Here is a 42,767-nt window from a genome sequence, read left to right as displayed (position 1 = left end):
GGCAGATCTTCGTCAAGGGCGAGGTCATCAAGACCGTCCCCGAGTCGAAGATCGTGGAGACCCTCATCGAAGAGGCGATGAAGATCGCCGCACAGATGGAGGACGAGGGCGTCACCTCAGGGGTGCCCGACGTCACCGTGAGCTGAGAAGAACCAGAGAGGGGGCCCGAGCATGACCATTCTGGAAACCATTCGGGGGCCGCGCGATCTGAAGGCGCTGACCGAGGCCGAGCTCGACGAACTGGCCGAGGAGATCAGGGAGTTCCTGGTGCACGCGGTCGCCAGGACCGGAGGTCACCTCGGGCCCAACCTGGGGGTGGTGGAACTCTCCATCGCCCTCCACAGGGTCTTCGAGTCGCCGGTCGACCGCATCGTGTGGGACACCGGCCACCAGAGCTACGTGCACAAACTCCTGACCGGACGGCAGGACTTCTCCAAGCTGCGCGGCAAGGGCGGCCTGTCCGGCTATCCCTCGCGCGCGGAGTCCGAGCACGACATCGTCGAGAACAGCCATGCGTCGACCGCGCTCGGCTGGGCCGATGGCCTGGCCAAGGCGCGGCAGGTCCTGGGGGAGCGGGGCCATGTCGTCGCCGTCATCGGTGACGGCGCGCTCACCGGCGGCATGGCGTGGGAGGCGCTCAACAACATCGCGGCCGCGAAGGACCGGCCGCTGATCATCGTCGTCAACGACAACGAGCGTTCCTACGCCCCCACCATCGGCGGCCTCGCCAACCACCTCGCCACGCTCCGTACGACCGACAGCTACGAACGGGTCCTGGCCTGGGGAAAGGACATACTCCAGCGCACACCCGTCGTCGGACACACCGTGTACGAGTCGCTCCACGGCGCCAAGAAGGGCTTCAAGGACGCCTTCGCGCCGCAGGGCATGTTCGAGGATCTCGGGCTCAAGTACGTCGGGCCGATCGACGGCCACGACACGGGCGCCGTCGAGTCGGCGCTGCGACGTGCGAAACGCTTCCACGGGCCCGTCCTCATCCACTGCCTCACCGAGAAGGGGCGCGGCTACGAGCCCGCGCTCGCGGACGAGGCCGACCGCTTTCATACGGTCGGCGTGATGGACCCGCTGACGTGCGAGCCCCTCGCTCCCTCCAACGGGCCGTCCTGGACCTCGGTGTTCGGCGACGAGATCGTACGCATCGGAGCCGAGCGCGAGGACGTGGTCGCGATCACCGCGGCCATGCTGGGCCCGGTAGGCCTCGGCAAGTTCGCCCAGGCCTACCCCGACCGGGTGTGGGACGTCGGCATCGCGGAGCAGCACGCGGCGGTGTCGGCGGCCGGACTCGCGACCGGGGGCCTGCACCCCGTCGTCGCCGTCTACGCCACCTTCCTCAACCGGGCCTTCGACCAGCTCCTGATGGACGTCGCGCTGCACGAGTGCGGCGTCACCTTCGTCCTGGACCGGGCCGGGGTGACGGGTGTCGACGGCGCCTCGCACAACGGCATGTGGGACATGTCGATCCTCCAGGTCGTGCCGGGCCTGCGGATCGCCGCGCCGCGCGACGCCGACCAGCTCCGCACTCAGCTGCGGGAGGCGGTCGCCGTGGACGACGCGCCGACCATCCTTCGCTTCCCCAAGGAGTCGGTGGGGCCCGCGATTCCCGCGGTCGACCGGATCGGTGGCATGGACGTGTTGAGCCAGGGCCGCCAAGACGCCGACGCGGACGCCCTGTTGGTGGCGGTCGGCGTGATGGCGCCCGTCTGCCTGCGGGCCGCCGAGCTGTTGCGCGAGCGCGGGCTCACCTGCACCGTCGTCGACCCGCGCTGGGTCAAGCCGGTCGACGCCGAGCTTCCGGCACTCGCCGCACGGCACCGTGTCGTGGGGGTCGTCGAGGACAACAGCAGGGCGGCCGGTGTCGGCGCGGCGGTCGCGCTCGCGCTCGGCGAGGCCGAAGTCGACGTACCCGTGCGGCGGTTCGGCATTCCCGAGCAGTTCCTCGCGCACGCCAAGCGGGGCGAGGTGCTCGCGGACCTCGGGCTCACCCCGGTCGAGATCGCGGGGCGGATCAGCGCCACACTGGCAGCCAAGGAGCACGGAGTATGACCAAGGAGTTCGATCTCGGCAGACTCCTCGCCGAGCGGGGCGCCGAGCGCTACGAACTGCACGCGCGGCACCTGAACCACCAACTGCCGCGCATGCTGCACACCATCGGCTTCGACAAGGTCTACGAGCGGGCCGAGGGCGCGTACTTCTGGGACGCGGACGGCGCCGACTACCTCGACATGCTCGCGGGCTTCGGCGTGATGGGCCTCGGCCGCCACCACCCCGTCGTACGCAAGGCGTTGCACGACGTCCTGGACGCCTCGCTCGCCGACCTGACGCGCTTCGACTGCCAGCCTCTGCCCGGTCTGCTCGCCGAGAAGCTGCTCGCCCACAGTCCGCACCTGGACCGGGTGTTCTTCGGCAACAGCGGCACGGAGGCCGTCGAGACCGCGCTGAAGTTCGCCCGGTACGCGACGGGCAGGCCGAGGGTGCTGTACTGCACGCACGCCTTCCACGGCCTGACCGCCGGCTCCCTCTCGGTGAACGGCGAGTCGGGATTCCGGGACGGGTTCGCGCCGCTGCTGCCCGACACGGCCGTTCCGCTCGGCGATCTGGACGCGCTGCGGCGGGAGTTGAAGAAGGGCGACGTGGCCGGGCTCATCATCGAGCCCATCCAGGGCAAGGGAGTGCACGAGACGCCGCCCGGCTATCTGCCGGCCGCCCAGGAGCTGCTGCGCCAGCACAAGGCGCTGTTGATCGCCGACGAGGTGCAGACCGGCCTCGGCAGGACCGGTGACTTCTACGCCTATCAGTACGAGGAAGGCGTCGAGCCGGACCTGGTGTGTGTCGCGAAGGCGCTGTCCGGCGGCTATGTGCCGGTGGGCGCGACGCTCGGCAAGGACTGGATCTTCAAGAAGGTCTACTCGTCCATGGACCGGGTGCTCGTGCACTCGGCGAGCTTCGGGTCCAACGCGCAGGCCATGGCGGCCGGGCTCGCGGTCCTCTCCGTCATGGAGGACGAGGAGATCGTCGCGAACGCGCGCGTGACGGGCGAGCTCCTGAAGTCCCGGCTCGGCGCGCTCGTCGACCGCTACGAGCTCCTGAGCGAGGTCCGCGGCCGTGGCCTGATGGTCGGCATCGAGTTCGGACGCCCCAACTCGCTGAAACTGCGCGGTCGTTGGACGATGCTGCAGGCGGCGCGCAAGGGGCTCTTCGCGCAGATGGTGGTCGTGCCGCTGCTGCAGAAGCACCGCATCCTCACCCAGGTCTCCGGCGACCATCTGGAGGTCATCAAGCTCATCCCGCCGCTGACCATCGGGGAGCGGGAGGTGGACCGCTTCGTGGAGGCCTTCACCGCCGTGATGGACGAGGCGCACAGCGGTGGCGGGCTGATGTGGGACTTCGGCAAGACGCTGGTGAAGCAGGCGGTCGCGAACCGCTGAGCGACGCTCACCAGGGCTTCGGAGGCTCCGGGGCTTTTGCCTCTGAGGCAAGAAAGTTGCCTCGGGGGCAAGAGCCTGGCTCAATCGACGTATGAGCAATGCCGAGCCCGAGCCGGTCGACCCGGAGGCTGCCGAGGTGCTTCCGGCCGTCGCCCCGCAACTGCGTGAGCTGCGGCGCCGTGCCACCCTGACGCTGGAGGCCGCGGCCCGCACCGCCGGGCTCTCGCCCGCCCATCTCTCCCGCCTGGAGACCGGGCAGCGCCAGCCGTCCCTGCCGTTGCTGCTCGCGCTCGCCCGTACCTACGGTACGACGGTCTCGGAGCTCCTCGGCGAGAAGCCCGCCGACCGGGACGCGATCGTCCGCGCCGCGGACATGGAGCCGACCCGGGCGGGCGGCTGGACCTACTGGCAGGCGGGCGCGCAGGCCCGCGGGATGCAGGCGCTGCGGGTGCACGTGCCGCACGGGGCGCAGGGCGATATCGTGCGCGTCCACCCCGGCGAGGAGTGGCTGTACGTCCTCCAGGGGCGCCTTCGGCTGCGGCTCGGCGACACCACGTACACGCTCGAGCCCGGAGACAGCGCGCACTTCGACTCGCTGACCCCGCACCGGATCGCCGCCGCGGACCACCTCGGCACCGACCTTCTCTTCGTCCACACCCTGCTGCAGAGTCCCGCCACCGCGCTGTGCCTCGGCGGAGCCCCGCACAGCCCCACCCTGGGAGACCCGCGATGACGGACCCCGAAGCGCAGCGGCCCGAACAGATGGATCCCGCGCCTGTTCCTGTGCCGACACCCGCGCCCGCGCCTGCGCCCGCCAAGAAGGCGATGTCCATGGAGGAGAAGTTCCCCCGTGGGCTCTGGATCCGGCTGATCGTCTACGTGGCTGTCGGCCACCTCTTCGCGGCCTTCGTCTACCTGCTGTTCTCGCTGGGCGCGCAGAGCCAGTGACTCAGTCCAGGAGGTGCTCGCGGAGCCGCTCGCGGATCTCCGGGGTCACCTTCAGGCCCTGCGCGAGGTAGGTGTCCGTGTCGCCCCAGATCTGCTCGATCGTCTCGAAGGCGGCGGCAAGATACTCGGCGCGGGCCTCGAAGAGCGGGCTGAGCAACTGCATGACCTCGGGGGACATCGCGCCCGGGGCGTTGTCGCCGCGGCGCACTTTGTAGCGGCGGTGGGTGGCGTTCGACTCCAGGTAGTCCGCCTCGATGGCGTCGCGCTCGACGCCGACGGCGAGGAGCGTGACGGCTATGGAAAGGCCCGCGCGGTCCTTGCCGGCGGCGCAGTGCATCAGCGCGGGCAGGCTGTCGGCGGCCATCTCGTGCAGCACGCGGCTGTGCTCGGCGGTGCGGTCCTTGATGATCTCGCGGTACGTGTCGGAGAGGCGCCCCGCGGCCTGCCCGTCGGAGAGGGCGGCGCGCAGCTGGTCCAGGTCGCCGTCGCGGACCATCGTCCAGAACTCGGCGCCGTGCGCGGGGTCGGTCAGCGGCAGGTTCACGTTGCGCACGCCGGGCAGTTCGACGTCCGGGCCTTCGAGCCGCTGGTCGGCCGCGTTGCGGAAGTCGTAGATCGTGTTCAGGCCCAGGGTGTCGAGGAACGCCGCGTCGGCCGCCGTGGCGTGCGCGAGGTGGCCGCTGCGGAAGAGGCGTCCCTGCTTGACCCGGCGGCCGTCGACGGTCGGAAGTCCGCCCACATCACGGAAGTTGCGGACTCCGGCCAGCTCGGGCTCGGTCAGCTTCGTCGGCGGGACTTGCTGCGACACGGGGGCTCCTCCCGTCCGGCCGCCGGCGCGACTCGCCGGTGGGGGTGCGCCTTCGACGATACGACATGGGTTCCTGAGGCAATCACCGCTCCGTATTCCTGGCTTGGCCGAAACTTGACCGGTGGCTTATCTCACCCTCCGTCAACCCCTCCTTACGGTGGCGTAGGTCACTTGACGAGGTGAAAGATAGGACGACGTGAGAGCAGAGTCGACATCCTTCATCCCTGACACATTCACCTCCTACGCAGCGGTCGGCGACAGCTTCACCGAAGGCGTGGGGGACCCCGGACCGGACGGCACGTTCGTCGGCTGGGCCGACCGCCTCGCCGTCCTGCTCGACGACCGGATGCCGGAACACACCTTCCGGTACGCCAACCTCGCCGTGCGCGGCAAACTGCTCGACCAGGTCGTCGCGGACCAGGTGCCCCTGGCCAAGGAGCTCGCTCCCGATCTCCTGACGTTCTGCGCCGGCGGCAACGACATCATCCGTCCCGGCAACGATCCGGACGAGGTCGCCGAGCGGTTCGAGCGGGCCGTCGCCGACCTCACATCGGCGGTCGGCACGGTCATGGTGACCACGGGGTTCGACACCCGCGGGGTGCCGGTCCTCAAGCACCTGCGCGGCAAGATCGCCACGTACAACGGCCATGTCCGCGCGATCGCCGACCGCTACGGCTGCCCGGTCCTCGACCTGTGGTCCCTCAAGACGATCCAGGACCGCCGGGCCTGGGACGGCGACCGGCTGCACCTCTCCGCCGAGGGCCACACCCGCGTGGCGCTGCGCGCGGCCCAGGTCCTCGGCCTTGAAGTCCCCGCCGACCCGGACCAGCCGTGGCCGCCGGAGCCGCCGCGCGGCACGCTGGAGGTGCGGCGCGACGACATCAACTGGGCGCGTGAGTACCTCGTGCCGTGGTTCGGGCGGCGGCTGCGGGGGGAGTCGTCGGGGGACCACGTGGAGGCCAAGGGGAGCGTGGACCCGTACACGGTCAGGATGCACATCGAGTCGGCGTCCTGAGGGAAAACCCGATGCCTGCGCGGGAGTTGATCGCTACGGTGGAGGTGTCCAGGTGCGAAGGCGCGGGTTACTTCCTTTGGTGAGGCGGTCGCGGGTTCGAGTCCCGTCGTCGACTTCGGGTCGGCGTAGCTCAGGGGGTAGAGCACCTTTTTTGTACCTGCACCGACTTCGATCTCTGGACATCTTGCGCGAGCGTCAGCTCCCGCGTCAGGGCCTCGTCCACCCACGCCAGCATGCGGGCGCGTGACAGGGATGTGCCCTCGTACGCCGTCATCTGCACCGCCAGGCCGTCCAGGAGCGCCGTGAGGCGAAGGGCCGTGTCCTCGGGGTCGCAGCAGGTGAACTCGCCCGCTGCGACGCCCTCCTTGATGACCTCTGCGAGGGCCGCCTTCCACTGCTGGTCCAGGTCGCGTGTGACCGTACGCAGAGTGGGTTCGCGCAGTGCGGCGGACCAGCCCTCTATCCAGAGGCGCCAGCCCTTGGCCTGACCGGTGGGGGCGTACCAGCGGACGGCCGCGCGCAGCCGGCGAAGGGCCGTGGTGCGGCGGCTCAGGAGGGTGTGGAGGTGGGCGAGGTCGTCCTCGGCGGCATGCGCGAAGGCGGCTGCCACCAGCTTCTCCTTCGTGGAGAAGTGGTACAGGACCAGCGCGTTGCTCACCCCCAGCGCCGCTGCCACGTCCGCGATGCGCACGGCCGCCACACCGCGCATCTCGATCTGTTCGACGGTGGCGGACAGGAGCTCCGCCCGCCGCTGCGCCACACTCAACCGCACTCTCGCCACGCCGGGCAGCCTATCCACCCTGCGTGCGCCTCTAGGCGTGCGCATACCAGCCGAATCGCTCGCCGATCACCGGCAGCCGGTCGGCCACCAACGCGTGGGCCGCCGCGCGGGGCGTCGTGCCCTCCGCCTCGGCGCGGCGCAGGATCACGTCGACCAGGGCCCGCATCGAGCGGCGCGTGTACGCGAAGGCCTCGTCCGCGTCGGCCCCGATGTCTCCGAAGAGCGTCCACCACCACCAGGCGTTGGTCCCGGAGTTGACGACGACGTCCGGCAGGACGGTGATGCCGCGCTCCGCCAGCAGCCGCTCCGCCTCCGGCAGGACCGGCATGTTGGCCGCTTCCGCCACCCAACGGGCCGTGATCCGCGCCTGGTTGACCTCGTTGATCGTGTACGACACGGCGGCGGGGACCAGGATCTCCGCCTCCGTGGACAGCCAGGCCTCGCCCGGCAGCTCCCGGTCGCCGGGGCGCAGGGCCGAGCGGTCCACCGTGCCGTGTGCGTCGCGGGCGGCCAGCAGCGCCTCCACGTCGAGCCCCGCCGGGTTGGCGATCGTGCCCTTGACGTCGGCGACGGCCACCGTCGTCAGACCCGCGCGGGTGAGGAAACGGGCGGTCGCGCCGCCCATGGTGCCGAGCCCCTGCACGGCCACGCGTGCGCCCGCGTGCGCGTGCCCCGCGCGGTCGAGGGCCGCGAGAATCGCTTCGGCGACTCCGTGGCCGCCGACCAGCTCGTCCAGGCCGCTCCCGTCGACCTCCACGGTGAACGCGTCCGCCAGGCGCTCGCGGGCCGCCGCCTCGTCGTCCAGGAGCGGGTAGACGGCCTGGATGGAAGAGATCAAGCCTGCTTCCGCCGCCGCCCTGTCGACCAGGTCCTGGGTCAGGCCAAGGTCCTCGCCCGTCGTCCAGGAGCTCTCGATGTACGGACGCATCGCCCTCAGGTAGCGCACCAGGACGCCGTACGCCTCCGGGGCGCGCGGATCGCAGTCGATGCCGCCCTTGGCGCCGCCGAGCGGGATGTAGCGGGCGCTGGGGTCGTAGTGCAGGACCTCCTTCATCGTCATCCCGCGGGCCAGTCCCGCGACCTCGTCGAGGCTGCAGCCGGGGCGCATCCGGAGACCACCGCTGCAGACACCTCGTACGAGACGGTCGATGACGAGAAAGCCCTGGTGGCCGGTGATGTGGTCGGTCCAGGTGAGGGAGAGGTGAGGCGGGGGAACGGAGGCGGGCACAGCGCGTATGGGGGGCATGGAGCGTACTCCTACTGAATGGGGGGTCAGTAGGAGTACATCACGCAGCGGGCGGGCGCGTGGCCGGTGCGGGCCCCTCCGGGCGGCCGTTGTCGGTGGCGGTGTCCATAATGGGGATCTGACCAACCCCTTTCCAGGAGGCGCCGTGTCCCGTTCGCTGAGCTCCGGGCTCCGCTCGCTCAGGACCGCCCCCTTCGGTGCGGATCCGGCCGGTGAGCGGCTCGCGAGGATCCGCAGATCGCCGAATTTCGCGGACGGGACCTTCCAGAACCCCGAGGGGGCGCGGACCCGTCCGACCGGTTCGACCCTCGAGTTCGCGAAGATCTACTTCCGCAAGGAGGAGCGGATCCGCCGCGGCCCCGCGGGTACCGTGCCCGTGCATGCCACGACTCTCGCCGACCTCGCCAAGCCCCCGGTCGGCGGAGTGCGGATCACCTGGATGGGGCACTCGAGCGTGCTCGCCGAGATCGACGGGCGGCGGGTGCTCTTCGACCCCGTCTGGGGCGAGCGCTGCTCCCCCTTCTCCTGGGTCGGGCCCAAGCGGCTGCATCCCGTGCCGGTGCCGCTCGCGGCGCTCGGCCCGGTGGACGTGGTGGTGATCTCGCACGATCACTACGACCACCTGGACATGCCCACCATCCAGGCCCTGGCCGGCACGGACACGGTCTTCGCGGTGCCGCTGGGCGTCGGCGCGCACCTGGAGCGCTGGGGCGTCCCGGCCGATCGGCTGCGCGAGCTCGACTGGAACGAGGCCACGAAGGTGGCAGGCCTGACCCTGACGGCGACGCCCGCGCACCACTTCTGCGGCCGCGGCCTGCGCAATTTCCAGCACACGCTCTGGGCGTCCTGGGCCGTCGCCGGACCCGAGCACCGGATCTACCACAGCGGGGACACCGGTTACTTCAGCGGTTTCCGGGACATCGGGGCCGAGCACGGACCGTTCGACGTCACGATGATCCAGATCGGGGCGTACAGCGAGTTCTGGCCCGACATCCACATGACGCCCGAGGAGGGCGTGCGCGCGCACCTGGACCTCCAGGGCGGGCGGCCCGACGGAGTGATGCTGCCGATCCACTGGGGCACGTTCAACCTCGCGCCGCACCCGTGGTCCGCGCCGGGCGAGGGCACGATCACCGCGGCGGGACACGCCGGGGTGAAGGTCGCACTGCCCGTCCCGGGGGAGCCGTTCGAGCCCGCGACGGACTCCGTCCCGCAGGAGCCGTGGTGGCGCGGGGTCGCGATCGAGCCGGAGGGCGGGTGGACCCGTCCGGAGGACATCACCGTGGACATCGAGCGCGCCGGGCCCGCCGACCGCCGTGGGCGCTCAGAGGGCACAGGGGGCGCAGGGGGCACGGAAGGCACCGGAGAGCCGGAGGCGGCGCGGGTCGGCTGACGCGGTGGCGGCTCGGGGCCTCGCGTACTACGGCCTCGCGTACGACGACGGACGCGAGGCCCCGAGCCCTGTCGGCCGGGGTACTGGCCGATCCGCGTCAGCCAGGCGCAGACGGCAGTGAGGCACGCTCGGAACCCCGGTCGGCCGAGGGCGTGAGCAGCGAGGTGAACCACACGGTCTTGCCGCCGGCGGTGGGCCGTGTGCCCCAGGCGTCGGCCAGGGTTCCGACCAGGAGCAGACCGCGCCCGCCCTCGCTACCGCCGACCGCCGAACTCCCAGTCGTGGACCTCGATGTCGGCGTACCGGTCGGGCACCAGGACGGCGCGTGCCGCGGCCGGGTCCGGGGCCAGGACCAGTGCCGCCGTGCCGAGCCAGAGGGTGCCGTCGTCGGACAGGAGCGGTCCGTACGCGATCAGTCCGTCCCGGTCGGGCGGCACGTCGAGGTCGGCGTCCCGGTCCGAGCCGAGGCCGATGACCAGATGCCGGCTGCCGCCGGTGGCACCGCCGGGAAAGTCCCACATGGTGCGCCCCAGCCTGTTGCGCCACCGGCGCAGCAGCACGTCGCGGTACGCGCCCGCCTGGTAGTTGGGCTCGTCGAAGGCGAACGCACGTGCCGCGGCGGGATCCGGCAGGTCGACGATGTGCACGCTCCCGGTGGGCGTCTCGCCGTCGGGGGCGAACGTCGGGCCGCGCGCGATCAACTCCGCCGCGTACCCGTCCATGTAGGACCAGTGATCCTCCAACAGCTCTTCGCGCAGCTTGACGGAATCGGGCCGGTCGCGGTGGTAGCAGAAGAACTCCATGCCGCAGACTCTCGCCCACGCGCGACGGAGACTCAACGGGATTCGGACTACCGTGCGACGTGTCATACCAGAGCGGGACGCTGGGTGCCGGACTTTGTCAACTGCCTCCCGCACATGAAGCGTTGGTGACTACCGTGAGTGTCCGCCGGTCGACGCAGGGATCATGACAGGGATCACCGCCTGTGCCCTCCCGACCGGCACGGCGATGCCGCGAAGCCACGCGTCGCGCGCCCGTCGGAGCCCGCTCCCTGACCGAGGACGCTGATGTCTCACCTTCGTGCACCGGCCACCCGCGCAGACCGCCGTGAGGGCGGCCGGCACGGCAGGCCCGGGAGCCGACCCGCCGCGCCGCTCCCCGAAGCCCGGATACGACCCCAGCTCCTGCGCATCGCCGTACTGCCCGCCGTCGCGGTGGCCCTGTGCGCCGGTGCAGCCGTGCTGTTCATCGTCCGGTCGGCCCCCGGCCCGCCGGAGCCCGCGCTCCTCCTCATCCTCGGCGCCGCCGGAGCCATCAGCCTGGCCAGCGTCGTGATCGCCGGTATCGCCGCCGACCGCACCGCCACCTCCGTACGCGACCGGGTCGGCACCCTGCGCCGCACCACCGCACGCGGACAGGCCGAGCTGCGCGAAGTCGTCGAGAAGCTGCGCCGTGGCGACGGTCCGCCGCCGCGCAGGGCACCGGCCAGATCCGCCCCGGACGCCGACGACTTCGGGCTGCTCGCCGACGAGCTCTCGCGGGCCCAGGACGTCGCCGTCTCCGCCGTCGTACAGGCATCGCAGCTCTCCAGCCACGCGGGCAGCGAACAGAAGGTCGAGGTCTTCGTCAATCTGGCCCGGCGGCTGCAGTCCCTCGTACACCGCGAGATCTCGATCCTCGACGACCTGGAGAACGAGGTGGAGGACCCGGAGCTGCTCAAGGGCCTCTTCCACGTCGACCACCTGGCCACCCGCATCCGCAGGCACGCCGAGAACCTCGCCGTGCTCGGCGGCGCCATGTCGCGCCGCCAGTGGAGCAACCCGGTCTCCATGACGGAGGTGCTCCGCTCGGCCATCGCGGAGGTCGAACAGTACTCCCGGGTCAAACTGGTGCCGCCGATCGCAGGCACCCTGCGCGGGCACGCCGTCGCCGACGTCATCCACCTCCTGGCCGAACTCGTCGAGAACGCCACGGTGTTCTCCGCCCCGCACACCCAAGTCCTGCTCCGCGCCAACCTGGTGACGGCCGGGCTCGCCGTCGAGGTCGAGGACCGCGGGCTGGGCATGCCGCTGACCGAACAGCACAAGATGAACCACCTGCTCGCCGACCCGGACCAGGTCAACGTGGCGAGCCTCCTCCAGGACGGGCGGATCGGCCTCTACGTGGTCTCCGCGCTCGCCCGCAGGCACGGCATCGCGGTCCGCCTCCAGACCAACATCTACGGAGGCGTGCAGGCCGTACTGATCCTGCCGCAGAGCCTGCTCGGCACCGAGCCGCAGAACGAGCCCGTCCCCGCCGGACGCCCGCAGGCCGCCCCGGAATCCGCACCCCCGGGCGCCCCCGGCGGCGTACCGGAAACACCCCGGCCCCCCACGGCGGCCCCCCGCCCGCAGCCGGTGGCCGTGCCCGCGCAGCCGCAGGGGGAAGCGCAGCCGAGCGTGCCGCAGGCTCCGGTGGTCCACGGCACCGGGCCCGCCCCGCTTCCCGTGCGCAGCAGGGAAGGGCGGCCGACCCCCGCCGAAGCCGTGCCGGGGATCAGGCCGGAGGACCGGCAGGCCGCCGCCGAGCACGCCTGGGCGCCGCCGACACCCCTGAACGGCGCCGTACGCGGCCGGGTGGGAAGGCCCCAACTGCCCAAGCGGCGCGCCCAGGAACACATCGCGCCCCAACTGCGGGACGCGCCGTCGCCCCGCCCGGAGAACGAACACCCCGTCGGCCACGACCCGGGCCTGATGGCCGCCTTCCAGCGCGGCATCGGGCTCGCCGCCGCACAGGAGACGCGTGACCCGGCCCTTGAACCCGACCTCGACGTCCCCCGCGACGGGGGCGACCAGGGTGGCTGAACCCCACCACCCCACCAGCGCCACGTCTGCCCCGGCAGACCCTCGTACCTCAAGGAGTCGATCCACCATGGCGAGCGATGCGCCGACCGGGCAGGTATCCGACCTCGACTGGCTGATGAGCGGACTCGTGCAGCGCGTGCCGCACACCCAGAGCGCGGTCCTGCTCTCCTCCGACGGACTCGTGAAGTCGGTCCATGGCCTCGACCCGGACAGCGCCGACCACATGGCGGCCCTCGCCTCCGGGCTCTACTCACTGGGGCGCAGCGCCGGCATCAGGTTCGGCGACGGGGGCGACGTGCGGCAGGTCGTCGTGGAGCTCGACTCCACCCTCCTGTTCGTCTCCACGGCGGGATCCGGCACCTGTCTCGCGGTGCTCGCGGGGCGCGACGCCGACGCGGCGGTCCTCGGCTACGAAATGACGATGCTGGTCAAGAGCGTGCGCCCCTACCTGATGACGGCACCCCGGCAGTCCACCGGCGAACCCGCCCCGATGAGGCATTGAGCGTGGCGGCCCCGCACGACGGGCCATGGCTCGACGCATCCGCCGGACGGCTCGTCCGCCCCTACACGGTCAGCGACGGGCGGACCCGGCCGACCGCCCAACTGGACCTCCTGACCCAGGTGATGGCCACCGGGAGCCCGGTCATCGGCTACCTGGGACCCGAGCACACGGAAGCGCTCGGTCTGTGCGCGGCACCCACGTCGGTCGCGGAGATCGCGGCTCAGCTGAAGCTGCCCGCGGTCGTCACCAAAGTGCTGCTCTCCGACCTCGTCGACTGCGGGGCACTCACCCTGAGAGCCCCGGACTTCTACCACAATCCCACTGACCGGTCCCTGTTGGAGGCAGTGCTCGATGGACTACGACGACAGCTCTGACCCCTTCCCCACCGCGCTGAAGATCCTCGTCGCGGGTGGATTCGGGGTCGGCAAGACGACCTTCACCGGCGCGGTGAGCGAGATCGCGCCGCTGAGCACGGAGGAGCTCCTCACCACGGTCAGCGAGGGCACCGACGACCTGTCGGGCGTCGAGAACAAGACCACGACGACCGTGGCCATGGACTTCGGGCGCATCACCCTCGACCCGGAACACGTGCTCTATCTCTTCGGCACGCCTGGCCAGGAACGCTTCTGGTTCATGTGGGACGAACTCTCCGAGGGCGCGCTCGGCGCGGTGGTCCTCGCCGACACCCGCCGCCTTGAGGACTGCTTCGCAGCGGTGGACTTCTTCGAGCAGCGCGGCATGGGATTCATCGTCGCCATCAACGAATTCGACGGCGCCCACCGCTACGAACCCGAAGAGGTGCGCTCCGCCATCGACCTGGATCCGCAGGTGCCCGTCGTACGGTGCGACGCGCGGATCTCCAGCTCGGGCATCGCGACCCTCCTCACCCTCGTCAAGCACCTCCTCGCCCACGCCCCGGCCGCCCCGAGCTACGGAGCCCACACCTGATGTACGACTCGACCGCGCACCTGCTGCTCACTCCCGTCGACAAGGAGGCGCCGAGCCGGGTGCGGCGGCTGCGCAGGCTCGGTATAGGCCACAGCCCGGACCTCGCCTTCGACGCCTTCGCCGACCGGTTGGCCGAGGTCACGGGCGCGCCGTACTCCATGGTCAACTTCATCGACGAGGAACGGCAGTTCTTCGCGGGCCTGCATACCCCTGATGCCACGGAGCACCGCTACATGGAGCGCGATCACGGGTACTGCCCGCATGTGATCGTGCGGCGCAAGGCCCTCGTCCTCGAGGACGTCCGCGACTTTCCGCGGTTCGCGGGGAACCCAGTGGTCGACGAGATCGGCATCCGCTCCTATCTGGGCGCCCCGCTCATCGACCGCACGGGCATCGCGCTCGGCACGGTCTGCGTGGTGGACGTCGAGCCCCGGCCCTGGGGCAGGGCGGGGCTCGAGACGATCAAGGCGATGGCGGCGGAGCTGATCGAGCAGATCCACCGCCGGGAGGACGGCGGGATCTGACGCTCAGATCTCCCACCGGGTGCCGTCAGGGAAGCGGACGCGGACGCTTCCACCCTCCACCACGCACGTGATGGCCTCCCTCAACACCGCGGGCCGGACGGTGTCCTGGGAGAGCACGACGAGCGTGACGTGGGTACTGGCTCCACCCGGGTGTCCGGCGCACGTCAGATACGGCGTCGCCGAATGCGGCCCATACGCGTTGGCCGCCACCTCGCGGGCGATGCCCGCCCCCTCGTCCCAGCCGTGGAGCGCGACGACGGCGCTGGTGAGCCCCGATTCCGTACGGGTCAGGGACCAGCCGGGCCCCTGCTCGGCGTGCGGCTGCGCCTCGTCGGCGACCGCGTGACCGCCCTCGCGGACCGTCACACCCGCGGGAGCCTCGATCCGGTGGACGCGGATCTCCCACGGGCCGTGCAGCGCGCTGGTCGTCTCGACGGGGAACTCACCCTCCATGCCCGGTAGTTGCGCGTCGTGCCGGGAAGCGGCCACGCGTCCCTCGCAGCGCAACGGGTGGATCCGGCGGCGGCGTGACGGGGTGCCGTCGGGGGCGATGAGCGCGAGGTGGTTGTCCACGGTGCGTTCCCACGCGCTCGGGGCGGTTTCGGGGGCGGTCGCCGTGGAGTAGGCGAACTTGGCGTAGTGCGGGTCGTCGGCCGCGGGGCCTTCCAGGGGGTTGTGGTCGCTGCCGTGGTTGATCAGGCGGACGATGCCGTCGTGCCGCGTGCCGTGCAGGAGCCAGCCGGGCTCGGGGAGCGCGGTGTACTGGTCGGACTCCTCGACGGGGAGCGGGAGTTCGCGCTCCGTCCACACCGGGTGGTCGGCCGGCAGGAGCAGGCCGAGGAAGCCCTTGCTCGCCCAGTACGGGGACGCCGGACCCGAGTAGGCCTGGGTGGACGACAGGAACGTCCCGTACCAGCCGAGCGGGAGCAGTCCGCGCTCGTCGGGGACGCCGCGCTCCACGAAGTGCCGTGCGGTGCCGGATGCGAGGCGGCGGGTGAGACCGGGGTCCAGGGGCGTGCAGTCCGCGAGGGCGCCCATCCAGACGGGGGCGGTCGCCGCGAAGCGGTACGTCAGGGAGCGGCCCTGGTGGACGGGGGCGCCGTCGGCGCCGAAGAAGTGCGGGTACGTGGTGAGGAACTGCGCCAGGCGCTCGCGGTAGACCTTCGCGCGCCCCTCGCCGTCTGGGCCCGCCATGCGGGCCCAGAGCAGCGGGTACAGGTGCATCGCCCAGCCGATGTAGTAGTCGAAGTTGCGTCCGTCGCCGTCGCTGTACCAGCCGTCGCCGCGGTACCAGTCCTCGATGCGGTCCAGGCCGCCGTCGATGTCCGACTGGCTGTACGGGGCGCCGACGGAGGCCAGGAACTGCTCGGACACCACCTGGAAGAGACGCCAGTTGTTGTCCCACGTCCTGCCGCCGACGAAGCCGGAGAACCAGTCGACGACCCGCTCCTGGACCCGGGAGTCGAGTCTGTCCCAGATCCAGGGGCGGGTCTCGTGCAGGCCGATCGCGATCGAAGCGGCCTCCACCATCTGCTGTGAGCAGTCACTGAGTTCGGGCCAGCTCTCGCCGCTCGCGCCGCCGCGGTCCGTGCCCGTCGTCAGACCCTGCGCGTAGCGTTCAAGGAGGTGAGGGTCCACATCGCCGCCCGCTCCCGCGATCCGGAAGGAGGCGAGGAGGAATGACCGTGCGTACCCTTCCAGGCCGTCAGAGACGACCCCCGACCAGCTGCCGCGCCCAGGCAGCCGGTACTGGGCGAAGTGGGGTGTTGCGTACGGGATGAGCGCCTCCAACTGCCGGTCGGCGAGCGCCTCCCAGTGGGCGCGGGTCCAGCCAGTGAGCGGGGAGAGGACCCGGTCGGTGGGCGGCAGGGCCAGGTGCGGTGCGGGCATGGCGGGTCCTCCCGAGAGGTCGGTGGAGCGGCGGGTCACCGCAGGTGCGCGGTGTGCGTATGGCCGCGTGAGCCCGCGACGCGGACGGTGACGACCGGTCGGCGGCCAGGAGTGACGGTGACCGTGTCGTCGGCGCGGACCACCTTCCGTACGGGGAAGGGCAGTTCCACGCTGACGGACGTGCCGGTGCGGCCCGGGTCGGCCACGGCCAGGGATATACCGTCGCCGCCGCGTCGCGCGATCACCGTGCACGGGCCCGACGCGGTGATGCCCGCCGCGCTGCCCGGCTGCCAGAAGTGCGCGGCGACGAGGCCGTGACGGCGGGCCTCGACGGCCTGTGCCGTGGAGTTGTTGGCCACGACGCGGACCGGCCGAGAGTGGGACCAGGCGGCGGTCGCGGTGGCGCTCGCGCCGGGGAGCAGGACATAGGCGTACGAGGACGCGGCGGGGGACGCTCCGTGATCGAGCCACAGGGTCAGATAGCGGCGGGTGACCGGTGTGGTGCTGCCTCCGGTGTCCGCGCCGGTGTTGATGTCCCGCCAGGCACCGGTGCGTTCCTCGCGCAGGGCGTGCAGGGGGGCGGAGTCTTCTGCTCGTCGTCCGGGGTGGTCGGGGAAGACGTAGCCGCCGGTGCCGTCCAAGTGGGCCCAGCGGGCGCCGGGCAAGGGCGCCGACCAGCCCGTGTGCGATGGCTGGCGCCGTCCGTCGACCGTGAGTCGTGGCGCCCCGTCCGCGTACAGATTGCGGTTCTCGATGACGGTCTCGATGGTCCTGCCGTCGCTCGCGGTGATGTCCACGCCCAGGGCGACCACCGCGTTGTCCAGGAAGAACCACGCCTTTCTGGCACGCAGCGTGCTCCCGTCGGCCATGAGCTCCATCGCGGCGGCGCCGAACCGATCGTCGAGCACCGCGCCGCCCGCGACCGCGTTCTTCGGACGGTAGGTTCCCGTGCCGCCGCCCGTGCCGATGTCGGCGCGCTCACGGGTGTCCACGGTGGTGCCCGGCAGGCGGTACGGATCGACTGTCGCCCAGAAGCCGTCCCCGAACTGCCCGAGGTCGTCGCCGTCGTACAGATAGGCCATGCCGTCGCCGGTGTACCAGCCGTGCAGGTTCTCGCCGTTGCCTGCCTCGTACGCGGCGATGCGCTTCGAGGAGAGCGAGAGCGTGAGCGCCCAGCCGGGGCGCCTGTGCACCACGCGGTCCATGTCCGCGAACGCGAAGTGCCCGGTGAGCCGGTCGGTGACCGGCACGGCGGGGTCGTCGAGGACGGCCTTGGCGCGGGCGATCGCGGGGACGCCGACCAGGCTCAGATAGGGATGGGTCTTGTTGCGGCTGATCCACCCCTTGGCCAGGGCGCGCCAGCGCTCGGCGTACGCGGCGGGGGCTCCGTCAGCCAGCTGCAGGATGTTGGTGACGGCGGCCGCGCCGTCCTTGTGGTCGGGCGCCTTCTCGCGGGAGATCGCACGGCCGCGTACCGCGTCCATCATCAGGCCGTCGAAGACCACCGGCGAGAAGGTCCGCTCCACCGCCTCGTACAGCACGGACGTCTTCGGGTCGGTGACGGCCCACTCGGAGTCCGCGAGCAGCGCGATCAGCTGTCCCGCGCCGCCGAGCAGGACACTGCCGTACGTACCCGTGTACGCGACGGAGCCGTGCTGCACGAACGACCCGTCCTCGTAGAACCCGTCGCCCGAAGTGACGTACGTGAACAGGCTGTTCTTGCCCTTGTCCCGGACGTCGGAGAGGCCGTCGCGCGCGAGCGCCAGAGTCGTGGGGTCCTGTGCGAGGAGCCCGCGGAGGGCCACGATGACGGCCTTGTCGGCGCGGTTGGCGCCGGTCTCGGACAGGGTGGGGATGTTGGTGCGGCGGTCCGGGTCCGGGCAGAACTTCGCCACGGTGGAGGTGTACTTCGCCAGGTCGGCCGCCGGGATCTTCTCCCGCAGCAGCACACAGGTGTCCATCAGGGCGCGGGGCGCGCCGATCTCCCAGAACCACCAGTTGCCGGATTCGGGGCGTTCGGTGTTGTAGGCGTCGGCGTGCAGGAAGCGCAGGGCTTCGAGCAGGGTGTCCGCGGCTTCGGCGCTGTCGCTGAGGGAGGTGCCGGGCGTGGCCCAGGCCGTTGCGATGGTGCGCAGTCGGGTGTAGCTCTGGCCGAAGTTGCCGGGGTCCTTGGCGGGGGAGAGGTCGGCCCACAGGGCGCTGCGCCCGTCCGACCGGTCCAAGTCCCGCCACCAGCCGGAGGCCTGGGTGTCCAGGACCTTCAGCGCCGCCGCGAAGTCCGGGTCGGCGGCGTCGAAAGCGCCGCCGGTCAGTTGGGCCGCGGCGCGGGCGAGCAGGGTGTCGTAGGGGTCCGCGTCCGGGGCGCCCCAGGCCGTTCCGCCGCCCGCCGCCAGTGGCACGAGGGCGGACGCGGCACTCGCGGCGAGGATCGTGCGGCGTCGTGGCCCGGTGGGACCGGAGTGGTGCATGCGCATAGGGAACTCCCATGAGGCGTGCGGGCATCGGAGGGCGTGGGGTGGGGTGTGAGGGGGTGTGAGCGATTCCGCGACAGCATGTAAGCGGTTGCTACGCCGCGCAAGAGGGGCGGGAATCTTTCTACGTTCTTTCTGTCCTGACCCGGCCTTCCGCGCGCCCAGGCCCAGGGTTAACCGGTTACACGCCCCGCCGCACCGCCACCGAATCCCGCACCACGATGTGCGTGCCCAGCGTCAGGCCGCTCCCGGCCGGCTGCTGCCACGCGTCGGCCTCCGCCCGCGCGTCCGGGACCGCCAGCCGCACCGCCTGCCGGCCCATCTCCTCCAGCGGTACGTGCACAGTCGTCAGGCGTGGCCGCAGGACCTGGGCCGTGGGCACGTCGTCGTAGCCGACCAGGGAGACGTCGTCGGGGACCCGTAGCCCCGCCTCCTCCAGGGCCTGCAGCGCGCCGACCGCCACCATGTCGTTGGCGGCGAACACCGCACTGAACGCCGGGCCTGACGCGAGGAGTTCGGTCAGTCGGCGGTGCCCGAACGCGGGGCTGAACGCACCGGTGTGCACCAGCTCCTGCGCGTACGGGACGCCGCGCAGCTCCAGGGCTCTGCGGTGTCCGGCGAGGCGGTCGCGGGTGGTGGAGAGGTCGGACGGTCCGCCCAGGTAGAGGATGCGGTCGTGGCCCTGGGTGAGGAGATGGTCGGTGAGCGCGAAGGCGCCCCCCTCGTTGTCGTACTCCACCGAGAGCGTCGGCACGTCGGGGCCCACCGAGGGCCTCCCGCACAGCACCAGGCGCGCCCCGCCCGCGTGCAGATCCCGTGCCCTGCGGGCGACTTCACGGGCGTACGCGCGATCCGAGTGGGCGCCGCCGACCAGGACCACCGCGTCCGCCCGCTGTTCGTGCAGCAGATCGATGAAGGCCAGCTCGCGCCGCGGGTCGCCGTGGGTGCAGCAGACCATGCAGAGCCGCCCGGCGTCCGACGCGGCCCGCTCGACGCCGCGCGCGATGTGGGCGAAGAACGGGTCGACGACGTCTTGCACGATGATGCCGACCGTCCGGCTCGCGGTCCCGGCCAGCGCCCGCGCGTGCGCGTTGACGACGTAGCCGAGCTCCCGGACCGCGTCCTCGACGCGCTCGCGGGTGGCCCGTGCCACCGGGTAATTGCCGTTCAGGACGCGGGAGACGGTGGCCGATGAGACCTCGGCCCGCCGCGCCACATCGATCACCGTCGCCCGTCGCGACACCACTTGGCGCTCCCCTTTCACCGGGTCGAGTTTCACCGGGTCTCCAGTAGTAAGCGTGTACTGGTGAGTGGCTGTGCGCCAGAGCCTCGGCGATGTTTTCGCCAAGGGATCGGCCCGTCAGGGGTATTGACGCTGACAGTAAGCGATTACTACGTTGCGGCCCCATGGCTGAGAACAGGACCCGAACCGTACGTGCTCGCAGTACCCGGACAGTCCGAACTCGCAGTACCCGGACGACCCTCCGCGCCGCGACGGCGACCGCAGCCGCGGCCTCCGCTCTCGCACTCGCCCTTCCCGCCCACGCCGCGCCCTTCGACCCGGCCCCGGGTGCGGACGGCGTCGGCGATCCGCTGTTCCCGACGCTCGGCAACGGCGGCTACGACGTCCGCCACTACGACCTCTCCTTCGACTTCACGCCGGTGACGTACGACTTCACCGGCACCATGAAGATCAAGGCGAGAGCCACCCAGGACCTGTCGTCGTTCAACCTCGACGTCGACTCACTGGCCATCGACAGCATCAAGGTCAATGGAAGGACGGCCTCCTGGGCCATCGGACCCGGTCAGACCGGCCAGGAGCTCACGGTCACGCCCACCGGCGGTCTGCGCGACCACCGTGCCTTCGACGTCGAACTGACCTACCACGGCAACGGCAGGACCAAGCCGATCGGCCAACCCGGCTGGCGGTACATGTCCGACGGCGGCTTCGCCTCCGCCGCCCAGGCCTCCCGCGCGGACACCTTCGCGCCGGTCAACGATCACCCCTCCGACAAGGCCACCTGGTCCTTCCACCTCACCGCCCCCGACGGCTGGACGCCCGCCGCCAACGGCAACCACACCGGCACCCGCAAGGCAGCCGACTCCAAGAAGACCTGGGACTTCTCGCTCAAGTCCCCCATGGCGCCGGAACTGTTGGGCATCTCGGTCAACAAGCAGACGTACGTCTACGGACGCGGCCCGCACGGAGTGAAGCTGCGCCACCTCATCCCCGAGGACCAGCAGGCGAAGTACAGACCCATCGCCGAGGAGACCGGCGGGCAGCTGGCGTGGCTGGAGAAGACCCTCGGTGTGCGCTACCCGTTCGACACCTACGGCGTGCAGATCGTGCGGGACGGCTACAGCGACGCGTTGGAGAATCAGACCCTGTCGCTCTTCGGACCGTCGTGGTTCGACCGGCCCACCTACTCGACCACCATGATCCACGAGCTGACCCACCAGTGGTTCGGCGACTCCGTCACCCCCGCCACCTGGCAGGACGCCTGGCTGAACGAGGGACCCGCCGTGTACTACGCGGCCGTGTGGGCGGACCAGAAGGGCTTCCAGCCCATCGAGGAGAAGATGAAGACCGCGTACGCGAAACTCGACGCGGTCCGCAAGACCGACGGACCGCCGGGAAAGCCCACCGGGCTCGGCGGCTTCAACATCTACGACGGCGCCGCGGTCTCCCTGTACGCGCTCAACCAGCAGATCGGGCAAGAGCAGTTCGAGGCCGTCATGAAGTCGTGGCTGACGCAGCACCGGCACGGCAACGCCTCCACCCAGGACTTCGTCGACAACGCCGTCGAGGTCACCGGTGACGCCTCGGTCGGCACGTTCCTGAACCACTGGCTGTTCGACCTCGACAACCCGCCCATGCCGGGTCACCCGGACTGGGGTGTCGCCAAGTGAGACGCCCACGCATGGCCGCCGCGGCGCTCGCGGTGACGGCCGTCGCCGCCGTCATCGCCCCGCAGTCGGCCCAGGCAGCCCCCGGCCCCAGGGTTCTGCACGCCGCCCCGGACGGCTCGGGCGCGGCATGCACCGCCGCCCGTCCCTGCTCCCCGCAGGCCGTCCGTGACGCCGCGCGGACCGTCGACGGACGTGACGTACGCGTCGAACTCGCCGACGGAACCTACGAGATGAGCGAGCCGCTCGAACTGGGCGCAGCCGACTCCGGGCGCGACGGGCACACCGTCACCTGGACCGCGGCGCGCGGGGCCGAGCCGGTGTTCTCCGGCGGCCGGGCGCTCACCGGGTGGGACAAGGGCGCCGACGGCACCTGGACGGCCGATGTCCCCGAAGGGGTCACCCCGCGCCAGCTGTTCGTGGACGGGGAGCGGGCGGTGCGCGCGCGAGGCGCGGCCTGCGCCGCGAGCACCTGTGACGCGACGAAGACCGGCATGACGGGCGCCACGGCCACCGGTATCGCCCAGTGGCAGCGGCCCACCGGAGCGGAAGCCGTCATCAAGGTCCGCTGGCGCGACTACCACTGCCGGATCACGGGCGTCGAGGGCGACAACCTCACCTTCGCGCAGCCCTGTTGGACCAACTCCGCGAGCGGCACGGACCGTACGGGCCCGGCGTGGGACTCCACCACCGTCGACTCGGCGCGCTACTCCGGAGTCGCCTTCTTCGAGAACGCCCGCGAACTCCTCGACGACCCGGGCGAGTTCGTCTGGGACGCCGATGACCGCACCGTCACCTACCTCCCGCGCAAGGGCGAGGACATGCGCCACGCGCGTGTGCTCACCCCGGTGACCGAGCGGCTCCTGGTCGTCGACGGCGCCCACGACCTGCGCGTGCAGGGCATCGGCTTCGCCCACGCCGCGTACGACCAGCCCTCCACCGACGAGGGGTACGCGGGCACCCAGGCCGGTCTCACCCTCACCGGAGCGACCGGCCCCGTCGACCACGCCGGCCGCCACTACGCCAAGCCGAGCGCGGCGGTCACGGTGCGCGGTGGCCGCCATGTCGCCATCACCGGGGCCGAGTTCACGCACCTGGGCGGCGCGGGGGTCATCCTCGAAGCGGGCACCAAGGACACGTCGGTCACCCGCTCGCGCTTCACGGACCTGTCGTCCGGCGCCGTGTACGTCGGCGACACCGAGCCGAGGCCGGAAGCGGAACTGGCCGGTGAGCGCAACACCGTCGCGTACAACACCATCCGCAGCACGGGCGTCGAGTACACCGACGCGGTGGGCATCTGGGCCGGGTACGAGGCCGGGCTCACCGTCGACCACAACACCCTCGACGACCTGCCCTACTCGGGGATCTCCGTCGGCTGGGGCTGGAACCAGCCCGAAGCCCAGAAGTCCGTCCTGAGGGACAACCGGATCACGGACAACCGGATCACGAACGTGATGCGCGTCGAGCACGCCCAGCACGACGGCGGCGCCATCTACACCCAGGGCGCCCAGCCCGGCACGGTCGTCTCCGGCAACTACATCAACCGCTCCGCCTACGGGAACACCGAGCGCGACGGCAACGGCATCTACCTCGACGAGCAGTCCTCGTACATCCGCGTCGAAGGCAACGTCATCACCCGCGTCGGCTACAAGTGGGTCTCGAACTGGGCCGATTACGGCATCCAGAACCACGCCACCGGCAACTGGACCGACACCGACGCGCCGGCCCTCACGGGCACCGGATCGACGATGGAGGACAACCACACCGGGCTCGACAGGCTGCCCGCGAAGGCGCTCGCCGTGGCGGCCCGCGCGGGCGCGCACGGAGCGCCGGCCGAGCAACTGCGCCCCGACCTCGCCCGCGCGGGCACCGCGTCCCAGTCCTCCACGGACGGCACGGCCCCCGCGGCGTACGCGACCGACGGCAACACCACCACCGACACCCGTACGCTCTCCGAGCCGGGTGCCTGGTGGCAGGTCGACCTCGGCGCCGTGCGGCGCGTGGGACAGGTCGAGGTCTGGAACGGCGCCTCGATGACCACGGCCGACTTCGACGTCCAGCTCGCGAGGACCGCGGACTTCTCCGACGCCACGACCCGGCACGTCACCGGACGAGCGCTTCGGCCCACACTCCTCGACACGGACGCGGAAGCCAGATACATAAGGATCAAGCTCACCGGCACGGGACGTGTGGCGCTCGCCCACGTACTCGTGCACCCTGCACGTACATAGGCAACACCCGCACTCGCACAGGTATTTGTACGGAAAGGCACACCATGACCGACCTCCGTCTCGGCGTCCTCGGCTACGGCTTGCGCGGTTCGCTCGCCCGCACGGCACACCGGCCAGGCGCGGGCTCCCGCGTCACCGCACTCGCCGACCACGACGTCACCGCGCGGACGGAGGCGGCCGTGGCCTTTCCCGGCGCTCTGATATCCACCGACCACCGTAAGGTGATCGAGGACCCGGACATCGACGCCGTCGTGATCCTCACCCCCGACCACACCCACGCCCAGCTCGCCTGCGAGGCGCTGCGCGAGAACAAGCCCGTCTTCGTGGAGAAGCCACTCGAAATCGGCATCGAGGCCTGCGACGAGATCCTGCGGACCGCGTACGAAACGGGAACACGCCTCTACGTAGGCCACAACATGCGCCACATGCCCGTGGTCAGGCTGATGCGCGACATCATCGGGCGGGGCGAGATCGGCGAGGTCAAGACGGTCTGGGTACGCCACTTCGTCGCCTACGGAGGTGACTGGTACTTCAAGGACTGGCACGCCGAACGGCAGCACACCACAAGCCTGTTGCTCCAAAAGGCCGCCCACGACATCGACGTCCTGCACTGGTTGGCCGGCGGCTACACCCGCCAGGTGCAGGCCCTGGGCGACCTCATGGTCTACGGAGACAATCCGCACCGCCGCGCGCCGGGCGAGCCGAAGACGGACGACTGGTACACCAAGGACGGCCACTGGCCCCCGCACACCCAGCGCGACCTCAACCCCGTCATCGACGTGGAGGACGTCTCCCTGGTCAACATGCGCCTCGACAATGGGGTGTTGGCCTCCTACCAACAGTGCCACTTCACGCCCGACTACTGGCGCAACTACACCGTCATCGGGGACGCGGGGCGCCTGGAGAACTTCGGCGACGGTCCCGGGGGCGTGGTGAAGGTCTGGAACGCGCAGCGCTCGACCTACCGCCCCGAGGCCGACGCCGAGTACCCGGTGCCGGACGCCCAGGACGAGGGCGGGCACGGCGGCTCCGACCCGCTGCTCATCGAGGAGTTCGTACGTTTCGTACGCGAGGGAGGGCGCACCGACACGTCACCGGTCGCGGCCCGGATGGCGGTGGCGGCGGGCGTACGTGCCACGCAGTCGCTCCGTGACGGCGGCACGCCGCGGGAGGTGCCGGACCTGGACCCCGAGCTCATCGCCTACTTCGAGCGGGGCCAGACCCGCTGAACGGCGTGGCCTGACCCGGGCCTGAAGGAAAGCTGCGGCGGCGCTTAAGAAATCCTCGATGGACCGGAGCGCCGCCGTAGGGAAGATTCCTGTGTCGTCGGTGGAAGAAGCGACGTACGACAGGAGCCGTTGCGTTGAAGGCGCTGGTCAAGGAGAAGGCGGAGCCAGGGCTCCGGCTGATGGACGTACCGGAGCCGGTCATCGGCCACGGAGACGTCCTGATCAAGGTGCTCCGCACCGGGATCTGCGGCACCGATCTGCACATCCGGGCCTGGGACGGCTGGGCGCAGCAGGCGATCGAGGCACCGCTCGTCGTCGGGCACGAGTTCGTCGGCGAGGTCGTCCGGACCGGGCGTGACGTCGCCGACATCAAGATCGGCGACCGGGTCAGCGGCGAGGGCCACCTGGTCTGCGGCAAGTGCCGCAACTGCCAGGCGGGCCGCCGCCACCTGTGCCGCGCCACGGTGGGTCTCGGCGTCGGCAGGGACGGGGCGTTCGCGGAGTTCGTCGCGCTGCCCGCCGCCAATGTGTGGGTGCACCGCGTCCCCGTGGACCTCGACGTGGCCGCGATCTTCGATCCGTTCGGCAACGCGGTGCACACCGCGCTGTCCTTCCCCCTGGTCGGCGAGGACGTGCTGATCACGGGAGCCGGTCCGATCGGTCTGATGGCCGCGGCCGTGGCCCGGCACGCAGGCGCGCGCAACGTCGTCATCACGGACGTCAGCGAGGAGCGCCTGGAACTCGCCCGCAAGGTCGGCGCGAGCCTGGCCCTGAACGTCGCCGAGACCTCGATCGCCGACGGGCAGCGCGAACTGGGCCTGCGCGAGGGCTTCGACGTCGGCCTGGAGATGTCCGGCAACCCCGTCGCGATGCGCGACATGCTCGCCAACATGACCCACGGCGGCAAGATCGCCATGCTCGGTCTGCCGGCCGAGGACTTCGCCGTCGACTGGTCCCGGATCGTCACCTCCATGATCACGATCAAGGGCATCTACGGCCGCGAGATGTTCGAGACCTGGTACTCGATGTCCGTGCTCCTCGAAGGCGGCCTCGACCTCGCCCCCGTGATCACCGGGCGCTACGGCCACCGTGACTTCGAGGCGGCCTTCGACGACGCGGCGAGCGGCCGCGGCGGCAAGGTCATCCTCGACTGGACCTCCTGACCCTCACGGCTCGACTCCTAAGGATTCACGCATGTTCGACTCCGTACGCGAAGACCTCCAGGCCACCCTCGACGAGATCCGCGCCGCGGGCCTGCACAAGCCCGAGCGCGTCATCGGCACCCCGCAGTCCGCCACGGTGGCCGTCACCGCGGGAGGCCGCCCCGGCGACGTACTGAACTTCTGCGCCAACAACTACCTCGGCCTCGCCGACCACCCCGAGGTGATCGCCGCCGCGCACGAGGCCCTGGACCGCTGGGGCTATGGCATGGCGTCGGTGCGCTTCATCTGCGGTACGCAGGAGGTGCACAAGGAGCTGGAGGGGCGCCTGTCCGGCTTCCTCGGCCAGGAGGACACGATCCTCTACTCGTCCTGCTTCGACGCCAACGGCGGAGTCTTCGAGACGCTGCTCGGCGCCGAGGACGCGGTCATCTCGGACGCCCTCAACCACGCGTCGATCATCGACGGCATCCGGCTGAGCAAGGCCCGCCGCTTCCGTTACGCCAACCGCGACATGGCGGACCTGGAGCAGCAGTTGAAGGAGGCCTCCGAGGGCGGCGCGCGCCGGAAGCTGATCGTCACCGACGGTGTCTTCTCCATGGACGGGTACGTCGCCCCGCTGCGGGAGATCTGTGACCTCGCCGAGCGCTACGACGCGATGGTGATGGTCGACGACTCGCACGCCGTCGGCTTCGTCGGCCCCGGCGGACGCGGCACTCCTGAGCTGCACGGCGTCATGGACCGCGTCGACATCATCACCGGCACCCTCGGCAAGGCCCTCGGCGGCGCCTCCGGCGGCTACGTCGCGGCCCGCGCGGAGATCGTCGCACTGCTCCGCCAGCGCTCGCGCCCGTACCTCTTCTCGAACACGCTCGCCCCGGTGATCGCGGCGGCCTCACTGAAGGTCATCGACCTCCTGGAGTCGGCGGGCGAGCTGCGCGAGCGCCTCGCCGCGAACACGGCGCTCTTCCGCTCGCGGATGACGGAGGAGGGCTTCGACATCCTGCCGGGCGACCACGCGATCGCCCCGGTCATGATCGGCGACGCCTCCGTCGCGGGACGGATGGCCGAGCTGCTCCTGGAGCGCGGCGTGTACGTGATCGGCTTCTCGTACCCGGTGGTGCCGCAGGGCGCGGCCCGTATCCGCGTCCAGCTGTCGGCCGCGCACTCCACCGAGGACGTGAACCGTGCGGTGGACGCGTTTGTCGCTGCGCGGGCGGAGCTGGAGGGGTAGGACCCCACACCAAGTTCCGCCGGGGCTCGGGTGACGTGTGTGACCGCGGGGCTGTGAGGGCTTGGCGCGCGGTTCCCCGCGCCGCTTCAGGGCGCGGGGGCCGCGGGGGCGGGTGAGGCCCCCGGTGGGGGAGAATAGTCCGCATGATCGAGGCGCGGCGGCTGCACATCCTCCGTGCGGTGGCCGACCACCGCACGGTCACCGCCGCTGCCGCCGCGCTCTATCTCACGCCGTCCGCGGTCTCCCAGCAGCTGACCGCCCTGGAGCAGGAGACCGGGCACCGCCTGGTCGAGCGAGGGGCCCGCGGGGTCCGGCTGACCCCGGCGGGCGAGATCCTGCTCTCCCACACGAACGCGGTCCTCGCCCAGCTGGAACGGGCCGAGGCGGAGCTCGCCGCGTACAGCTCGGGTGCGGCGGGGACGGTGACCGTGGCGTCGTTCGCCACCGGGATCGCCCTGGTGGTCGGCCCCGCCCTGGCCCGTCTCTCGTCCAGCGCGCCCGGGATACGGGTGCGGGTCCAGGACGCGGAGGGTGACGCGAGCCTGCCGATGGTCCTCGACCGTCAGGTGGACGTCGCCGTGGCGGTGGAGTACCGAGGCGCGCCGGGCGCGGACGATCCACGCCTTACGCGGGTCCCGCTGTACGCGGAGCCGTTCGACGCGGTGCTCCCCGAGACGCACCGCCTCGCGGCGTCGGAGCGTGTACCGCTCGCGGAGCTCTCCAAGGACGCGTGGATCGGCCCCTTCGTGGGGAACCCCTGCCATGACGTGGTGATACTCGCCTGCGAGGCGGCGGGCTTCCAGCCCCTCCTCGAACACTGGTCGGACGACTTCCGCGCGGTGGTCGCCCTGGCTTCGGCAGGGGCGGGCGTGGCTCTGGTCCCTCGGTCGGCGCTGCGGGGGATGGACGTCTCGGGAGTGGTGATCCGCCCGGTGGAGGGCGCGGCCCCTACGCGCCGGGTGTTCGCGGCGGTGCGGTGCGGGGCGGAGGAGCATCCGCTGATCCGTCCGGTTCTCGACGCGCTGGGAGAAGCGGCGGGGTGACGGGGGAGAGCGGCGGGAGGGTGGTGGGCGTGCGGCGGCCCGGTTCCGTCGACGTGTCGCCGCCGGCGGGACCGGGCCGGGGAGCGCCTGGTATGGGCGGGTCCGATTCTCAACCGTGACGCAGTATCAACTCCCCGACCCGTAACCCCATTTACCGCTGCGCACCAGGCCGCCCGAGACAGGCGCGGCGCGGAGATCGCCGTCCCCGTCCTCGTGGCGCAGGACCCAGTCGTCCAGGTCACGTGCCGCTTCGAGAGGGTTGCCCGCCGTGTACGCCCGCCACCACGCGGTGGCGTCGTGGGGTGCCTGGCCCCTTTCGGGCTGGTCTCCTTCGGGCTGGTCTCTCTCGGGCTGGTCCCTTTCGGGGGAGCGCAGTTCCTCACGGAAGCAGGACTCGGCCGCGGCGAAGCGTGCCCGTGCGGTCCGCGCGTCCACGCCCAGGACGTCGCCGATGAGCTGCCAGCTCGCGCCGCCGAGCCGCTCGGACACGGCGGCGGCCTCGAAGAAGCGGTGCGCGGCCCTGAGCACGTGAACCGCGTCGGCCAGCACGGAACCCGGGGAGCGGGTGGTGCCGTCGGGGCGCAGCTCGTGCTCGCCGATCGGTACGGCACCGCGCGCGAGGTCCGCCAGGTCGCAGGCCTCGTAGGCCATCGCGAGACGTGCCCGCGCCGCGTCCGTGTAAGGCGCCGCGGTGGCAGGGGAATCGTCGTGGGTCATGTCGCTCTTCGCCCTCAGCCGCGTACGAAGTAGAGGACGGTCATCGTCACGGCGGTGGTCAGGATGATGCTCCGCAGCAGCCGGTCGGAGAGGCGGCGTGCGAAGTGGGCGCCGGTGAAGCCGCCCAACAGCGCGCCGACGAACATCGGGGCGAGGACGAGCGGAGCGCTCAGCGCGTCCGACGCGACGAGGAGCAGCGCGGTCGCGCTGAGATTGATGGCCGCGATCTGGGTGACCCGCATCGGATTGCTGACCGCTGTGTCGAGGCCGAGGCCGATGCCCCACAGGGCGAACATCATGATGCCTACGGCACCGCCGAAGTATCCGCCGTACAGGGCGAGGAAGAACTGGCCGATCAGGACGGCCCGCGGGCTGATGCTCATCTCGTGGCCGAGCGCGCCGCTGACGGTACGGGAGAGGCGGCGTCCGAAGGCGAGAACGAGCGTGGCGAAGGCGAGCAGCCATGGCACGGCGGCGTCGAAGGACGCCGCGGGCAGCGTGAGGAGCAGGACGGCGCCCAGCCCGCCCCCGATGACGCTGACCGCTGTCAGCGCGGTCGTCGACGTCCCCCCGACCGGGGTGAGTTCGCGTCGGTAGACCCATCCGCTGGCCACGGCTCCCGGTACGAGCGCGATGGTCGACGACGCGTTCGCCGTCACCGGGGACAGGCCGACCGCGACCAGGGCGGGCAGCGCGACGAACGTGCCGCCGCCGCCGACGGAGTTCAACGCCCCGGCGGCGGTTCCTGCCAGCAGGACGAGCAGAATGTCGGACACCTGCCGAGCATCCCCCCGTGGCCGGTGGGCCCACAATGCGTTATCGGTGTACCCAGCCTAAGGCTGTGCCATAGGCTGATGGGGTGCGCTATGACCTCGACGATCTCCGGCTCTTCCTCGACATCGTCACGGAGGGGTCGATCACGGCAGGTGCCCGCCGGATGCACCTGAGCCTGCCGTCGGCCAGCGCCCGGGTCCGTTCCCTCGAACAACAGGCGGGTGTGTCCCTGCTGATCCGCGGCCGGAGGGGAGTGCGCCCCACTCCGGCCGGGACCACACTCGCCCGGCACGCGCGCGAGGTCCTCGCGCAGACCGTGCGCCTGGAGAGCGCGGTCGCGAGCTATACGAGATCCCCGACCGCGCCCCTGACCCTGCTGGGCGGCGGCTCCGCCGTGCACCGGCTCGTGCCGCGGGCCCTGGTCTCGTTCCTCCGGGCGCACCCGGACATCGACGTCCGGGTGTCCGAGAACCGCACCCCGCAGATCGTGCGGATGCTGGCCGACGGAGAGGCGGACCTCGGGGTCGTCCTCGACGACGAGGCGCGCGACTGCGGTCTGGTCATGGAACCCCTGGGCGACGACTCCCTCGTGGTGGTCGGCCAGGCCGGCGGAATCCTCGCGGGACGTACGTCTGTGACCTACAGTGAGGCCGCCGAGCACCCCTTGGTCGGGCTCGACCCCGACGCGTCGCTGCGCCGCTGGATCGAGAGGCACATCGGCCCGCACGCGCCGGTGGTCCGCCACCGCACCACGGTCGCCAACCTCAACGTCCTGCTGGCGCTGGCCGCGGCGGGCGTCGGTCTGGCGATCGTCCCGCGCCGCGCGATCGACCCGACCCAACCCCTGGACGTATGCGCCCTCCAGGACCCCTGGGCCCAACGCCACCACCTCCTGGCGTGGGGCGCGACACCGGGCCCCGCATCCCCGGCAACGGAAGCACTGGCCGAGCACCTGCGCAGGGCGTCTACTTCCGAGCCCATGGTGCCGGGGGATCGGGTGGTTGGGCGGGAGTGAGGGTTTAGGGGGCTGTCTGCTGCTGCGGTGGTGGTCGCCGCAGCCGCAGCGGTGGGGTGCTGCCTGCGGTGCCGGTGTCCGCAGTGGTAGTCGCCCCGCAGCCAGCCAGCCAGCCAGCCAGCCAGCCAGCCAGCCGCAGCCGCCGTCCCCACGCCGAAAGCCGCAGCCGCAGCCGCCGCCCTCACGTCGAAGGCCGCCCCGTGCTGGCCCGTAGGACCACCTCGCCGTGCACCCGCTCCACCCTTGACCGCGCGCCGCGCTCGCGAAGGGCGAGGGCGAGTACGTCGCGTCCCATCTGCGTCAGCGGCAGCGCCACCGTGGTCAGCGGTGGCGTGAGCTCTCCGACCAGGGGAATGTCGTCGAAGCCCGCGAGCGACACATCCTCCGGCACCCGGAGCCCCCGCTCCCGCAGCGCTCCCAGCGCCCCCACGGCCATCACGTCCGTCACCGCGAAGACGCACGTCGGCCGCTGCCCACGCCGCAGCAGTTCGACCGCGGCCGCATGGCCCCCGTCACGGGTGAAGGCGCCCTCCACGACCCGCTCCGTGGGGAGGGCGATCCCCGCGTCCGACAGCGCGGCGCGGAACCCGGCCAGGCGGTCCGCCACCGTGGTGAGCCGTTCGGGACCGGTGAGTACGGCGAACTCCCGGTGCCCCAGGGTCAGTAGGGCCCGCGCCAGGGCGCCCGCCCCCGCGCGATTCTCGGGCTGCACCGTGTCCACGCGCAGGCTGCGGTGCCTGCTGACCACCGCGACGCGGCCCCCGTCACGTATGTAGGGAGCGAGCTCCGACTCCAACGACCTTTCCCACGCGGGGTCTTGGAAGCCCGAGCCGATGAGCAGGATCGCGCGCGCCCGCTGCGCCCGCAGCATCGAGACGTACGCGATCTCCCGTGCCGGAGCGCGAAAGGTGCTCGCCAGCATGACGAGGAGATCCTGCTCGGCCGCCGCCGCCATCACGCCGCTCGCGATCGCCGCGAAGTAGGGGTCGCCGACGTCGTGGCAGATGACGCCGACGGTGTTGTTCGAGGAGCTGGCGAGCGCCTGCGCATGGGCGTTGGGGATGTAGCCCAACTGGTCCGCCGCTTCGAGCACCCGGCGCCGCAGGTCCTCGCGGACGCGGGTCGTGCCGTTCAGGGCCCGTGACGCGGTGGCCGCGGAGACCCCGGCGGTACGGGCCACCGCGTGCAGGGTGACATGGGGGCCGTGCTCGCGCCCACGCCCGGCCGTCGCTTGCCGCTCGCGGGCCGCCGCCGACGCGGGCTGCTGCCGGCTTCCGGGTTCGGGGAGGTCTCCGGGGAGTTGCTTCCCGGAGGCCTCCCCGGTGACGGGATCCTCCCCCCGGGTCCGCCCCGACGTGCGCCCCGACGCCCGCCCTGTCCCCGGTTCCTGCTCGCGCCCAAGCGCCCGCACCGCGCCCCCTTCGTCTCGCGCCGCGAAACTTCGAGCCGACCTATTGACCCTGCGGTCAGCCAGTCATTAGCGTGGCGAACACCTTACCAGAAAGCGCTTTCTGAAAGCGGTTTCCGCACCTTCCCGCACCACCAACGCTCCGCAACTGACTCCGAAGTTCGCTGAATGCCAGGGGAGTTCACCGTGAGCCAGAGCGCACTGCAGGCAACTCCCGTGAAAACGGCGGGCGTTGCCGATCGCAGCCGCCCGACGCTGCGCCAACGTACCGCCGAGGCGGCCGAGAAGAGCTGGCGTCCGCTCGTCCTGCTGCTCGTCTGCTTCGGGGCCTGGTGGCTGATCGCCGCCACCGAGATGGTCGAGGCGTACCTCGTGCCCTCGCCCGGCGCGACCCTCGACGTCATCCTCGACAAGCCCGACTACCTGTGGCAGCACAGCTGGGTCACCACCTACGAGACCCTGCTCGGCTTCATCATCGCCGTGGCCGTCGGGATCCTCTCCGCGGTCCTCATGGTCTACTCGACGACCGTCGAGAAGACTCTCTACCCGATCCTCCTCTTCGCCCAGGTCGTGCCGAAGATCGCGATCGCCCCGCTGTTCGTCGTCTGGCTCGGCTTCGGCATCGCGCCGAAGATCCTCATCGCTGTTCTGATCGCCTTCTTCCCCGTCGTCATCTCGATGGTGACCGGGTTGAAGGCCGTCGACCCGGAGATGCTCCAACTCTCCGCCACCATGGGCGCGCGGCCCTGGCAGACCTTCCTCAAGATCCGCTTCCCGGCGTCGCTGCCGCACCTCTTCTCCGGCCTCAAGGTGGCCGTGACGCTCGCCGTCACCGGAGCCGTCGTCGGCGAGTTCGTCGGGGCGAACGAAGGTCTGGGCTATGTGATCCTCCAGGCGAACGGAAACCTCGACACCCCGATGCTCTTCGCGGGGCTCCTCGTCATGTCGCTGATCGGCGTCGTCCTCTTCGTACTCGTCGAGATCGCCGAGAAGCTGCTCCTGCCGTGGCACGCAAGCCGCAGGGACGTGGCGGCCACCACGTCGTACTGACCCCTCCGCCCCGCCACGATCCGCCCGCCACGATCCGCCCCGCCCCAGCCATGTCCGTCGTACGCGAGAAGGGCCGTCCCATGCACGCGCGCAGACTGTTCACCGGCCTCGTCCCCATGGCCCTCGTCGCGGTGACCGCGACGGCCTGCGGCGGCGATGACGACAAGACGAGCACCAGTGACTCCGGCAAGAAGCTCGACAAGGTGACGCTGACGCTCAACTGGTACCCGTACGGCGAACACGCGCCGTTCTACTACGGCAAGCAGGAGAAGATCTTCGAGAAGCACGGCATCGACCTGGACATCAGGGCGGGCCAGGGCTCGCAGAAGACCGTGCAGGCCACCGGCGCGGGGCAGACCGACTTCGGCTGGGCGGACACACCGGCCGTGCTCGCCGGCGTCGACCAGGGTGTCAAGGTGAAGAGCCTCGGGGTCTTCCTGCAGACGACGCCCGCCTCCGTGCAGTTCTTCGAGGCCCAGGGCATCAAGTCGCCCGCCGACCTGAAGGGCAAGACGATCGCGGGCACGGCGGGCGACGCGCTCACCAAGACCTTCCCGATCTTCCTGGCGAAGAACGACATGGAGCTCTCGGACGTCAAGGTCCAGAACACCGACCCGGCGGGCAAGATCGCCGCGGTGATCTCCGGAAAGACGGACGCGCTCCTCGGGTACGCGAGCGATCAGGGCCCCACCATGCAGAACAAGGCCAAGAAGGGCGTCTCGTACCTGCGCTTCTCCGAGAACGGCCTCAACTTCTACTCCAACGGCCTCATCGCGGGACCCAAGACCCTTCAGGGCAAGGGCGATCTGGCCAAGCGCATGACCGCCGCCGTCAGCGAATCGTGGGCCGCCGCCGAGAAGAGCCCGGAGCCCGCGGTCGACTCGATGGAGGGCGCGTCCGGGCAACTGCCGCCCAAGGAGGTGCTGTCCGAGCAGTTCAAGACGACGCTGACCCTGCTGCACACCGACGCCACTGAGGGGAAGGCACCGGGCGCCAACACCGAGGCGGACTGGCAGCAGACCATCGACGTCTTCTCGGAGGCGGGCATGGTCAAGGAGGCCAAGCCCGTCGCGGAGTACTGGGACGCGGCCAAGGGGATCAAGGGCTGAGGGGCGGCAGGGGAATGACGAAGGATGCGACTCTCAAGAAAGACGCGACTCCCAAGATGAGCGACGAACCGCGCGCGCCGGCGGGAGAGGCGAGGCCGACCGCGGTACGCCTCGATGACGTCGCCGTCCGCTTCCGTACGAAGAAGAAGGACGTCACCGCGTTGCGGGACGTCTCCCTGAACGTCGGCGCGGGCGAGTTCGTGGCGATCGTGGGGCCTTCGGGCTGTGGTAAGTCCACCCTCCTGAAGCTCGTCGCCGGCCTGCTCGCGCCCTCGTCGGGTGACGTGCTCCTGAGTGGCGAGCGGGTGCGCGGTCCGCGCCGCGACATCGGCTATGTCTTCCAGCGTGCCGCGCTCCTGGACTGGCGGTCGGCACGCCGCAACATCCTGCTCCAGGCGGAGATGCGCGGCATCCCCGGCGCCGAGGCACGCGCGCGTGCCGACGAACTGATCCGCATGACCGGACTCGGCGGCTTCGAGGACGCCTATCCGCACGAGCTGTCCGGCGGCATGCAGCAGCGCGTCGCACTCTGCCGGGCCCTCCTGCACGAGCCGCCGGTGCTGCTCATGGACGAGCCCTTCGGAGCGCTCGACGCCCTCACGCGTGAGCAGATGAACGTCGAGCTGAACCGGATCTGGCGCGAGACCGGAACCACGGTCCTCCTGGTGACCCACTCGATCCCGGAGGCCGTCTATCTCGCGGACCGCGTCGTCGTGATGAGCCCACGCCCCGGCACGGTGGAGGAGATCATCGACGTCGGCCTCCCCGCCGAGCGTTCGTACGCCACGACGCTGGCGACAGCCGAGTTCCGCGACGCCACCGCGCGCATCCGTGAGCTGCTCGGGGCGGTGTCCGCGCACGAGTGAGGGGTGAGCCACAGTAGTCGGCGATTGCCGCGCGTTTCATATTCGGGATACTGTGCCGAATATGGAACACGATGGTGTCGATGACCGCCTCGCCGCCCGCCTCGCCGAGCTGCGCGCGGAACGCGGCTGGTCCCTGGGCGAATTGGCGGACCTCAGCGGCGTGAGCCGCTCCACCCTGTCCCGCGCAGAGCGCGCGGAGATCAGCCCCACCGCGTCGCTCCTGAACCGGCTCTGCGCCGTGTACGGGCGCACCATGTCGCAGCTCCTGAGCGAGGTGGAGGCCGAGCCCGCGCAGCTGGTGCGCGCGGCCGAGCAGAGCGTGTGGACGGACAGCGCGTCCGGCTTCGTGCGGCGCTCGGTCTCGCCCCCGCAGGCCGGGCTGCGCGGCGAACTCGTCGAGGGCTGCCTGGAACCGGGCGCGGACGTCGCGTACGACCGGCCTCCCGTACCCGGCATCGAACAGCACATCTGGGTGCTCGACGGGACGCTGGAGGTGACCGTCCAGGGCGAGCCGCACGCCCTGGACGCCGGGGACTGCCTGCGCTTCCGGCTGTGGGGGACGACGCGGTTCCGGTGCGTGGGGGAGCAGGCCACGCGGTACGCCCTGGTGGTGGTCGCGCGATGACGGCCGAGCAGGTGAGCGGGACGCTGATGCGTCTCACCGCCGATCAACTCGGCGAGGGCGCGGATGACTTGGGCGCTCTTCTCGCCGACGTCGTGGAGGGCGGCTCCTCCCTCGGCTTCCTCGCGCCCCTCGACAGGGCGGCAGCCGCCGCATGGTGGCGGGGCCTCGCCCCGGCGGTGGCGGAAGGACGCCTCGCCGTCTGGGTCGCGCGCGACGCCGAGCGGGTCACCGGCACCGTCAGCGTCGGCTTCGTGGACAAGCCCAACGGCAGGCACCGCGCCGAGATCCTCAAACTGATGGTCCACGGCTCCGCGCGCGGACAGGGCCTCGCCCGCGCCCTCCTGGCCACCGCGGAACAGGCCGCGGCCGACGCGGGCGTGACCCTCCTGGTCCTGGACACCGAGACCGGGAGCGCCGCCGAGTCCCTCTACCGGTCCGGGGGTTGGACGGCCGCCGGGATCATTCCGGACTACGCGGCAGATCCGGCCGGGGCGCTCCAACCGACGACCCTCTTCTTCAAGAAGGTCGCCGGTTCGGGCGCGCCCCAGCCGGACCCGGCACGTCAGTACCGCAGCGCCGCCAGGTAGGCGTAACTGTTGCGTGCCGTGGCGAACGGATCACTGGGGCTGTCGTGCTCCACCAGCCACTGCTTGACGCCGCCCTCGCGCGCCCGGTCGAACATCGCGGCGAAGTCAAGGGTCCCCGAGCCGACGTCGGCGAAGCCGCCGTCCGGAGCCATGTCCTTCACATGGAGCGCGGGGAACCGCCGTCGATGCCGCACGAAGTACGTCGCGGGATCCGCGCCGCCCTTCGCCGCCCAGTAGACGTCCAGTTCGAAGCCGACCAGATGCGGGTCGGTCTCCTTGACGAGGATGTCGTAGAGGCTCGTGCCGTCCACCACCACATGGTCCGATCCGTGGTTGTGGAAGAGCACCGGGCCGAGGCCCGCGTCGCGCGAAGCCCGCCCGATGCGGTTGAACTCCCTTGCCGCTTCCCGGAATCCGTCGGGTGTGTGCAGCGCGCCGGGTAGGCTCGGCACCACAGGCCACTTCGCGCCGAGGGTGTGCAGATCCTCCAACGCCTGGGCCAGGCCAGGGCCCTTGAGCGTGTCGTACGCGACGTGTTCGAGGACCGCCTTCAGATCAACCGCGTCGAGCATCCGCCGGATGTCGGCCGCGCTGTTCCCGTGCCGCCCGCTCACGCCCACGGTCGCGTAGCCGATGTCGGCGAGCTGCTCCAGCGTGCCCGCGAAGTCCTGCGCGAGGGCATTGCGCATCGTGTAGAGGTGCATACCGATGCCGCCGCGCGGGATGCGCCGGCACCGTGACGTGTCACCCGCGCGCGCGGGCAGTGCGGTACCGAGTGCTGCCGCGAGCCCCATCGACGTACCGAGAAAGGCTCGTCTGGTCCCGTTCAGACCGGTTCTCTTCATGGCTGACATGGCTGTCCCCTCACTTCGCCGTGATCCGGACCGCGCCGGTCGTCGTGTCGCCCTTGTCGTCGGTGACGGTCAGATGCGCCGTGTACGTCCCCGCGCGCGCGTACGTGTGCTCGGCGCTGCCGCTCTCCGTGCCGGAGGGCTTGGCGTTGTCGCCGAAGTCCCAGTGGTACGAGGCCGCGGTGCGGCCCTCGGGGAGCTTCACCGTGCTCGTGAGCTTGACGGCGAGGGGCGCCGTGCCGTCGGCAGGTGCCGCCTTGGGCGTCACCTTCGCGCCGGCCTTCTTCTCGACTCCGGGGCCGTTGAAGTGCAGCCAGTCGACCGAGAGGAGATCCTCCTTCTCGGGGGTCCACTCGGGGTTGGTGAAGACGGCGTACAGCTTCGTCGTGCCGTCATGGGCCGCCAGCGCCGTGGTCGGTGAGATGAAATTGCCCCAGCCACCCGTGTTCTTGACGCTCACCTTGCCGAGCAGCTTGCCCGTGGGAGACCCGGCGCGGAACTCGATGTCACCGCCGAGCCCGCCCGAGGACGCGCCCACCGTCACGGATTCGACGCCCTTGAGGTTCACCGGGTCGAAGGAGACCCAGTCGCCGTCCTCGATCTCGATGAGCCGCTTGCCGCCGGAGGCGTCCGCGCGGTCACCGATGGTCGCGCCGTCGTGTGCGCCGCCGGTTGCGGTGCGGTGCTCGCCCTCGCGGTAGGAGGTCCGCAGGGTCAGCGAGGACGAACCCGTCAGGGCCGGCGCCCCGGATGCTCCCTCGTCCTCGTACTGGGCCGTGATCCCGTAGTAGAGATTCTGACCGGCGCCATGGCTGTCGCCCGCGTCCGTCACGATCTCGCCCGCGCAGCCGGTGTAGTTGTCCAGCGGATGCAGATGGGTGTCGTGGCCGAGCTGGGACTGGACGACGACCCGCTTGCAGTCGATCTTCCCGTCCTCCTTGTCCGTCACCTTGATCTTGAACGGGATGGTGTCCCCGAAGCTGAACGTCCCCCCGTGGGGAGGCTGTTGGATCGTCACCACGGGACGGGTGTTCCCGACGGTGATCTCCTGCACGGCCAGACCGCTCAGCTCGTCCGGACCCGTCACCTTCAGACGCGCGCTGAATTGTCCCTTCTTCGTGTAGGTGTGCGTGGGGTTCGCCTCGGTCGAGTCGGTCGTGCCGTTGCCGTCGAAGTCCCACGCGTACGTGACCGGCTTGTCGCCAGGCAGCCCCGAGCCCTCGCTGGAGAACTTCACCTCGAGCGGGGACCCGCCGTTGTCCGGGGTGGCCTTGATGCGGGCGTCCGGCAGCCGGCCGTCCGCCACGTAGTCGATGCGGTAGATGCCCGCGCCTTCGTTGCTGCCGCCTCGGCCCGTGCCGCTGCCAAGACCGAAGTCGATGACGTACATCGCGCCGTCAGGACCGAAGTCGGCGTCGAAGGGCTGGTTCCATTTCATGTCCGGGAAAATGGAGTTGATCGAATTCAGGTCGCCCGCCTTGGCGGGATCGAAGCGCGGATCGGTGAACGTCTGGTCCTTCTCCTGCATCGAGAAGACCTTGAACCACTGCCGCGTCAGCTCGTAGTTGAACCACTTCCCCTCGAAGTACTCGGGGAACTTGGTCTTGTACGCGTTGTCGGCCTTGTAGTCGTAGACGGGGCCGCTCATCGGGCCGCCGCCACCCGTGCCGAGTTCGGGGAACTGCTCGGAAGCGGAGTAGGCGTACCAGACCTTCGCGGGCTGTGCCGGGGGGAGTTCGCGCAGACCCGTGTTGTTCGGCGAATCGTTCACGATCTTCGCGCAGTCGAATTTCGCCGCCGACTTCTTCGTCGCGAAGTCGTAGTCGTTGAACGGGGTGTTGTTGCCGACGCAGTAGGGCCAGCCGTAATTGCCCGCCTTCGTGATGCGGTTGTACTCGACCGTCCCCTCCGGGCCACGATCGGCGACGGCCGCCTTCGCGTCGGGGCCGTAGTCGGCCATGAGCAGCGCACCGCTCAGCGGGTCGGTGGTGATGCGGAAGGGGTTGCGCATGCCCATCGCGTAGATCTCGGAGCGGGTCTTGTCCGTCCCCGGCGCGAAGAGGTTCCCCTCGGGCACGGAATACGTCCCGTCGTCCTTGGGCGTGACACGCAGGACCTTGCCCCGCAGGTCGTTCGTATTGCCGGAGGTTCCCTGCGCGTCCCAGGCGCGGCGGCCTTCGCGCTCGTCGATCGGGCTGAATCCGTCGGAGGCGAAGGGGTCGGTGTTGTCGCCCGTGGCGATGTACAGGTCACCCTTCTTGTCGAAGGCGATCGAGCCCGCCATGTGCGAGTTCGCCCGGCCTTCGCCACGGAATGTGGGAATGGTCAACAGGCGCTTCTCGGACGCCGGATCGACCTTTCCTTCCGCTTCGGTGAAGCGGGAGAGATTGATGCGTTTCTCGGTCTTGTCGGAGTTCAGGAGATAGACCCAGTGGTTGTCCTGGAACTTCGGGTCGAGCGCGAGGCCGAGCAGTCCGTCCGACTGGCTCGTCATCTCGGGGGTGTAGTCGAGGTCGAGCGCCGTGGAGACCTTCAGCGACTCCTGGTCGATGATCTTCAGCTTCCCGGTGCGCTGGATGAAGAACACCCGACGGTCGGGGGCGACGGCGAGCTCGAAGGGGTCGGCCAGGTCGTTCGTGGCGAGCGGCGTGCGCTGGAAGGCGCCGGTCCTGGTGGCGGTGCAGTCGCCGGGCTTGCTGCCCGCGGCCCACTCGATGCCGCCGAGGATGTGCTTGAGGAAGCCTTCTTCCTGGAAGGCCGACTTGTCGTGCCCGCCCGCCGTGTACCAGGAGCGGCCGCCGTCATAGTTCTGGCACCAGGACCACGGCTGGTCGACGCCCTCGTCGAGCCCGGTGACGCCGTCGCGGACCTTGACCTGCGCGAGCGTGTGCACCTTCCCGGTCGGATTGGTGCGCCAGTTGTACCACTCCTCCGTGCGCTCCCAGAGCTCCGGAAGCCCCTTGGTGGAGGGGTGCGCGTGGTCGAGCACCTTGACCCGGCCGGTCTGCACCTCCGGGTGCTTGTCGAAGATCGCGCCGACCAGGCCCTCGTACCAGGTCCAGTCCCGCTCGCTCGCCGATGCCGCGTGCAGTCCGACCCAGCCGCCGCCCCCGCGGACGTACTTCTGGAAGGCCGCGCGCTGCTCGGCGTCGAGCAGGTCGCCCTTCTCCGGCGTCGAGTTGGTGTTGTTGAAGACGATGGCCTGGAAGCGGGCGAGATTGGCGTCGGTGAAGGCGCCGGCGTCGTCCGTGGCCTCCACTTCGAAGCCGTTCTCGGTGCCGAGCTTCTTGATGGCCTCGACGCCCGCGGGGATTGATTCGTGGGGGAAGTTCGTGACCTTGGAGAAGACCAGGACGCGGAAGGGGTCGGCCTTGGCCTCTGCTTGCGCGCGGGGTGTCGCGGTCAGGCCGAGGCCGATGACCAGGGCCAGCAGGGCGATGATCGCGAGCAGCGGACTCGGTGTGGTGCGTCCCGGTCTCGGCTGGACGGGGCCGCGTCTGGGCGCGGTGGAACTCGTGGAACTCATGGCGCTCCCTGGGCTGGGCGGGTGGACGGCTGCCGGTAGCCGGGTGTGCGGTGAGTGCGAGTGGCGCGGTGTGCGGGATGCGGTGTGCGGGTACGCGGGGTGCGTGAGTTAGAAAGCGCTTTCTCCTGCGCGTTGTTCAGCGTAGGTTCCGCTCTGACGGGGGGTCAATGGGTCGGAAGGGCCTGGCGTGAGGAGTGGGTAGGCACAGTCGGCGCGGGGCGCTGGTATGAGGTCGCGTGTGTGGGGGAGGGTTTCAGGACCAGGAGATGAAGCCGTACCGACCTCACATGGAACCGAAGCCGTACCGACGTCGCACATGGAACCGAAGCCGTACACCGTGCACAGGAACCGAATCCGGACCCAGAATCCGTAGACGGTGCACAGGAACCGAATCCGTACAGGGGAGCCTTCCGCAATGTCTGACCACGCCTCGACGCCCGCCCCCGCCGCGTACACCGCCGGTCTCGTGAACGCGGCGGACGGCGTACCCGTCGCCACGTACACCTGGCTGCCCGATGGCGCCCGGCCGCGCGCCTTCGTGCAGATCGCGCACGGCGCGGGCGAACACGGCCTGCGCTACGACCGGTTCGCACGCCACCTGACGGCACACGGCTATGGGGTGCTCGCCTCCGACCACCGGGGCCATGGCGCGACGGCGCAGGCGACCGGTGGGTTCGGGGTGACGGGCACGTCCGCCGACGCACCTTCGGATGCGGAGGCCTCCGACAGCTGGCGCGCCATGGTCGACGACCTCAAGGCGATCGGCGACCAGGTGCGCACCCTGCATCCCGGAACCCCGGTCTTCCTGCTCGGCCACAGCATGGGCTCGCACCTGGCCAGGGACTACGCCCAGGAGTACCCGGACGGCCTCGCGGGCCTGATCCTCTCCGGGACCTTCCGCTCCCTGCCCGGCGTCGGGATCGAGGAGTCGATCATCCGTCTGGAGCGCGAGATCGCCGATGACGGCCGCGAGTCGCTCTCCTCCTACCTCCCCGAACTCTTCGCCGCCTTCAACGACCCGTACCCCCACCGCACCGGCTTCGAGTGGCTTTCCCGCGACGAGGCCGAGGTCGACGTGTACGTGGCGGACGAGCGCTGCGGATTCCCCTTCTCGGCCGGGCTCTGCCTGGACTGGGTGCGGGCCGTGCGCAAGATGAACGACCCGCGGAACCTGGCCCGGGTCCCGGCGGACCTGCCCGTCCACATCGCCGTGGGCACCGAGGACCCCTGCAACCAGGGCATGACGCTGGTCCACGAACTCCTGGAGGACTACCGGTACGTGGGCCTGGACGACCTCACCTGGCGGGGGTATGAGGGGGCACGCCACGAGATCCTCAACGAGACCAACAGGGACGAGGTCCAGGAGGACCTGAGGAACTGGCTGGACAAGCGGGTGCTGTGAAGCGCGCCGAACCGGCCCCGGTCGCCGTGGTGGAAGGCCGGGCGGTCGCCGCGTCGGGGGCCGCCCGGTGGCCGTCCTGAAGGGAGGAGCGGCGCGCATCGGCCGCCGCATCCGGCCATGCACAGGCTCTGATTCGGCCTCAGTTGCCGCTCCTCGCCGATCTGCTCCCCGTCAACACCTCCCACCTCTATGGTGATTGGGACACGTCAGCACAGCGTGCC

The 42,767-nt window shown here is 70.7% G+C and carries 36 protein-coding genes and 1 pseudogene; 25 read left to right on the top strand and 12 right to left on the bottom strand.

Features of this window, described 5'->3' with window-relative positions; all coding sequences use genetic code 11:
• The 5 genes and pseudogenes from AC5P1C_RS32835 to AC5P1C_RS32815 form a co-directional block, all read left to right on the top strand.
• A pseudogene (locus tag AC5P1C_RS32835) lies at positions 1-146 on the top strand (flavodoxin-dependent (E)-4-hydroxy-3-methylbut-2-enyl-diphosphate synthase); the annotation flags it as partial.
• 25 nt (positions 147-171) lie between these two features.
• The gene (gene dxs, locus AC5P1C_RS32830; RefSeq protein WP_493869592.1) at positions 172-2,061 is read left to right on the top strand and encodes a 1-deoxy-D-xylulose-5-phosphate synthase; all 1,890 of its coding nucleotides are present in this window, start codon (positions 172-174) and stop codon (positions 2,059-2,061) included.
• Positions 2,058-3,443, top strand: coding sequence for an aspartate aminotransferase family protein (locus tag AC5P1C_RS32825; RefSeq protein ID WP_493869591.1), 1,386 nt, complete (start codon positions 2,058-2,060; stop codon positions 3,441-3,443). Before dxs ends, AC5P1C_RS32825 begins: the two co-directional genes overlap by 4 nt.
• Positions 3,444-3,534: 91 nt before the next feature.
• Positions 3,535-4,176, top strand: coding sequence for a helix-turn-helix domain-containing protein (locus tag AC5P1C_RS32820; protein WP_493869590.1), 642 nt, complete (start codon positions 3,535-3,537; stop codon positions 4,174-4,176).
• Positions 4,177-4,268: 92 nt separating this feature from the next.
• Positions 4,269-4,391 carry a DUF6126 family protein gene (locus tag AC5P1C_RS32815; protein ID WP_493869602.1) on the top strand — a complete coding sequence of 41 codons (123 nt, stop codon included), beginning with the start codon at positions 4,269-4,271 and terminating at the stop codon, positions 4,389-4,391.
• A 1-nt stretch (position 4,392) separates the two neighbouring features.
• Here AC5P1C_RS32815 and AC5P1C_RS32810 read toward each other — a convergent pair whose 3' ends face one another.
• Positions 4,393-5,199, bottom strand: a complete 807-nt coding sequence (locus AC5P1C_RS32810; RefSeq protein WP_493869589.1) for a tyrosine-protein phosphatase — start codon at positions 5,197-5,199, stop codon at positions 4,393-4,395.
• 196 nt (positions 5,200-5,395) lie between these two features.
• Between AC5P1C_RS32810 and AC5P1C_RS32805 the strand changes: the two genes are divergently transcribed.
• The gene (locus tag AC5P1C_RS32805) at positions 5,396-6,214 is read left to right on the top strand and encodes an SGNH/GDSL hydrolase family protein (RefSeq protein WP_493869588.1); all 819 of its coding nucleotides are present in this window, start codon (positions 5,396-5,398) and stop codon (positions 6,212-6,214) included.
• Positions 6,215-6,344: 130 nt separating this feature from the next.
• On the opposite strand, the gene AC5P1C_RS32800 is transcribed toward AC5P1C_RS32805, so the two are convergent.
• A complete protein-coding gene (locus AC5P1C_RS32800; RefSeq protein ID WP_493869587.1) occupies positions 6,345-6,995 on the bottom strand; it encodes a TetR/AcrR family transcriptional regulator in 651 nt (216 codons plus the stop codon).
• A 31-nt stretch (positions 6,996-7,026) separates the two neighbouring features.
• Entirely contained in the window at positions 7,027-8,241 is a 1,215-nt protein-coding gene (locus AC5P1C_RS32795; protein ID WP_493869586.1) for a glutamate dehydrogenase, read from the bottom strand.
• 145 nt (positions 8,242-8,386) lie between these two features.
• On the opposite strand from AC5P1C_RS32795, the gene AC5P1C_RS32790 reads away from it, so the two are divergent.
• A complete protein-coding gene (locus tag AC5P1C_RS32790; protein WP_493869585.1) occupies positions 8,387-9,634 on the top strand; it encodes an MBL fold metallo-hydrolase in 1,248 nt (415 codons plus the stop codon).
• A gap of 254 nt (positions 9,635-9,888) precedes the next feature.
• Here the strand turns inward: AC5P1C_RS32790 and AC5P1C_RS32785 are convergent, their stop codons facing one another.
• Positions 9,889-10,437, bottom strand: coding sequence for a YciI family protein (locus AC5P1C_RS32785; RefSeq protein ID WP_493869584.1), 549 nt, complete (start codon positions 10,435-10,437; stop codon positions 9,889-9,891).
• Positions 10,438-10,701: 264 nt separating this feature from the next.
• On the opposite strand from AC5P1C_RS32785, the gene AC5P1C_RS32780 reads away from it, so the two are divergent.
• The 5 genes from AC5P1C_RS32780 (at position 10,702) to AC5P1C_RS32760 (ending at position 14,451) form a co-directional block, all read left to right on the top strand.
• Positions 10,702-12,477: a sensor histidine kinase gene (locus tag AC5P1C_RS32780; protein WP_493869583.1), complete on the top strand. Its 1,776-nt coding sequence runs from the start codon at positions 10,702-10,704 to the stop codon at positions 12,475-12,477.
• A 67-nt stretch (positions 12,478-12,544) separates the two neighbouring features.
• Positions 12,545-12,979: a roadblock/LC7 domain-containing protein gene (locus AC5P1C_RS32775; RefSeq protein ID WP_493869582.1), complete on the top strand. Its 435-nt coding sequence runs from the start codon at positions 12,545-12,547 to the stop codon at positions 12,977-12,979.
• Positions 12,980-12,981: 2 nt separating this feature from the next.
• A complete protein-coding gene (locus tag AC5P1C_RS32770) occupies positions 12,982-13,353 on the top strand; it encodes a DUF742 domain-containing protein (RefSeq protein WP_493869581.1) in 372 nt (123 codons plus the stop codon).
• A complete protein-coding gene (locus AC5P1C_RS32765; RefSeq protein ID WP_363207541.1) occupies positions 13,331-13,927 on the top strand; it encodes a GTP-binding protein in 597 nt (198 codons plus the stop codon). The genes AC5P1C_RS32770 and AC5P1C_RS32765 overlap by 23 nt, the downstream gene beginning before the upstream one ends.
• Positions 13,924-14,451, top strand: a complete 528-nt coding sequence (locus AC5P1C_RS32760) for a GAF domain-containing protein (RefSeq protein ID WP_493869601.1) — start codon at positions 13,924-13,926, stop codon at positions 14,449-14,451. The genes AC5P1C_RS32765 and AC5P1C_RS32760 overlap by 4 nt, the downstream gene beginning before the upstream one ends.
• 3 nt (positions 14,452-14,454) lie before the next feature.
• On the opposite strand, the gene AC5P1C_RS32755 is transcribed toward AC5P1C_RS32760, so the two are convergent.
• The 3 genes from AC5P1C_RS32755 to AC5P1C_RS32745 form a co-directional block, all read right to left on the bottom strand.
• A complete protein-coding gene (locus AC5P1C_RS32755; protein ID WP_493869580.1) occupies positions 14,455-16,341 on the bottom strand; it encodes a DUF2264 domain-containing protein in 1,887 nt (628 codons plus the stop codon).
• A gap of 35 nt (positions 16,342-16,376) precedes the next feature.
• A complete protein-coding gene (locus AC5P1C_RS32750; protein ID WP_493869579.1) occupies positions 16,377-18,809 on the bottom strand; it encodes a polysaccharide lyase 8 family protein in 2,433 nt (810 codons plus the stop codon).
• A 184-nt stretch (positions 18,810-18,993) separates the two neighbouring features.
• The gene (locus tag AC5P1C_RS32745; protein WP_493869578.1) at positions 18,994-20,058 is read right to left on the bottom strand and encodes a LacI family DNA-binding transcriptional regulator; all 1,065 of its coding nucleotides are present in this window, start codon (positions 20,056-20,058) and stop codon (positions 18,994-18,996) included.
• Positions 20,059-20,219: 161 nt separating this feature from the next.
• Between AC5P1C_RS32745 and AC5P1C_RS32740 the strand changes: the two genes are divergently transcribed.
• The 6 genes from AC5P1C_RS32740 to AC5P1C_RS32715 all read left to right on the top strand — a co-directional run bounded on the left by AC5P1C_RS32740 (position 20,220) and on the right by AC5P1C_RS32715 (position 28,616).
• On the top strand, positions 20,220-21,722 hold the full coding sequence (locus tag AC5P1C_RS32740; protein WP_493869577.1) for a M1 family metallopeptidase: 1,503 nt from the start codon (positions 20,220-20,222) through the stop codon (positions 21,720-21,722).
• Between the two features lie 11 nt (positions 21,723-21,733).
• Positions 21,734-23,950 carry a discoidin domain-containing protein gene (locus tag AC5P1C_RS32735; protein WP_493869600.1) on the top strand — a complete coding sequence of 739 codons (2,217 nt, stop codon included), beginning with the start codon at positions 21,734-21,736 and terminating at the stop codon, positions 23,948-23,950.
• Between the two features lie 44 nt (positions 23,951-23,994).
• Positions 23,995-25,179 carry a Gfo/Idh/MocA family protein gene (locus tag AC5P1C_RS32730; RefSeq protein WP_493869576.1) on the top strand — a complete coding sequence of 395 codons (1,185 nt, stop codon included), beginning with the start codon at positions 23,995-23,997 and terminating at the stop codon, positions 25,177-25,179.
• A 134-nt stretch (positions 25,180-25,313) separates the two neighbouring features.
• Positions 25,314-26,342: an L-threonine 3-dehydrogenase gene (tdh, locus tag AC5P1C_RS32725; protein ID WP_493869575.1), complete on the top strand. Its 1,029-nt coding sequence runs from the start codon at positions 25,314-25,316 to the stop codon at positions 26,340-26,342.
• A 31-nt stretch (positions 26,343-26,373) separates the two neighbouring features.
• Entirely contained in the window at positions 26,374-27,573 is a 1,200-nt protein-coding gene (locus tag AC5P1C_RS32720) for a glycine C-acetyltransferase (protein ID WP_493869574.1), read from the top strand.
• Positions 27,574-27,716: 143 nt separating this feature from the next.
• On the top strand, positions 27,717-28,616 hold the full coding sequence (locus AC5P1C_RS32715; RefSeq protein WP_493869573.1) for a LysR family transcriptional regulator: 900 nt from the start codon (positions 27,717-27,719) through the stop codon (positions 28,614-28,616).
• Between the two features lie 126 nt (positions 28,617-28,742).
• Here the strand turns inward: AC5P1C_RS32715 and AC5P1C_RS32710 are convergent, their stop codons facing one another.
• The gene (locus tag AC5P1C_RS32710) at positions 28,743-29,333 is read right to left on the bottom strand and encodes a hypothetical protein (protein ID WP_493869572.1); all 591 of its coding nucleotides are present in this window, start codon (positions 29,331-29,333) and stop codon (positions 28,743-28,745) included.
• 14 nt (positions 29,334-29,347) lie between these two features.
• Complete coding sequence (locus AC5P1C_RS32705; RefSeq protein WP_493869571.1) at positions 29,348-30,109, bottom strand: sulfite exporter TauE/SafE family protein; 762 nt, start codon at positions 30,107-30,109, stop codon at positions 29,348-29,350.
• Positions 30,110-30,192: 83 nt separating this feature from the next.
• On the opposite strand from AC5P1C_RS32705, the gene AC5P1C_RS32700 reads away from it, so the two are divergent.
• Positions 30,193-31,122 (top strand): LysR family transcriptional regulator, encoded by a 930-nt coding sequence (locus AC5P1C_RS32700; protein WP_493869570.1) that lies wholly within the window; start codon positions 30,193-30,195, stop codon positions 31,120-31,122.
• Between the two features lie 181 nt (positions 31,123-31,303).
• Here AC5P1C_RS32700 and AC5P1C_RS32695 read toward each other — a convergent pair whose 3' ends face one another.
• Complete coding sequence (locus tag AC5P1C_RS32695) at positions 31,304-32,311, bottom strand: LacI family DNA-binding transcriptional regulator (RefSeq protein WP_493869599.1); 1,008 nt, start codon at positions 32,309-32,311, stop codon at positions 31,304-31,306.
• Positions 32,312-32,698: 387 nt separating this feature from the next.
• Here AC5P1C_RS32695 and AC5P1C_RS32690 point away from each other — a divergent pair, with 387 nt between their 5' ends.
• The 5 genes from AC5P1C_RS32690 (at position 32,699) to AC5P1C_RS32670 (ending at position 36,767) form a co-directional block, all read left to right on the top strand.
• Positions 32,699-33,580: an ABC transporter permease gene (locus AC5P1C_RS32690; RefSeq protein WP_493869569.1), complete on the top strand. Its 882-nt coding sequence runs from the start codon at positions 32,699-32,701 to the stop codon at positions 33,578-33,580.
• Positions 33,581-33,660: 80 nt separating this feature from the next.
• Entirely contained in the window at positions 33,661-34,689 is a 1,029-nt protein-coding gene (locus AC5P1C_RS32685; protein WP_493869598.1) for an ABC transporter substrate-binding protein, read from the top strand.
• A 56-nt stretch (positions 34,690-34,745) separates the two neighbouring features.
• Positions 34,746-35,555, top strand: a complete 810-nt coding sequence (locus AC5P1C_RS32680; RefSeq protein ID WP_493869568.1) for an ABC transporter ATP-binding protein — start codon at positions 34,746-34,748, stop codon at positions 35,553-35,555.
• Positions 35,556-35,616: 61 nt separating this feature from the next.
• Entirely contained in the window at positions 35,617-36,180 is a 564-nt protein-coding gene (locus AC5P1C_RS32675) for a helix-turn-helix domain-containing protein (RefSeq protein WP_493869567.1), read from the top strand.
• A 26-nt stretch (positions 36,181-36,206) separates the two neighbouring features.
• Positions 36,207-36,767 carry a GNAT family N-acetyltransferase gene (locus AC5P1C_RS32670; protein ID WP_493869597.1) on the top strand — a complete coding sequence of 187 codons (561 nt, stop codon included), beginning with the start codon at positions 36,207-36,209 and terminating at the stop codon, positions 36,765-36,767.
• Here the strand turns inward: AC5P1C_RS32670 and AC5P1C_RS32665 are convergent.
• Together AC5P1C_RS32665 and AC5P1C_RS32660 are read right to left on the bottom strand one after the other, a co-directional pair.
• Complete coding sequence (locus AC5P1C_RS32665) at positions 36,743-37,561, bottom strand: sugar phosphate isomerase/epimerase family protein (protein ID WP_493869596.1); 819 nt, start codon at positions 37,559-37,561, stop codon at positions 36,743-36,745. The two genes, AC5P1C_RS32670 and AC5P1C_RS32665, sit on opposite strands and share 25 nt — an antisense overlap.
• Before the next feature lie 70 nt (positions 37,562-37,631).
• The gene (locus tag AC5P1C_RS32660; RefSeq protein ID WP_493869566.1) at positions 37,632-41,144 is read right to left on the bottom strand and encodes a ThuA domain-containing protein; all 3,513 of its coding nucleotides are present in this window, start codon (positions 41,142-41,144) and stop codon (positions 37,632-37,634) included.
• Between the two features lie 415 nt (positions 41,145-41,559).
• Between AC5P1C_RS32660 and AC5P1C_RS32655 the strand changes: the two genes are divergently transcribed.
• Positions 41,560-42,546 carry an alpha/beta fold hydrolase gene (locus tag AC5P1C_RS32655; protein ID WP_493869565.1) on the top strand — a complete coding sequence of 329 codons (987 nt, stop codon included), beginning with the start codon at positions 41,560-41,562 and terminating at the stop codon, positions 42,544-42,546.
• The last annotated feature ends 221 nt before the right edge of the window (positions 42,547-42,767 follow it).

The organism is Streptomyces sp. A18 (genome assembly GCF_059026065.1).
The sequence above is the reverse complement of the archived record's forward strand: the minus strand, read 5'-3'. Positions and strand labels throughout refer to the sequence as shown.

Excerpts from the sequence above, each read along its gene's own strand:
- dxs (WP_493869592.1), top strand. The coding sequence starts at position 172 with ATGACCATTCTGGAAACCATTCGGGGGCCGCGCGATCTGAAGGCGCTG.
- AC5P1C_RS32825 (WP_493869591.1), top strand. The coding sequence starts at position 2,058 with ATGACCAAGGAGTTCGATCTCGGCAGACTCCTCGCCGAGCGGGGCGCC.
- AC5P1C_RS32820 (WP_493869590.1), top strand. The coding sequence starts at position 3,535 with ATGAGCAATGCCGAGCCCGAGCCGGTCGACCCGGAGGCTGCCGAGGTG.
- AC5P1C_RS32815 (WP_493869602.1), top strand. The coding sequence starts at position 4,269 with ATGTCCATGGAGGAGAAGTTCCCCCGTGGGCTCTGGATCCGGCTGATC.
- AC5P1C_RS32795 (WP_493869586.1), bottom strand. The coding sequence starts at position 8,241 with ATGCCCCCCATACGCGCTGTGCCCGCCTCCGTTCCCCCGCCTCACCTC.
- AC5P1C_RS32785 (WP_493869584.1), bottom strand. The coding sequence starts at position 10,437 with ATGGAGTTCTTCTGCTACCACCGCGACCGGCCCGATTCCGTCAAGCTG.
- AC5P1C_RS32780 (WP_493869583.1), top strand. The coding sequence starts at position 10,702 with ATGTCTCACCTTCGTGCACCGGCCACCCGCGCAGACCGCCGTGAGGGC.
- AC5P1C_RS32775 (WP_493869582.1), top strand. The coding sequence starts at position 12,545 with ATGGCGAGCGATGCGCCGACCGGGCAGGTATCCGACCTCGACTGGCTG.
- AC5P1C_RS32765 (WP_363207541.1), top strand. The coding sequence starts at position 13,331 with ATGGACTACGACGACAGCTCTGACCCCTTCCCCACCGCGCTGAAGATC.
- AC5P1C_RS32755 (WP_493869580.1), bottom strand. The coding sequence starts at position 16,341 with ATGCCCGCACCGCACCTGGCCCTGCCGCCCACCGACCGGGTCCTCTCC.
- AC5P1C_RS32750 (WP_493869579.1), bottom strand. The coding sequence starts at position 18,809 with ATGCACCACTCCGGTCCCACCGGGCCACGACGCCGCACGATCCTCGCC.
- AC5P1C_RS32740 (WP_493869577.1), top strand. The coding sequence starts at position 20,220 with ATGGCTGAGAACAGGACCCGAACCGTACGTGCTCGCAGTACCCGGACA.
- AC5P1C_RS32735 (WP_493869600.1), top strand. The coding sequence starts at position 21,734 with ATGGCCGCCGCGGCGCTCGCGGTGACGGCCGTCGCCGCCGTCATCGCC.
- AC5P1C_RS32730 (WP_493869576.1), top strand. The coding sequence starts at position 23,995 with ATGACCGACCTCCGTCTCGGCGTCCTCGGCTACGGCTTGCGCGGTTCG.
- AC5P1C_RS32720 (WP_493869574.1), top strand. The coding sequence starts at position 26,374 with ATGTTCGACTCCGTACGCGAAGACCTCCAGGCCACCCTCGACGAGATC.
- AC5P1C_RS32715 (WP_493869573.1), top strand. The coding sequence starts at position 27,717 with ATGATCGAGGCGCGGCGGCTGCACATCCTCCGTGCGGTGGCCGACCAC.
- AC5P1C_RS32710 (WP_493869572.1), bottom strand. The coding sequence starts at position 29,333 with ATGACCCACGACGATTCCCCTGCCACCGCGGCGCCTTACACGGACGCG.
- AC5P1C_RS32690 (WP_493869569.1), top strand. The coding sequence starts at position 32,699 with ATGCCAGGGGAGTTCACCGTGAGCCAGAGCGCACTGCAGGCAACTCCC.
- AC5P1C_RS32685 (WP_493869598.1), top strand. The coding sequence starts at position 33,661 with ATGCACGCGCGCAGACTGTTCACCGGCCTCGTCCCCATGGCCCTCGTC.
- AC5P1C_RS32680 (WP_493869568.1), top strand. The coding sequence starts at position 34,746 with ATGAGCGACGAACCGCGCGCGCCGGCGGGAGAGGCGAGGCCGACCGCG.
- AC5P1C_RS32675 (WP_493869567.1), top strand. The coding sequence starts at position 35,617 with ATGGAACACGATGGTGTCGATGACCGCCTCGCCGCCCGCCTCGCCGAG.
- AC5P1C_RS32670 (WP_493869597.1), top strand. The coding sequence starts at position 36,207 with ATGCGTCTCACCGCCGATCAACTCGGCGAGGGCGCGGATGACTTGGGC.
- AC5P1C_RS32665 (WP_493869596.1), bottom strand. The coding sequence starts at position 37,561 with ATGGGGCTCGCGGCAGCACTCGGTACCGCACTGCCCGCGCGCGCGGGT.
- AC5P1C_RS32660 (WP_493869566.1), bottom strand. The coding sequence starts at position 41,144 with ATGAGTTCCACGAGTTCCACCGCGCCCAGACGCGGCCCCGTCCAGCCG.
- AC5P1C_RS32655 (WP_493869565.1), top strand. The coding sequence starts at position 41,560 with ATGTCTGACCACGCCTCGACGCCCGCCCCCGCCGCGTACACCGCCGGT.